This window comes from Alicyclobacillus fodiniaquatilis, from assembly GCF_042678105.1.
Classification (GTDB): Bacteria; Bacillota; Bacilli; order Alicyclobacillales; family Alicyclobacillaceae; genus Alicyclobacillus; species Alicyclobacillus fodiniaquatilis.
This window is the reverse complement of the sequence record NZ_JBHUCX010000004.1, coordinates 1-57671: the sequence shown is the minus strand read 5'-3', so window position 1 is coordinate 57671 and position 57671 is coordinate 1. Positions and strand designations below refer to the sequence as shown.

Below are 57671 nucleotides of genomic sequence, written 5' to 3'. Positions count from 1 at the left end.
GGCGGATCTCCCGCCCGGCGCGGTGAAACTTGCGCTGGAATCGGATGTCCAGTCACCTTTCTGGCGACATCGATGACTTCTTGCACAGAGAAGCCGCTGCCATTGCCGAGGTTAAACGCGCTGGCGCCTTTTTCCCCATTGCGCAGATACTGTACTGCGAGCCGATGGGCCTTCGCCAGATCCATCACGTGAATGTAATCGCGGATGCAGGTGCCATCGGCGGTGTCATAATCATCGCCAAAAATATTGACCTTCTCCCGCTGACCAAGGGCCACCTGCAAGATAATCGGGATCAAATGACTCTCTGGTTGATGATCCTCGCCGATGGGCAACGTGGGGTGCGCGCCTGCTGCGTTGAAATAGCGCAGAGAGACGCTGGATAGGCCGTACGCCTGATTCGCCCAGTGAAACATCCGCTCAATGGCCAATTTGGTCTCCCCATACGGATTCGTCGGCAATTTTCGATCCGCCTCGCGAATTGGCATCCGTTCAGGCAAGCCATACACAGCTGCCGTCGACGAAAACACGATGCAGAGCACATTCGCCTGCACCATGGCTTCCAAGAGCTTTGCCGTACCCGCGACATTGTTGTCGTAATACTTGAGCGGATTTTGCACGCTTTCGCCTACCAGGGAATTGGCCGCAAAATGAATGACCGTATCTACCGCATGACGCTGCAGTACATCGACCATTTGCGCCGTGTCGCGAATGTCGAAGTCGTACAGCGGCACGTTCAACGACGCCAGGACGGCGCCTCTGTGACCTGTCTGCAGACTATCCACCACCACGACCGATTCGCCGTGCTGAACCAGTTCCGCGACCGTATGACTGCCGATATAGCCAGCCCCGCCTGTGACGAGAATCGTCATTGCGCAAACGCCTCCTTTTGTAACTCATGTGCGCCATCGCCAATTTCACTGACATAAAAACTGGGCGTAAGCCCCGTGCGCCGCGCATATTGCGCCTTCACATGCGCTTCAAAAGTCGGCAGTTGTTCTGCCGCCACAATGCTCACCGTACACCCGCCAAAACCAGCGCCCGTCATTCGCGACCCGATACAGCCGTCCACCTCCCACGACGCTTCCGCCAAGGCGTCCAATTCCTCGCCTGTGACTTCATAATCATCGCGCAGCGAGACATGCGATTCGTTCATCAGCTTGCCAAACCCCAGCAAATCGCCAGCGCTAAGCGTTTTGACCGCCTCGATGGTGCGATGGTTTTCAAACACCACATGTCTGGCCCGCTTCAACAAATTCGGGGTGTCCGCCAGCGCCGCCGCAACGGTTGACCACATGTCCACCGGAATGTCGGCGAGATTTGCCCAACCGTCCCCAAGATGTTTGACCCGCGCAAACGCCGCTTCACACTCGGCGCGCCGTTCATTGTACTTGGAATCCGCGAGGCCACGACGCTTGTTCGTATTGGTCATCACCAGCCGATAATCCCCCAGGGCAACTGGCACCAAGCGATGATCTAGCGTTTGGCAGTTGAGAAAAATGGCCTTGTTCGCTTGACCCATCGCCACTGCAAACTGATCCATAATGCCGCAATTGACGCCGACAAACTCGTTTTCCGCCTTTTGGGAGATGAGTGCAATCTCCTGATTGGATACATTCTCTCCCGCCAAAACACGCACTGCGCAACCTGTCACCACTTCAATCGCGGCCGAGCTGGACAAGCCAGCCCCGTTGGGCAAATTGCTGTAATAGAAAAAGTCCCCGCCAGCAAATGCGAATGATCTCTGCTTTTGCATGACATCAATGACACCCATTGGATATCTGGCATATTCGGCGCCAGTCGCGCTGTCTAAGGCATCGACGCGGGCCTCTACCACCTCTGGGAACGCCTGTGAGTAGAAGCGGACAATGCCGTCCTGGCGCGGCCGAACCCACGCCCATACGCCAAGCGACAGCGCCGCCGGAAATACGTGACCACCGTTGTAATCGGTATGTTCTCCAATCAAGTTGACACGCCCCGGCGCAAAAAACATGCGCACATCCGTTTTCGATCCCGGTGAGAACATCTCAAATGCTTGCCATAAAGCGCTCAAATCGCTGCTGCTCATGCCATTTCCCCCTTTGCTTTTTCAATGGCGGATCGCAATTCGACTGCGGTTTGCTCAACTGCCATCGGGTTGCAAGGCGCCCATGCCCCAGTCTCCGAAGAGGCGAGGTATTTGATTTGCTGTGGACCTCTTAGCGGCGGGTAAAACTCGATGTGAAAATGATAATATTCGGATGCGTCCTCCCCATTGACCGGATGTTGATGGATGGCCATCATGTAGGGGAACGGCCGCTGAAACAGTTCATCCATCCCAGCCGTGACCTGCTTGAGTATCAAAGCGAGATCGTCCTTCTCGGCATCTGTGAAATCGGTGATTTTGGATTTGTGCGCCTTGCTCGAAATAAACGCCCCATACGGATAATCCGTGAAAAACGGCAAATAGCTGACAAAGTGGTCAGTCTCCATCAACATCCGCTTTGCGAATGAAGCCTCTTCTGCATTCATATCACACAAAAGACAGTGGCCCGTCTGCTCGTGATGGTCTTTACAGGAATCGAGCTCGACGCGAATTTTTTGCGGCACATACGGATAAGCGTAAATCTGGCCATGCGGGTGCGGCATGGTCACGCCGACTTCAGGGCCGCGATTTTCAAAAATAAACACATATTTATGCCGCGCATCTGCCGCCAACGCCGTATAACGCGCCGACCAGAGATCGACCAGTTTGCGAATATGCGGCACGGAAAGTTGCGACAGCGCCGTGTGATGGTCTGGTGAATACAAGACAACCTCACATTTGCCGTAACTAGGCGCAACCGAATACAGCGATGTCGCTACCGCATCCGGTTCTGGCGGCTGTGATGAAAGCGCCGGAAAATCGTTGTCGTACGCATAGACGTCATAGTCGTCCGGCACTTTCCCCGACCCTGGACAAAATGGACAACCCGTCTTCGGCATGTCCGGTCTTTTTTGCCGGTTTGAAGCCACCATCGTCCAATCCCGCAGCAGCGGATTATAACGCAATTCTGCCAATGTACTTCCTCCTTTTGCTGGACGCGTCCGCCGAAAATCAGACGACTTGCACGCGAATGCCCAATTGCATTGCGGCGTTTGTCTCCGGCCGCGCCACATCCGTGATGATATCGTCCACCGCATCCATCGGCGCAATATGCGCAAACGCTTCAACGCCCCACTTGGTGTGATCGAACAACAGGACGACGCGGTCTGTCTTGTTCATCAATACCCGATTGACCGACGCCTCCAGCATGTTTGGCGTGGACATCCCTTTTTCCACGTCAATCCCATGAACGCCCATAAAAAGGATATCCGTGTGCACTTGCATGGCGGCCGCTTCGGCCAACGGGCCGACAAGCGCGTCAGACGGCGTGCGAAAATGTCCTCCGGTCAGATAAATGTCGTCAAAGCCCCCACTTTTGAGCGCCAAAGCGACATTGGTCGAGTTGGTGACAAATGTCACATCGCGAAACCCACGCAAGGATTGGGACAGTGTCCACGTCGTCGTGCCAGCGGTCAAGCCGACCGTCATCCCCGGTTCAATTAAGGAACGCGCCAGGCGGGAAATCTCTTCCTTGGCTTCCGCTTGCAAAATGCGCTTCGCCATGAAACCAACTTCATTCGCGCTCCCTTTCACCTGCCCGCCGCCCACGACCGTCTCCACCAGCCCCGCTTCTTTGAGCGCGCGCAAGTCGCGCCGCACAGTCATCTCCGATACGCCAAGCTCATTGGCGAGATCCGCATAGGAGACAAAGCCGTGTTTCGCAAGCAGGGTAAGCAGCGCATCGCGACGTTGTTGCGGATACATCACGATCACATCCTTTATCTTGCTACCCCTCATTTTATCATGTTTTAACGTCAAATGTTCAATTTGTGTTAATTTTTGATGATTCGATCTCGCTGTTTCATCTTGTTGTGTGACAAGCTATGCCCATATTTCGCAAAACCATGTAAATAAAACAAAAGGCACACCAGCGATGGGCATGCCTTTTGTGGAGTGGATTCACTTTTCCGCCGATGTGCATTCGGATCAAGCGCATTGCTTGCAATTGGATCGCGTTCGACATTTCCCGTGCAATGTTTAGCGGCGCATGCCAACGGGTTGAATAAACTCGTAATCCTTCCAAGTTCCCCACGGTTCAATGCGGTGATACTTCTCATCTTCAGATTCAAAATGCACATATACTGCTGCTTTCTCTAATTCAGGGAACTGTTTAATTAAAATTTGATCCCCATAATGAATGGTTATGAGCGCCAGCGGCAATTCCCGTATAAACACCTGATTGCGTGATTTGGCTCGGCCATGCACCCGTCCGCCGCTCACGTGCACATACGCGTGCAACTCAAATATACGACCGTCCGACGTCTCAGTCGTCAACCACTGGGCCAAGACCTCGTCGCGCATATACCGAGTGTATAAACCGGATAACTGGGCTTGATTGTAATCCAAACCTATACTTAAAAACAGATCTCCCGTTCGATCCGAATGGGTCAACGTATAGTGACGATTTTCAACAGGGGCGTCCGGTGTCACACCCTCAAGCATCACCGTATGCAACTTTTGAGGGCGAAACTTCGGCGACTTGCGTTTTTCCATCGCGGCTTCTCCTCTGCACTCTAATATTCATTCGCCCATCATATGCAAAGAACCCCGTACGCGTTCTGCATACAGGGTTCTTTGTTTTTTTATGGATCAACGGTGTAACAAGAGAAGCGCTGCATGATCTCGACTGTCTTCAAGCGTGGGCTGCCAAGAAAGAAATGAATTGCGTGACATCCAGCGATCCCCAACCGGTACACGCATCCCAACCAGGTTGCGCCTGATAACCGACCACGCCATTAAAGCTGTTGTTGCCAGCAATGATGTCCCGATACGAAATCTGATTGTTATACTCGTAAAGCAAGCTCCCCAACTTCGATATCGGCGCTTTCCCGACAACCGCACGGGCTTGGTTTGCGAGCGCGACAATCGCGGCAAAGACTGGACAAGAAACCGAGGTGCCGCCCACCACCGCAGCTTGACCTTGGAACACGATTTGATAGCCTGTTGCCGGATCCGCGTTAAAAGCGACATCGGGCAGCCCGCGCATCGTTCCACCAATGCCCTGTTGCCATGGCGCCTTCGCGAAGATGCTTGAATAGCCGCCACCAGTGGCGCCGCCATTTTGCATGCTGTAATAGGTCCAGGCCGTCTCACCGTATTGCTCATCCAGGTGTGTGCCGCCCACCGCCACAGCATACGGCGAAGTCGCTGGCGCATCCGCGTGCCGGACGCGATCACCACTCGTATCGTGGAGCCCATATGCGCCTTGATCACCCGATGCGACGCAGACGGTAATTCCCTTGCTGTCCAACTGGCGAATCAGTTCAGCAATCGCCTGCAAGTCATCTTCCGCAAATGAAACTTCACCGTCACCGTAAGAGATGGACAAGACGCTTGGATGATATTGCGTGTCATCGCGAACATACGTCAAAGCCCGAATGATCGATTGCGCAAATTCAGCGTAGGTCTCACCGCCATTTGCCTCATAGACAACCATTGTCGCTTGCGGCGCCAGCGCTCCCGCCCACTGCAAATCAAGCGAGGCCTCCTCGTCATCTGGGCTCTGTCCATTGTCATTGCGTGTTCCGTCAACCGACACAAATGCCACTTGCGGTGAAGGAATCTGATGCATCGACCAAAACGTGTGGGCATCGCGCAGGCTGTATCCGTTGGAGAATTCCAAGATACCAATCGTTTGCCCCTGTCCCTGATAACTAGAAGGAAAGTGGTAAGCCCTGCGAATGTCTGCAGGGAAATACCCTTGTCCATGATTGACCAGTGCCTGACGTGCAAAAATGGCTTTCTTGTGCATGTGTCATGACCTCCTTCAATTCCTTGAACCTGACACAATGCATCGTATGTGGACGAGATGAAACCCGTCCGTTATAAATAGCCACGCCTGTCACACGTCCAGCCTTGTCAGCCCATAGAAAAAAGCCTGATGGCTGCATCAGCATCAGGCTGTATAAACGATATGGGGATACATGACGATTTGTCGGATTAGTCCTCCGTCGGATAAATCCAAAACACTTCCCGCTTCATGCCCACTTCAATTTGTTCCTTGATCTTTGGATCCTCCGCCATCTGCTCTTCCATCTTGGAGAACATGCTCTCATACTGCGATTTGTGCGCGCGCATGGCCGCCATCTTCGTCTCGTACACTTCGGATACATCAAAGACAAAATCCGGCGGGCCAAGCACTTCCTGCGCATTGTGGGTGACGGCAGAACCATAAACCACAGGCCGCTCATCCTTGGCGATCCGCTTCACCGCCCGCACAGTCGCCTCTGACAAGGCGTCGTGATCTGGATGTACGCCGTGCTTGGGATAATAGGTCATGACGATAGAGGGATTGACTTCCCGAATCACCGCTTCAATCTGGTCCGCCACTGCTTCTGGATCTTCGAATTCAACGGTCTTGTCACGTAATCCCAACAAGCGCAAATCACCGATGCCGAGATGACGGCATGCATCCTCCAACTCAACTTTGCGAATGCGCGGCAGGTTCTCACGCGTTGCAAACGCGGGTTTTCCCATATTGCGCCCCATCTCGCCCAGCGTGCCGCAAATCAAGGTCGTCGGCGTCCCCGCCTTCGTGAACAGCGCGACCGTCCCCGCCTTGCCAAACGATTCATCATCTGGATGAGGGAATACCAAGAGTAAATGACGTTCCTTTTGCACCATTCACGCCTCCTCCTCGTCAATCACGCTCATTGGAAACGGTGTTTCGGACAGTTGCAGCGCAACAGCAAGGCGACCTTCGTCATCATGGCCAGCCAAAAGCAAACGCCCATGTTCATCCACTTCGAAATCGGTGAGGCCTTGCGCAAAAATCCAACCGTCTTCCATTTTCAGGCCAACTCGATACGGCTTGTCCCCTTCTATCTGCGCCCGATGAAACTGCACTTTGCCATTTCGAATGTAAGCGCAAACCGCCATTTGCTGACCAAAACGATGGGCTGCATAAGCGCCATTCGTGGTCTCCAAATGCAGATATACATCTCGATTTAAGTATTGCTTCAACTTGGACTGCACCGCATCGCGATCAATCGGTTGCATTCGCACTCCCTCACTTTCAATATGAACGCTTGCCTATCAATCCTTCTTAAGTCTAGCGAACCTCTCGAATTGTGGCAATCCGCTTCACTTACATTACATACTTACATAAATATATTGTATATCTATAACGAGATTCTGTAAAATTGCCGCTTAAGCTTAGGTTGACGCAAATGTGTCTTCAGCTTCTCATTTCAAGCGTTGCGACAAGACTTTGAAAGAGGGGGAATACAGATGATCCATCGCTCGATTGGTTCTAAAGGTCCGTCTGTATCAGCAATTGGTCTTGGATGCATGGGCATGTCATCGATATATGGACAAGCGGATCGTGACGAAAGTATCGCAACAATACGCTCCGCATTAGAGGCAGGCATTAATTTTTTCGATACTGGCGACTTCTATGGAGATGGTCATAACGAACTCCTTTTACGTGAAGCGTTATCAGAAGTTCAACGTGAAAATGTGTTTATTGCCGTGAAGTTTGATGGAAAATCACACCCATTACAAAAAGCTGAAAGAAACGTGGACAATCGACACGTAAACGTTAAGTCGTTCCTTGCCGACACGCTGCAACGTCTTGGTGTGGACTATATTGACTTGTATCAGCCAGCGAGAATCGATCCTAACATACCGATAGAGGAAACTGTCGGAGAAATTGCTGAAATGGTGAAGGCGGGATATGTCCGTTATATAGGACTCTCAGAAGTAGGTGCGTCAAATATTCGTCGCGCACACGCTGTACATCCAATTCGTTGGTTACAAATTGAGTATTCCCTATTTAATCGGGGGATTGAGCAAGAAATCTTACCAACGCTCAGAGAACTTGGTATCTCGCTTTCGGCTTACGGTGTGCTTTCAAGAGGCTTACTTAGTGGCTCCTGGTCACGGGATCGAGTATTGAATTCCGATGACAAACGGCGAAATGGACCTCGGTTTGCCAATAAAAATCTTGAGCGAAATTTAGCACTTGTTGAAGCTTTGCGTAAAATTGCTGTGGAAAAACAAGCGACCGCGGCACAATTGGCAATCGCGTGGGTTTTATCACGCGGAGATGATGTCATACCATTAGTCGGCGCACGGAAGCCCAAGCAACTACATGAATCTCTTGGTGCCCTTAGCCTAAACTTAAACCCAGAAGATCTTTTGCAAATTGAGGCGGCGATTCCTTCAGAACTGGTTGCAGGAGAATATTATCCCGTCTCAAGGGACAAATGGTTCAGGTAACTTGATAGACCAAAAAAGACCACCGCTGGTGGTCCTTGGATTCGAAAATAGCTTGACAAACCTGTCCAAAATGAGAACAGGCCGTCACGCATCACAGCCACGGTGGGTGAGCGACATACAGCTTTGCTCACCCACCCAAATGGCCGTCAACTCCATCAGAATTGTTCCGTTACCGTTTTCGGCTGCACGAAGTTGAGGAGGTAGTCACCACTGCCCGCCTTCGCATCGGTGCCAGACATATTAAAACCGCCAAACGGCTGAATGCCGACCAAGGAACCTGTGCACTTGCGGTTGAAGTACAAGTTTCCGCACATCATGTAGCGCCGCGCATATTCCAACCGGGCGCGTTCACGGGTAAATACGGCCCCTGTCAGGCCATACTCCGTGTTATTGAAGACATCAATGCCTTCCTCAAACGATTTTACTTTACAAATGGCGAGCACCGGACCAAAAATCTCTTCTTGCATAATTCTTGCATCTGGTTTCGCATCGGCAAAGATGGTCGGTTGCACGAAGTATCCAACCTTGTCATCCGCAGTGCCGCCCAATACGAGCCGCGCCTCTTGTTTGCCAATTTCGATGTACTTCGTGACCTTGGCGAACGACTTTTCGTCAATCACCGGACCCACTGCAGCATTTTCAGCAGGCGCGCCGACTTGGAGCACTTTCGCCTTGGCCACGACCTTTTCAACCACTTCATCATAAACATCCTCATGGATGATGGCGCGGGAACCAGCCGAACATTTCTGGCCTTGGAAAGCGAACGCCGCAGCCACAATGGCTGACGCAGCCGCCTCGACATCTGCGGTTTCATCGACCACAATGCCATCCTTGCCGCCCATTTCGGCGATGACGCGCTTGATCCAACGTTGCCCTTCGGAGACACGGTGCGCGGTCTCGTCGATATGCAAGCCAGTTGTTTTGGAACCCGTGAAGGAGATGAAACGGACGTCTTTGTGGGCAACCATATAATCGCCAATTTCCTCTGGCGGACCAGGCACAAAGTTCAACACGCCAGCCGGAAGTCGGATTTCATTCATGATCTCGACAAACTTTGCGGCCATCACCGATGACAGCGGCGAAGGTTTGAGAATCACCGTATTGCCAGTGACCAAAGCAGCAACCGTCGTCCCTGTCAAAATGGCGAGCGGGAAATTCCAAGGTGGAATCACCGCGCCAACGCCGAGCGGCAGGTAGACCATCCGATTGTCTTCGCCCGGATATGGCACCAATTCCTTGCCTTTGCCCAATTCAATCGCTTGACGAGCGTAGAATTCCAGGAAATCGATGGCTTCATTGACGTCCCCATCCGCTTCATCCCAGTTCTTTCCGGACTCATAAATCTGCCATGCCATCAGCTCTGCTTTGCGGCGACGAATGACGGCAGCCGCTTTGACAAGGTACATCGCCCGCTCTTCAAACGTGGTCTGACTCCAGGAAGAAAACGCCTCATTTGCAGCCATCACGGCAGCGTCGATATGCGCTTGGTGCGCCTGACTGACATGGCCGATAATTTCCGCGTGTTTCGCTGGATTGACGGATTTTAGCGTGGTATCTGTGGTGATTTGTTTCCCGCCAATATACAACGGATAGGTTTTCCCAAATTCTGCTTTGACCTGTTCCAAGGCGGCCAACAACTTGTCCCGATGTTCGGCGACACCATAATCGATGGTTGGCTCATTGTGGTAAGGCATCAGTGTCAACTGGCATACCCCCCTAAAATTAGAATCTACAGCTTCTATCCTGCCAAAATTCTTGCCAAATGCAAATCTGAATCTTACGTCAAGCAGGAATGCGCCAGCGGTGACTCGAACCCCCTAAACTTAAACGTCCGATATGAGGAGTTGACCTGAAATTGAACGCACGCGAGTGGATTACACAGTTAGACCTTGCTCCCCATCCAGAAGGCGGTTTTTATCGAGAAACATATCACGCAAACCACTGGCTTCATGATGAACTGACGCTACAAACATATGATGGCAAACGAAGGACGGCGACATCCATTTATTTTTTGTTGGAAGGGCACGATGTATCCCGGTTTCACCGGTTAAAGTCTGATGAGTTGTGGTATTTTCACACGGGGAGCGCACTGACTGTGCACGTGATTGACCCAAAGGGGACATATCAGACGCACGCGCTTGGTCTGTCGCCCGCAGGGAAGCAAGCCCCACAGCTATGTATCCCCCGCGAGCATATCTTCGGTGCGACAGTGGACGACCCCGACGGCTTTGCACTCGTATCCTGTATGGTGTCGCCAGGGTTCGATTTCGCTGATTTTGAACTGTTTGATCGCGCTGTATTGCTTAAAATGCACCCACAGCACGAACAGATCATCAATCGACTGACAAAAGAGTAACTTTCCTTGGGTGAGGTGCGTTGCTACGCTTGTCCCAACTGTTTTTTCATGCGCACGTGCAAAATGCCTGCGTCGAGAAATGGCGTCTCGCTAATGGTCTCATAACCCAATTTTTGATAAAACCCTTCTGCATGGCATTGCGCATCCAAAATGGCCGTTTGAAATCCTTGTTCAGCGGCCATTTTTTCAATAGCGGCCATCACTTTACGACCGTACCCATATTTGCGATGCGTGGCCAACACCGCCACGCGTTGGATTTTGGCGGTATCTGCGTCGTACGCTTTGAAACGGGCTGTGGCCACAGCCGTACCGTCTTCATCGCGAATATAGAGATGATTGCCGACACCGAGCACGTCCTGTTCATCGATTTCCTCTTCTTCGGCAACGCCTTGTTCCAGCATAAACACGGCCCGCCGAACAGCCAGGTACTGCTCCAATTCCTGTTGTGTCTTTACATAAACAATCTGCATTCCGCCAACCTCCGACTGCGAATGATGTATAAGCATGCGCACTTCCATCAAAACGAGAAATGCGCCTGCATATTTTCTGGTGGAATACCGGCCCCCTGTAGGACCAAAAGCCGTATACGCGCCTTTTGCCCGTTGAGTCCGTTGGAAAAAATACAGCCTGCCGCGCGCAATTGCTTGCCACCACCTTCATAATCATAAACATCTTGGACATAACCATTGTAGCACCGCGAAACAATGACAATCGGCAAATGCCGCGCGCGCAATTGCAGTACAATGGGCAACGTCGCAGGCGGAATGTTGCCCGCGCCCATCGCTTCAATGACAAGTCCGTCGACCGGTGTATCCAGCAGCCATTTGAGCCACGCAGCTTCCATGCCCGCAACCATTTTGACAAGCTGTATATTCGCCAGTTTGGTTCTCGTCACAGCATACGTCTGCAACCGAGATGCGGGTTGGTGATAACTGACCCCGCGCGCCGTTACGAACCCAATCGGTCCATAGGACGGTGACTGGAATGTCGACACATTGCTGGTATGCGTCTTGGTGACAAAACGGGCCGCGTGAATCTCATCGTTGAATACGACCAAAGCGCCCCTGCCGCGACTTCGCGCATCCGCCGCCACGCGCATCGATTCGACCAGATTGATGGGCCCATCCGCCCCCACCTCATTGCTCGATCTCATTGCCCCTGTGATCACAATCGGTTTCTCCGTGTCTACGGTGAGATCGAGATAATACGCCGTTTCTTCCAAAGTGTCGGTCCCATGCGTAATGACCACACCGCTGATGTCGTCTTGTTCCACATATCCTTGCACGACCAGAGCCAACTTCTGCATCATCTGTGGCGTCATATGTGGACTGGGAACCTGAAATAGATCCACCATCTCACTCGCTGCGTACTGGCGCAACAGTGGCTCCAGATGGTGCAGCGGCTGTCCTTCGCCAATGCTGACGGCGCCAGCCTGTTCATCCAGCGCCATGGATATCGTTCCGCCTGTATTGATGACCACAACCTTGCCAGGCTGCGCTTCTCTTCTTTGCTCCACACGTATCCCCCGCATTCCAATATTCGTTCGCATCTCCCGAATTGGCCGCCACTAACGTTTGGGAAGTAACTCGTCAGACGTTATAATAATAGGCGACTTACATCCGTACATAATTTTGCATAGACACATTCGTCCGTGCGCAAAGCGGCACTATCTGCCCGGGAGGGACTACACCGTGACTCAACAACATTCCGTCGCGTTACACGACAACGTCGCGCGTCATCGCGTCTGGTTTCTCATCACCATCGCGCTTGGCGTGCTGCTGAATCCACTCAATTCATCCATGATCTCCGTGGCGATGACCCGGTTTCAACACGTCTTTCAAGTCGATTATACCAGCGCTTCATGGGTGATATCGTCATATTATCTGGCCAGCGCCATCGCTCAACCGATCATGGGCAAATTGGCCGATTTGCTCGGACGAAAAAAGCTCTTCCTTTTGGGGTTGGTCGTGGTGACTGCCGCCTGCCTGCTCGCGCCTTTTTCACCCAATTTCGCTTGGCTCATCGTCTTTCGTCTGCTGCAATCACTGGGCAGCGGCGCCATCTTTCCAGCAGGGATGGGCATCGTTCGGCAGTATATCACTGAACGTCAATCGCAGGCGCTCGCCTTCTTGGCCGTGTTCTCATCAGGGGCAGCCGCATTCGGTCCATCTTTGGGCGGCATTGTGATGCATATCAGCGATTGGTCGGGGATCTTCTGGATCAACTTCCCCTTCATCGTCGCCAGTTTCGTGCTTGCGCTTTGGATGCTACCTTCTGACAAACTTGCGAGACAAGGGCAACAACCGGCGGCTGGCCCGACAGATATCAAAGCGGTGATGAATCAAATGGACATCCCTGGCATCCTCTTGTTTGCCGTCGGCATCGTGAGCGCACTCATTTTCCTACTCTCTCTCATTGCCCAGGTTCGCTGGTGGGCCTTGCCAGTTGCAATCGTCGCGTTTGTGCTCTTTGGTCTGCGGGAACATCGCGCAAAAACACCTTTTTTAAGTTTTTCACTGTTTAAAAACAACATCCCCTTGAGTTGGGTATTGATTCAATTCACGGTCGTCAACATCATCTTTTACTCTGTATTTTTTGGGATGCCGTCGTATTTACAGGAAGTACGGCACGATGACACCCAACAAGCTGGCTTATTGATGCTGTTCATTGCAGGGTTCAGCGTCATCACCTCCCCGATCACAGGTCGCTGGGTCGCGAAATCCGGGTCGCGTCCCCCACTGTTACTCGCTGGTTTTTGCATGACCATCGGCAGCGCCCTATATTTGACCCTGCATGCGCAAACGCCAGTGTGGTGGCTCATCATCGTATTGTCGGTGCTCGGCTTGAGCAACGGATTTAACAATGTCGGTCTGCAGACCGCCCTGTTCAAAGTCAGCCCGCAAAATGTCATCAGCACCGCATCCGGTCTCTTTCAAATGGCTCGCTACATGGGCACCATCCTATCCACTGTGCTCTTGGGATTGTTGTTCGGCAATCAGTTGTCAACCGGCCAACTACACTTGCTTGGCATCATCCTGGCGCTGATTGGCCTGTGTGTCATCACGATGAGCTGGCGCCTGCCAAGACGAGCGTGACAGCCTTTCTTCTCGCCGTGATGTACGACAAATTGGGTCTTATCCCGTCAGCCAACCTGGCTTTGGGGATAAGACCCGTGCTTTCAGCATTTGAGTGCAGCCGATCAACCAAAGAGTGCCGCAATGTGTTTGCCTGTCAAAAGCGACGTCAGCCAAAATGTCAAGCTGACCAAACAGACAATGCCCAAGAAGGGCACTGCGATGCCAAGCCCAATGCTGATGAGCCAAATCGGCAAAATCAGCAAACAGGTCGGCAGAATTTTGCGAATGCCCACATAAAGCGCGGTTTTCATCGTCTGCCCCACAGACAAATTGGCTTGCACAGCAAGCGGCAACAAATAGATGGAACAACAGATGTAAATGAGCGCAAGGCTCGCGACCAATCCCAACATCAAGTACCCGAACAGGGCGTGCGCTTGCCCGAAATACCTCAGTTCCACATAGATGATGAGCCCGATCCCGAGCGTGGGAACGCCCATCATGTAGCTGCGGGCAAATTGTTTTTTCCACGCTTGAAAATATGGGCCGATGACGGCGCCATTTTCATCTCTTTTCCAGTCCTGGACGACCGCGTACGCCGCAAATGTGCTGGGAAACACCGTGATGATAGGCAACGACGTGATCAACCAAAGCAGATTTAAAACGACGATATTCGCGGCGATGGCGGCAACTTTGAAAAATCTGCCCAATGCCTGATGAACCATGATAGATACCCCCTCCTCCACATGTCCTCCAGCAACACTGTTTCTACCCTGTAGAGTACTTTGGCGCCGCCGCCATCCGCGATGCTGTGATTGACTGGCATTTACATGGCACTGCTGGGGCAGGACACGTCACGCATAACGGTCTTCATCCCTTGATGCCGGTGAGGTTGATGCCCTGGATAAATGTGCGCTGCGTCAAGAAGAACAGGATGATGATCGGCAGTGTGGCCATGGTGGAAGCGGCCATCAGCAGACCCCACTCGGTGCCATAGGAGCTTAAGAAAGATTGCAAGCCGAGTGAAATGGTGTACAAGGATTGTTTATTCAGGTAAATCAATGGACCTAAGAAGTCATTCCAGGCAAAGATAAACTGGAATAGGGCGACTGTCGCCAGCGCAGGTTTCGCTAATGGCATAATCACCTGCGCGTAAATCCGAAATTCAGTGGCGCCGTCCATGCGCGCGGCGTCCGAGAAGGACTCCGGAATCGTCATGAAAAATTGCCGCAACAAAAAGATGTTGAACGCGCTGCCAAAAAAGGCGGGCACAACGAGCGGCAAAAAGGTGCCTACCCAACCTAAATCCCGGAATAGGACGAACATCGGGATCATCACGACCTGAAACGGCAACATCATGGTCGCGAGCATGATGGCAAACAAGATATTTCGTTCTGGCCAACGGATTCTGGCAAAACCATAAGCGACGAGACTACTGGACAGCACCGTGCCGATGACGGTGAAGACGCAGTAAATCAACGTGTTGCGCAGATAAAGAAGAAACGGTTGAAAATGAAACGCGTCTGGGTAGTTGTGCCATTCAAATGGATGCGGAATCCAGACTGGCGGCCAGACAAATATCTCAGGACTCGGTTTCAACGACGTCGACACCATCCAGAACAAAGGCACCAAGAAAGCCAAGCTCAAGATGATCAACACACCATGTTTCACGATGAACTGCCAGACGTGCCTCGCACGTTTACGCGGTTTTCGCGAATGGTGTAGGACTGATTCATCGGAAGGATTGAAGCTCGGAACAGCCACACGACTACCCCCTTATCGTGAATATTCTGAAGAACTACCCCTGCGTTTTCAACGCTTGATTCGATGTTTGTTGAACCGAGGCCAGCGCTGCTTTCGCCGACTTTTGACCCTGTAACACGTAGTTCACTGCATCGCTTAAATTCTGCGAGAACAACTGCGTGACCGGCGTCACCGGCGTGATGCCATCCTTTGGATTCAACATCAGATTGACAAACGGTTTGCGAAGTGGATTTTGATTCAACCATTTTTGGTATGCAGGCTCTGCTGTCACTTTGGGCGACGGAGGAATCCAGCCGCCTTGTGGATCGCTTTTGGCCGCCCACGCCTCATTGTCGTAACCACTCAACCAGGTGATGAATTCCCAAGCCTGTTGCGGATGCTTGGCGCCCTTGGGAATTTCGTTGTAGTTGCCATTGATCCAAGTCACATCGGAATTTCCGCCAGGTGGAGCTGGCAATGGGACAACACCATAGTTCATTTTCGGATTGTACTGTTGAATCGTCGGAATTTCCCACATGCCGTTGATATAAAAGCCTTCCTTGCCCATGGAGAACGGATCCACCGAATTCGTTGTAAACGTTTGCAAATAGCCCGAAACTTGATCATACGGATATTTGCTGTAAGACGAAATCCATTGCATCAAACTCAAAGCTTGCGGATTATTTTCCATTTGGTATTGGCCGTTCTGAAACACGTTGACGTTCCACGTCGGCATCCATTGCTCATAGTTATTTGGATAAAAACCGATTTGCTGTACAGCGCCTTTTTTACTCATCTTCCACATCTTCGCCTGATCCGCGTCCAACTGTTGAATGGTTTTCGGTGGATCATTCGGATTGAGCCCCGCCTGTTTCATCAAATCCTTGTTGTAATACAGCATAAGTGAATTCATTGTCCAAGGAAGACCGTACAGCTTCCCTTTGTAAGTGCCCCAATTGGCGGCGACAGGATATAGCCAGTTGAGCACGTCTTTATACTTTCCGGTCATGAATTGGTTGAGCGGCATCAGGGCGTCCTTATCGGCGAATTGGCCAATATACGGCGACCACTCGGTAAAGACGTCAGGCGGATCGCCCGCTACAATCGCGGTCAACAGTTTCGTTTCACCATCAGTCGGGATCGAAAGCACGTTGACATGGATGTGTGGATGGGTTTTGTTGAACTGGTCGACAAGGGACTTGACGACATCTTCCCAATGGCCTGACCACATATTCCAGTAGGTCAATTGAACGACCCCTTGAGCTCCATTTGTGGACGCGCTGTTACTGCAGCCAGCGGCCCCGGCGACGAGCAACATGTTCGCAGCCATCAAAGTGACACGCTTAGACCATCCTTTCACAGCCGGTAGCTCCTTTCCCTTTTGAAACGCGTGATTGTGCTGGTTCGTGAATTACATCACGCCCTCGTGGTCTATCTATCCCCACCGTAGTACACCCATTTGGCGGAAGATCTGAACACCAGCACCGTCGCTGCCAAAATGACAATAAATAAGAGCCAGGCCATTGCGGAAGCGTAGCCGAAATTCAAATACTGGAACGCTTGACGATAGAGGTAGACGGCGTAAAACAGGGACGCGTTATCCGGTCCGCCTTGCGTCATGACATACGCCTGTGTGAAATACTGGAAAGAATTGATGAGGCCCATAATGACGTTGAACAAGATGACAGGGCTGATCATCGGCACTGTGATATGCCAAATCCGCCGCCATCTGCCGCACCCTTCTAGTTCTGCAGCTTCGTACAATTCCTGTGGCACACCTTGTAAAGCAGCAAGATAGATGACAATGGGCGCGCCGAGTCCCCACAGCCCCATGATGATGAGAGAGGGTTTGACCCACAGTTGGGAAAACAACCAGCCCGGCGCCGGGAGTCCCACTGCGCGCAAGAAAGAGTTGATGAGGCCAAATGACGGATTGAACAACCACAGCCAGAGCACAGATGAAGCCACAATCGGAACAACGCTAGGCAAATAGAAAATGGTGCGGTAAATGGATTGACCGTGCACCTTCATGTTCAGCAACAGCGCCACGGCAATGGCGAGCACAGTGGAAACGGGAACGGAGATGATGGTGTAGTACAGCGTGTTGTAAAGAGAGCGCCAAAACAAAGGATCATGCAAGAGACGGCCATAGTTGCCAAAAGCGATCCATTTTGGCGGAGACAGCATGTCGAAACTCGTAAAACTGTAATATAAAGATGAAAGAAATGGATACAAGGCAAACACCAAAAAGCCAATGGCCCACGGCGCAATAAACAACCAGCCGATGATTCGATTCCGTCGTACCCGCGGGTTACGCCCTGATTTGAACTGTGAGGCCTTGTTTTTGTCGGTCATTGTCAATGACAACCATATCACCCCCGTCTGATATCAGCCACAGGTGTGGCACAACTTAAGTCGACACCTCCCTTCAACTGGGGTTGAGAACCGTGGTAGTTTATTGACGGTTATTCTTAGATGTATATGCTGCGTACGCGTTTAAATCCCTAGCGTGTGTATTCTATTCCAGTGAAAAGACAAGGTTTTTGGAGACGGAGTGATATGAATGTCGACATAGATAACTGATCAATTGAAGATGACGGTGGAATGGATGTTCGCGCTTGTTTCTATTGAAAAATTAACTACAAAAAGAAAATAGAGGATGATTAACATGGTATACTTCGTTTGGCGGGATTCATCATAAGATGACTTCTCCTCGTTTGGTTCGACCACCTCTTTACGGCTCACTTATGTGGGCCAGATACGGCTCTTCTTTAGTTCTAGGAGTGAGCCGGGGAGGTGGGGTCATGAAGCGAATCTTCCGAATCAATGTCACGCCAGTACATATTGCTGGCCACCTCTGGTTCTTTTTTACGATACACACCGAGATCGTCTCTAAAGACGAATAAGCGGCAGCCCTGACCCGGCCACCGCTTACTCTTTGTCGTAACGCAGATCCGTAATCAGCGCAACGAATAGACCGTATCCGCTCATGAGCCTCTGTCCTGTTTGCGCAGGCAGGGCTCTTGTTATTTCTATATTATAACCATCTAACTTTTTATCCATGCAACAACCATAGCGTATTTGTGTGGAACGTGATTGCGCAAAGCTCGAACCACACTTGCCCGAGGCCAGCCCTGCCTAGCCGCTCGCTCAGCAAGATTTAGGCACGACTAAGCAAAATCAATACCAGGCCAATGCATCCAGATATTCTGCATGGGCTTCTGCCAATTTTCCCTGTCAAAATCTCCGTGCGTCAAGCGGAAGTAAAGCGCATAGCGCACATTCGGAGAGACATTCGGCGCATTTCCATGGGCCAACTGATAGTGCGCGAGCACGACATCTCCAGGTTCAACCATCAATTGCACGGGCTTAGGCATCTCGATTTTCGGCATGCCATCAAGCAGCGCCTCTGCGCCATGTTCCTGAAAATACGACGCAAACAAGCGATGCGTGCCCGGCCACACCGTAAAGTTTCCAGCATTTTCACAAGCGGTCTCACTGAGATAGACACCGACGAGCATGGTGAAATTTTGGATGGTCCCTTTCTGAACGCCATTGGTCGGCGAATACATGCCATCAATATGGCAACCTGGCGATCTCGGCGGATCTTCCATCCCCGGAAACCGCAGGGCGATTTGACCGCCGCGCACTGGGTGAACCTTGCCCTGTCCAAGTGCGCTCTGTGCGAGGTCCCAAGCGACAGTCTTGTTGAACATGTCTGTGATGACCGGAGATGATTGCAGTTCTGGACAGAAGGAACGCGCCCGGAAAATGTTCACATCTTCCGACTTCATGCCTTCTCCCACCGAATGATTAATCGCCCGCAATGCGGCATCCACCATCACCTGCGGAACAGCGCCTGGAATTTTGACAAAACCGTTTTCATAGATTTCGTGTTTTTGTGCATAAGACAGTTCCAAATCCAGTCCTCCCTCGTCAACGTACATGCAAAAATTGAAGTCTCACAATCGTCGTATGCAACCCACATCAAACTGTTTTTCAATCAAACGCACAATTTGAGACCTATGCATCGACAGGTCATTTCCTGTAACCGCTTACTAAAGTGTTTAAATGATTTCACCCGACACATGGCGTCTCTATGCCTCAGCAACAGCATATCACATGTGGCACTTGAAGCGTCCTACAAACGAAGGAGACTGGAAAACCGCCAGTCTCCTTCGCGCGATGACTATCCTAAAAATAAAGTCGATACCTGTGCGTGCGCCATCCGCGATGCTCCGATTGATTGGCATTTTCATGATGCTGTTGGTGCGGGATGCATCACGCATGGCGGTCTATTCCTCATCTACTCGCGCGCCTTGGCTTTCGCGCTCTTCCGGATGCAAAAGCGGTGACATCGTGTCGGTGTACTGGATACACAACTTATGTAGCGCACGTGTGCAACCCACATACAGCAATTTTGCTGACAACGCGGACGCATCGTAATGATTGGTATCCACATCGACCAACATCACGGCGTCAAATTCCAAGCCTTTTGCCAAATAAATCGGGAGAATTGAAATACCGCCCAAATACGTATTCTGTTTGGCGTCAATCAAATGCGCGTCTATTCCTGCTTCGAGGCAGGACTGGTGATACACATGCGCATCTTCTTCCGTCCTGGTCAAAAGCGCAACCGTATTGGCTTCCTGCTTCAACACGTGCAATTTATCAGCAGCCTTCTCCAGCCGCTCTTTCCAAGACACGGATTCGATCACGACCGGTTCACCGCTGCGAAACACAGGTTTCGCTTCACGGAATTGACGAAAACCAGCAATGATCCGGTTGGCAAACTCAATGATTTCGAATGTCGAGCGATAGCTGACATCGAGCTGAAAATAACCGCGCGCCTGTTCCTCGAACAGATCGAGAAAATCGCGCCAATCCGTGATGCCTTGATACGTGTGAATGCTTTGCGACAAATCACCCAAAATGGTAAATGCCTGACTCGGACAATGCGCCTTTAAGACCGCCAATTGAAAAGGAGAAAAATCCTGCGCTTCATCAATGACGACGTGATCGAACCGATCCCGTGGATCAACACCTTTGAGCGCGAGATGAATATACAAGAGCGGCGCCAAGTCTTCCATTTGCACTTCATGGCGAGCGCCACGCTTTTTGGGTTTCACAATGCTGTTGGTTGTCAAATCAGAGACGGTTTCCAGAAAGGTCTGATACAACCCAAGCGGCGTCAATGTTGGCCAGCGCTTTTCATACGCTTTGTAATGCGCGCTGCCAGTGCGCTTTAACGCCTTTTTATCGGCAACCTGCGCTTCCTTCACCGAAATTTCCATCCAGCGTTTGACCCGCGCCAACACCCTGTCTCGCCGTTGCGCGAGTGGGTAGTTGCCATATTCCGTCGTGAACCATTGGGCAATGGTCGCATACGGCAGCGTCATGCCTTCAAAGGCTGTAAAATCCTCGCGCGGCACCATGTCGGTATGAAACGTCCGAATAAACGCTTCCAGTTGCTGCATAAAACCGAGCGTCCCTTTTTTGTGCACCTCTTCGTATTCGTTTTGCCTGACACCATCGTCTTTCATGCCAAACCAGTCCCTTAAACGATGGCTCTGATCTACCAACCCCACTTCGTAGTCGAGCACGCGCAAGGCCCAATTGGCGAACGTGGTTTGTTGAATGCCGCCGACCCCAAGCTCCGGCAACACTTCGGAGATATAATCGACAAACATCGAGTTAGGCGCAAAAATGACCATGCGCTCCGCACGCAGCCTATCCTGGTGCTGATATAGCAAATAGGCGAGTCGATGCAGCGCAACCGTTGTCTTACCACTGCCCGCAACCCCTTGAATCACCACTGCGTGATTGCGTTCTGCGCGAATAATATCATTTTGTTCAGCCTGAATGGTAGATACGATGTCGCGCAAGCGGCTGTCTTTGTTATCAGCCAAGCGATAGAGGAGGAATTCATCGGTGACTGGCACATCGTCCTGACCTTCAACATAGCTGTCAACCACACGCTGTAAAGCGCCATCACGCACCATGATATTGCGCTTCAACAACACGGTTCCGGAAATGGTGCCATCTGGCGCTTCATACGCAGCTTCATTTCCCTGCCCTGTAAACGAGTAAAACATACTGGCGGCTGGCGCGCGCCAATCCAGCACCAGTCTATCCCCGGTATCTGGGTCATCTACCCCGCGCTTGCCAATATACAGTTGCTCGCCCTCAGTCCGACCTGTTTCGGCGAAATCAAGCCTGCCAAAATACGGTTCTCGTTCGGCAAACCGAAGATTGCGCAAGCGTTCGCGCAGCAAACGCTCGACCATCGTTTCGGCCACTTCATCTGCCGTCTGCGCTTCGTCTGCATCATCTTGATCGTCAATTTCGAGAAGAACCGTACCGTCTTTTGTGAGCTGACTGCGAATCTGTTCGAGGACGTACTGTAAATGGCTCGCTTCTTCCTGAAGTGGATCCGACGGGGTAGAATCGAAAGATCTCGATTCCATCATTAGATACCTCCAGACCTGAGTCATTCGTGAAGATTTAGAATAACACAATCAGGGTCGGAGGTAAACAAATACTTTATATCAAGCATGTGTCATGCATCTCTGCTCCGATTTGGCGCTGTGCGCTTCACTATCATGGATTTAAGTTGACAAAAGTGTATGGTAATTTTGATTTGAGTCCATTTCGAGCGGACAGCCACTCATGGTTTGTGTTTGCCGAAAACGTTCAGAATGATAAATGACTACTTTAACGTCTAAATAGGGGGATAACAATGAAAATATCAGGCGTCATCACACAACTGCGAACCACGGACCTCGAAGGTTCTATACGCTTTTACACCGCGCAGGCGGGTATGGAACTCGCATTCCGCCATCAGGATTTCTATGCTGGTATTCGTGCAGGCAACCAGGTCTTCCATCTCAAGCATGTAGACGAGCCGGATCCTTCTATCGCCTACACACGCGAGGGTGAACACTTCCATCTCTACCTGGAAACGGACGATGCAGTTGCCACGGCCGAAGCACTGAAGGCCCGTGGGGTGAATCTGGTAAAGGACGTGCATAAGACACCCTGGGGCACAAGGGAATTCGTGATTGAGGACGACCAAGGACACACACTATACTTCGGCGAAACACGATAGGGTGCACGAGGAGAAAGAAGGGCACTTGAAACCAACTTCAAAGAATGGGATTTCGGCAACAATCTCCCCTCTCTCCAAAAACCTATGGAAGATGATGAACGTTACATATGGCGACATGTGAAAAATTGGGCCTCACTGAAAATGGGCGCTGAGATCCTGAATCAAAAGCTGCGCAGCCAGTTGATGCCCTTTATTGTTGGGGTGGTGCGCATCACCAGAGAGGTCAGCAATCTTCAAGTTGTGGCTGGCAATATCGTTTTTCATCTGACTCAATAAATCAAAAGCATACACATTGGGATTGTTCATCTTTCGAACTAGTTGAATCTCGTCCTGTGCGTACATATCCTCTTGCTTCTCATACGTGTACGCAAACTCTGTCGCTGGTGGTGTTACCACAAGCACCAGCGCATGGATAGCCAGCGCATCCTTGATTTCCTGATTTAGATATTCATTGAACTTGGACAGCGGGGTCTTTGGCAAGACATCGTTCAACAGCCCCCATGAAATGACAACCACCTGCGGATGAACAGTAGACAGCCATTTCGTGTATCGATTTTTGTATATTGTAGAAAGTTGTGTGCTATTGGCCCCGTAAATGGCTTTGTTGACGTAGGTGTCGTGAAAGTGCTTAAAAGTGCGCTGCAAATAGCCGTTGTCATTTGTAGCCTTGTCACCCAGCGCAATGGAACCGCCGATTCCCATTACAGTAAGGTGGCTCAGTTGCACCTTCTGGTGCGGCTTAGTCGGTGTAGATCCTTTGGAATCCGGAGTGCCGCATCCTGACATGACCCCCAGCACGGACAGCGCGAGGGCGCTAGCGACATACTGACGAATTTTTCTCATGAGCGTTTCTCCTTGTTCAGCAATGACTTGTGATGTAGTTTATCATTCCCCCTCATTTTACGCCTAGACATCCTCGGAACAAAAAGAATTCATTGAACAAGGTCTCCACTGGCATTTATCGTAACGATGACAGCCAGCCTTGTCGCCCGCAGAAGTAAGAGTCCCTCCGTAGGTTTGCAGCCACAGGGGGACTCTATTTTTTCTTAAAAGAGCGCCATCTAAGTCATCTGATACTACGCGATGCCATAGAGTTCTAGGTCAGCCAATCTCGTGACACCGTCTGCGCCTGGGTCGATCACGGTGAGGCGTGCATAACGCGCTTTCACTGGGTCGAGGTTGACGTCTATCGCCGCTTTTTCGTTGCCGGTTTGCTCATCAACGAGTGTCCAATCTTTGCCGTTTAAACTGACTTCAAGTTTCAACGCCACAGTATTCAGCGATGCATCCATGCCGGAGAATTCCGCATTTTTTAGCGTATACCGCGTCAAGCTATATGCTGCGCCAAGGTCAAGCGACACCCAAGCCCCCGGATTTTTCGATGACCAGACATTGTCGCCGCTCGGTGAACCATTGATGACTTTGGCCGGATGACAAGTACTGTCGCTCGCTGTCACTTTGACATCTGGTGACAGCGCTAAATTAAATGGCACCCCATTCGCCTCATTATGCAGCGCAAAGAAATGATCAGCGCGGACGAACTCAATCTTTCCAGGTTGGAGATCTTCAAAGCGTTGCTTGAGTTCCGCCAAATTCTCCGCTGTCATTGACCAGGATACACCCTGCCCACTAAGGAACAACGGCTTTGTTCCATCAAATGTGGCGATGGCCTCTTTCATGTGATTGTAAATATCATCGCAGGTTTCAGCGTACGCCGGATAATTCGGCGCAAAGGTCAATTTATTTTGCTCAACATGAATTTTGAGTGCGGCTGGTTTGCGGAACCAATCCTCCAGCGTCACGCCGTATAATGTGCGACAGTGCGTCGCGTAGGCGTCAAAGTGAATTTCCCGCAACACATCCCAGACGGTGATGACGCGAATGCCGGTTTTGGCTAAATACTGCTCGGAAAATTTGGCGTACGCGTTCGCAAGCTCCCCATCTTGCAAATAGTAAACTTCATTATGTGAATCATAGATTAACGCATAACCGAGACCGGACGGACCAGAGCACATACAGTCATTTTCTGTGATGGTGTCGTAGTAGTAATTCAACAGACCAGGCCCGATATCTGCGAGGCCGGGGCTGATTGTCCAGTTGATGGGGATGGTACCGCGCTTTGGATCACGCCATAAGATGCTCATGTGGTGCTGGCAATACTGAACGTTATCACCGTCACTTAAGAAAATCGCGATGTAAACTTTATTTTCAAGCCTTTGCTTTTTCGGTACAGTTGGAATGCGCAGAATGTGGCTCATGCCAGCATATACTGTTGCGTTGTCATAATAATCGGAGGGGATGGTGGATATGCCATGACGCGTGCCCGCGCCGATTCCGGAACGCTCCTCCGGCCACCACCCCAGCAAGATGCTCTCCCCCGCGGTCATGTCGTCCAAGAACCGGTGTAACATGGCCGCTTCCTCGGGAATGCGCGCATCAAGCCAAACGACAGCTGCGCCCACAGCAGCAGCCATATCACGTATGTATGCGTGGTGAACCACTGGATCGACACTGACCATGACACGCTTTGTGCATCCCTCCCAGTATGTGTCATACATGTATTGGTACATCTCCACGTGATTTTCAAATTGAAGCGTTGTCAAATCAACCAGAATTTTCAGCTCAATCCCGTTCGCGGCGAACGCTTGGTAGAATTTCACGTCTACTGGCAGCAAATTCTGAAGGCCAGCGATGGTGCCAGCGAGGTTGACCATATGGGGCGAACGTTCCCCATCATATACCACCACGCCACCAAATTCATGCTGATATTTCGCGATAAATGCAAAAACGTCGGTGGTCTTCTCATTGCGATGGAGGTGTAGGGCAGTCGGCCAATGGTCTGCCCCTTCTTCTTTTCCCTTGATGCCATTCAGAAAAATGCGCGTTTTCTTGCGATTGATAAGTCCCTGCATGACGGTCAACGTATTTTTGACATCGTCCGGCTGGTGATAAAGTGTAAAGGTATCCAGTTCCTCCGGTGTCGCAAAAGATGGCAACGCTTGTCCATCCGGCCAGTTCATACCCTCATTGAGGGAACGGTATGGCTGCCAACCGACAAATTGATTTTCCCTGTTCATGTATCACACCTGCTGTTCACATTTGAATTTTGGTCAGCTATTTGGCGTCGTTGATCGGTTCATCGCACTAAAAAGCAGACATCATTGTTTTGCCGAAGAGCTATACCCTCTCTGGCTCATGCAAAATTTTCAACTTGACGCCCATGGCTGCCTACTGGACACAACCGACTCGCCACGATCCACAGCTTGATGGATAAGAAGCGAAAGATAGTGATCCTGCGACGCCTCTGCGACACTATAAAAGGCGGGGCCGCCTTTCACATAAGCGTCCATTTTCTTCAGACAAGTAGCCACAGCAATTTCATCGTCGCTCAAGCGCCCGGGAATGAATTCATTTTCGTAAAGTGACTCTGCGCCGAGTGAAATGCCTTTGAGATAGAATCCCTCTAAATTCCCGTCGTGCCCGGCGTCCTGTCGATGGAGCCTCGTTGCAACTGGAGAGCCAGTGTCGGTCAGATACTTCACTTCAAAATTATTGATTTCTCCTCGATCACCACGAATCAACATGCGAGGTGACCGGATCCAAGAAAAATATTGCTGATCTGTGAAATCGTAAACTGCCAATTTGTCACCAAAGCGCAACGTTGCCACAACTTGTTTCGAATCTTGCAATCTCAAATCCTTTGGCGGACCGTCTCTATCTGGACTTTGCACGATGGGCGCATGATGAGCAAATGCATGAATCGTCGCATCCTCATAGCCAATCCCCAAAAAATTTCTAAGCAAACTCACCCCATGATAGTCGTGCGCAACAGAAACTTGGGCTTGTTGAACCGCACCCATCCTGCCGGATTTAACCAAACTCAATCTTGCTGCATGGCTTGGTTGAAAAATATACTGTTCAGCAATCTGAACCTTCCAGTCACGTTGCAGCAAGCGGTTGAATGCAATCAATTCAGGCAAATCTTTGGCGGGTGGCGTTTCACAGAGTACAGGAAACCCCTTTTCACACAGTTGCACGGTGATCTCTGGCGCAACCTCGCGCGGCACGCTGACCACGACAAACGAAGCATCGACGTGATCGATTAAATCTTGAACGGAGCGGTATGTTGAAACTCCCCAGCGCCGTTCGAACGCCTGTCCTTTCGCTTCATCGCGTACGACCATGCCCGCAACGCGAAACATCTTGGGCAATTGCTCTGCAATTCGCAGAAAAAACGCACTTCTCCAGCCTGAACCCACGATTGCAAACGTTATCATGAACTACACCTCCATGCGCTCCGCATATGTGTATGGTATCACCAATGGAAATAGAGACGTGATGAACTTTCAAAATGAACTGTATTCTGGCACCTTCTAAAAAAGAAAACGGCTAAACAGGGTTGTAATGAAGAACCTTTTTAGCCGTTGATTTTTGCATTGTCATCTCTTAGGACACACAGTCCGTTACAAACATAATAAGGATACTTCTCTTCCCTAAAAACACCGCCAAAAAATTCATATCCAGTTGCGCTTTCGAAACGCGCGCACCATCCAAAGGCTCAGGCCGACCATCACAGCCGCAATGACGAGCGTACTCCACCACGATTTCTGCCAAGGCAATGGCACGTTCATCCCAAAAATACCCGTGATCAGCGTCAATGTCGCCGTCAAGGTGGTGATGATGGTCAATACGCGAATGGCTTCGTTCGTTTTGGCCGTTCCGTACGACGAATAAGTTTCCAGCGCGCTACTGACGAGATCGCGAAAAACTTCTATCGAGTCGGAAACGCGTTCCAGGTGATCCGTCAAATCCATGTAATACGGCAAATTTTCTTTGCGTACGTCAAACGTGTAGCGCGTGCCGATGTTGGAAAATATCCGCCGTTGCGGCGCGATGGCGCGGCGCATCATGACGATGGTCCGCTTCAGGGAGAGAAATTCCTCCGTGATGGCCAACGCCGGGTGCTCGTAGATTTCTACTTCCAGTTCATCGATACGGGCTGAAATCCGCTCCATTATCGGAAAATAGGTATCCGTGATCCCGTCGACAATGGCGTATAAGAGATAATCCGGCCCCTTCGTCATGTAGTGGGGTGTCTTTCGAGAAACGTCGGCGATACGCCCAATGGATGCAATCGGCTTTTTGTGCACGGTGACCACATAATTCTTGCCCAAAAATACATTGAGCTCCTCACTCGTAATTTCCGGGTCGCTGTCCTCGTTATAGCGCAATGCATGTAGTTCGAAAAAGTCATACCCGTCGTAACGGTCCACCTTCGAACGAGGGGAATCGTAAATACAGTCCTCAATCGCCAATGCGTGAAAGGAAAACATGCGGCCTAGCCACTGCAAATCACGCGGCTGCCAATCAAACAAATCCACCCACAGGAGATTTCGTTCGTCGGCGAGCAAACGCTTCACTTGGGTCAAATCCACATCATGGTGCATAATTTCATTTTCATGTTCATAAAAGTAGGTCTTAATCATCGGAATTCCTCATTTGACCGTAGGTTCATTCGCACAGATGTTTTGCCAAGCGCTGTAAAGGGACATGTGAAACTCCATCAGGCTGAATAACATAAGAGGCTTTTTTCACATTTCCCCTAAGTGATAACACAACAACGCGCCCTCTTGAATATATACGACGAAGCCCGTTACGGCTATCCCCCACAGTTATTCCCCTTATTTTAACTGTTCATTTGATCCGCTATGATTTTCTCAATGCAAATCGCTGCGGTATTGCGCGCGCAACTGTTTTTTCGCAAACTTGCCGACGCTTGTCTTTGGAATCTCATCCACAAAGACGAAAGTATCCGGCACCCAGAACTTTGCGACCTTCTCCACCAAATATGCGCGCAAAACCTCACTGGTGACATGTTCACGTTTGTCTGCTCGAACCACGACGCAGGCCAGCGGTCGTTCTTGCCACTTCTCGTCGGGTACACCGATGACAGCCGCTTCCACCACATCTGGATGCGACATCAAAACGTTCTCCAGGTCCACCGAAGAAATCCATTCGCCGCCGCTTTTGATGAGGTCCTTCGTCCTATCCACAATTTGCATATAACCATCTTCGTCGACAGTCGCAATGTCGCCCGTGCGAAACCATCCATCCAAAAATGCGGCTTTCGTCTCCTCTGGCGCTTGATAGTACGAATCAATCACCCAAGGCCCGCGCAACAGCAGTTCCCCGCGCGTGACACCGTCATGCGGCACCGTATTGCCTGCCTCATCAACCAGCTTCATTTCCAATCCTGGCACCAACAGTCCGGTCTTCGCGCGAATATCATACACCTCATCGCCTTGTAGCGCCGCATACCTCTTCTTCGGATAATTGACAAATGAAACAGGGCTTGTCTCTGTTTGCCCATAACCTTGGAAGAGTGTCACACCAAGCTCCTCTTGATACGCCTTGGTCAAACTCTGCGAAAGTGCAGCGCCACCTGACAGCAAGAGCCGCACATGGCTGAAGTCGTAGTCCTCGCGGTGTGCGCGGACATGCTCCAGCACGCCCATCCAAACGGTTGGCACCCCCGCGCTAAACGTGACTTTCTGCTGCTGAATCAAATCAGCCAAATCTGCAGGCGTCGGACGCACCCCTGGCATGACAAGCTTGGCGCCCGCCCAAATCTCCGTATAGGGACGCCCCCAGGCATTGACGTGAAACATCGGCACGATGGGCATCGTGACATCCCGTTCGTCTACAGCGAGCATACCCGTCATGCAGGACAGACAATGTAGATAAAGTCCACGATGGGAGTAGATAACCCCTTTGGGCTCCCCTGTTGTCGCGGAAGTGTAGCCGAGAATCGCCGGTGTATGTTCATCAAAGTCCGGGAATTCATATGTGGTTGCATGACCCTGCAAAAACGCCTCATAACTGATGGCGTTCGGTAGAGGCACATCCACGGTCAGCGAATCTGTCAAAATCACGTATCGTTCAACCGTATGCAAATTTGCCGCAAGCGGTGCAAACAGCGGCACCAAATCCTCATCAATAAAGAGGATTTTGTCCCTTGCATGATTGATGGTGTGAACAATCTGTTCAGCAGATAATCGAATGTTCACCGTATGTAATACCCGCCCAGAGCAAGGCACGGCAAAATATAGTTCAAGGTGGCGATGGTGGTTCCACGCGAAGGATGCGACATGCGTTCCCGGTTCAATGCCCCATTCATCCAAAGCGTGAGCCAGTTGAGCGATACGCGCCGCCATTTCCAGGTACGTATACCGCTTCATTTTTGCCCCTGTTTTTGTGACAATTTCCTGATCCGAAAAAACGGTCGTCGCTCGATACAACACGGACTTGAGCAACAAGGGAAAATCTTTCATTCAATAATCACGCTCCCTAGGGAACTTGTGAAAAAATTTTCTATTTGTCATCCAATCTGATGGATTTTCACAAGTCTCCTAGACACGGTTGCAAATTCTGCACCATATGTCAAATCACCGTTCGCTGGCATAGCTGTGACGTTGGAGGAATCAGTCATCACGCTTGACAAGTTCGCCAATTCGTTCAATTATAATCCAAGTTATATAGACATAGAGACTGTGGTTAAGTTACGCAAGTATGACGTAACAAAAAGGATGGTCACATTGAAATTTACGGACACCTACTTCTTTCGTTGTGCAGATAATCCTTATATCCGTTTCCCCAAACCCTGGGACACTTACACGACCCTTCCCTTGTCCGTCCCGATTTCCGAATGGCTGTGTAAAACACGACTGACCCCGAACCAAATATCTGTCATTTCATTGATCATCGCCATTTTGTCCGCAGCCGCTTTTTATATTGGGACGCCGTGGTGGCTTGTCATCGGCGCATTGCTCTTTCAACTGTCGTACATCCTGGATTGCGCGGATGGGTATAAAGCAAGAAAAAACAAGATGTCGTCGAAACTCGGCCATTGGATAGACCACACGTTTGACGAGATCAAAAAACCGATTCTGATGATTGGTCTCTACTCAGGGCAAGCAGCGCACGGCCCGCTACCGACTTGGGCCTGGATTGGCGGCTTTTTGTACCTGTTCAGCCGCGTGCTCATCAAAACCGACAGCACGGTCAAAAAGGCGCCGTCAGCAAGTGAAAATGAAGCGCGCAAATTGGCACAAACAGCTGGCTCCAACATGTTGTTGACCCCGCGTCAACAAACGTTGTTCCGCCATTTCGGCATTGTCACCTTGTTCACGTCCATTGAGGCGCAGGCCCTGGCGTTTGTCGTCGGCCCCATCTGCCAAGTGCCCATGTTGGGCTTTTTTGTCGCTGGCGTCCTATCCATTGCCTGGGTATTGACATTCGATGGCGTGCTTTACTGGCGACGCGCATTGCGTGAAGATGCGCAGGCAAAACAAGCGCGTTGATGCCATCATTGTCTAATTATGCCTATATTGCCACAGCGCCATCCATGACGTTTTGACGGAGTGCGATATGATGATGACGTAAAATAGCTTGGAATCCTGCGAAAAGGAGGTGTCTGCCTGTGCGCGCCTTGTTACGACTACAACTTACTGTAGTGACGCTTGCCACCCTCATGGTTGCTGGCTGCGCCTCACCGACAGCAAAATCGGACTCTCCGTCAGGAAAGGGCGACGCGCAACTTAAAGTCGGCACAAGCCCGAAAAATACAGCTTCTGGCGCTGTGGGAACCGCCAAAGACAAAACATCTGACGCGCACAGTTTCACAGACATCGTCCAAGTTGTCGGCACACACATTCAAATGCTGGACCATGGCAACGGATATGCATGGGGCTATCACGGCAATGATTTTCATCTGTTTCACACGCACGACAACGGCGTATCCTGGCAGCCCTGTCCACTTCCTGCCCTGCCCACCTACGCATACGACGAAGAAGGGCCAGGAAACAAAAACGATGTATCTGTGACGTTTGCCAGTGATAAGACAGGTTGGCTCACTTGGGTGAGCAATGCACGCTTGCATGTCATGCGTACAACAGATGGTGGAACAACTTGGAAGGAAAACGATGTGGCGATTCCAGCAGAGATCACCAACATCGGGCAGTTGCAGTTTGTTTCTCCGCAACAAGGGTGGATGCTGTTACTCGGTGACAAATCGACAGGCGCAGCCGCCAAGTACCTCTATGAAACCCAAAATGGAGGTCATAGCTGGAAGGAAGTAAACAGTTCAACACTTGATTTGCCGCACAACGGCGATAGTGCCATCATGCGCTTCAGTTCCGATGGCAAACATGGAACTTTAGTCAGCACCAACTCGTTTTCCCAGCAACCATTGACGATTGAAACGACCAATGACGCAGGTGCGCATTGGCAGAATGAGGCGGTGACGCTGCCTACAACGCTGGTGAACCAGACGTTGGCATACGCGACCATCCCGCCTGCACCTAACAAGAGCCAGGTTGCCAACGCTGTTGCTGTGACCGACAGTGCGCTAGGTCTGCTATTGTTTCAACGTGATGCTCAAGGACAATGGCAGCCGCAAACGACATCTTTACAACAGGTGCAAGCTTGTACATGGCTCTCCGTGCAGGTTGGTTTTGCCCTAGAGCATAAAGACAGTCACTATCTGCTCTATGCAACCAATGATGCTGGTCAGTCCTGGTATCAAGCGGGCAGTGTGCCAAACGATCTACTGGCGGATCACATGACAGTCCTGCAACTAGACATGGCCGACACACAAACGGGTTGGTTGTTGTTGCAAGACAGTCACCTGCATCCAGTTCTGCTCGAAACGACAGATGGCGGACTGCATTGGACCCAGCTGTAATCGCGCTGCGGTCGATTTATCAATCGACAATGACAGCGTGAAAACAGATGGCCATCTGATCGATAAACACATCGTGATTGCCCGTAAATGTCGCACAGCCACGTCGATGTACGACCGTTTGAAAGCCTTCGTCATAAGCGCCTGCAGCCGTCAAGAAATCGCAAATATCTGTACAGACGCCAGTGATATGCACTGTATCCACGCCGCGTCTGCGCAGCGCTTGCGCGAGGTTTGTCCCGTAAAAGGCGTTGTAGCTGGCCTTCTCCACATAAATCACATGCGCATCGTCTTCTACTTTCCGATACCAATCCTGGAGTTCTCCATACAGCTCATGGCCCCAACTTCCTGCTACGTTGTGCGGTGGCCATTCGGCAAAATGCGCGTCATTGACATGATGTGTGTCCATACAAATGGCGACTGGCTGGCCCTGACCGTGCATGACTTGCGCGAGATTGACAATGTAGGGCACAATCTCCTGAGCTGCGGCGCCCGCCGTGAGACTTCCGTCATCTGCCACAAAATCGTTCGACATATCGATAATCAGTAACGCTTCGGTTGCCATCTAGGCACACTCCATTTCCATTCATCCAGACTGTACTTCTCTTGATTGCACCTGAAATGTTTACGCTGACTCTATCTTAATCCTTTTCACGTTGCATCGCACGAGTCGAGTAGACAAGGCTGCGTCAGGCGCTTCGACGCGCGGCAGCAAGAAGCGTGGAAAGTCTAACTGAACAACGGACAGGACACGCTGTCAGCGTGGATGTAAGGATGGGCTTGAACCTGCCCGCACAATCCTGTACCATGCTAACGACAAAAGAAGACCGAGGAGGATGACCCGTGCGTTTACGCCAAGCGGGACGTCTGCCAAAATGGCAGGAACAAGGCGCGCCCGTGTTACGGGATGTACGTCAGGATGACATTTCACAAGACTTAGCGTCTATTACGCGCCCAATCTATCTGGAAGTGGGTTGCGGCAAGGGTGGCTTCATTGCGCAGATGGCAGCGCGCCACAAGGACGCTTTTTTTATTGGCGTCGACAAAGTTTCCATCGTCATCGCCAAAGCGGCGGCAAAGGCGATCGAACATGAATTGGACAACGTCCTGTTTATCAATGGAGATATTGAGGAAATCGCCGCAAAACTGTCTGGCAAACAGGTGGAGCGGATTTTTCTGAACTTCTCCGACCCCTGGCCGCGGCGACGCAACCATATCCGCCGTCTCACAGCACCGCAAAAACTCGAATGCTATGAAACATTGTTGGCGCCTGGTGGCGTGATCGAACAAAAGACCGACAACAGTGAGCTTTTTGAGTGGTCAGTGACCGCGTTTCAAGCAGCTGGCTGGCAATTGATGCGCGTTGAACGCGGTTTTGCGCCAGGTGAACCGGATGATGGCAGCATTTCCAGCCAATTTGTCCAAACCGAATACGAACAGAAGTTTCGTGCTCAGGGCATTCCCATCAACTATTTGCGCGCCGCTGCGCCGCAAAGGTAAGTTTGCGCAGATTCGCCAGCGCCGCTTTGTCTCCCTACAAGCGTCATACGCCCACAAAAAACAAGCCAAGGTTGCATACCCGCCGTCCCGGTGGGCGCAAACCTTGGCTGCAGCTGACAAAACCAGACGTTATTTGTGAAACGCGCTGGAACGGAAGGCCACCATTTTGATGTCCATCATGTCCTGCATCGCGTAACGAACCCCTTCACGACCAGTCCCACTTTCTTTCACACCGCCGTAGGGCATCTGATCCACTCGGAACGTCGGCACTTGGTTGATGAGCACAGCCCCCGCTTCGATTTTGCGGCTGGCTTCCAAGGCGTGATCGAGCTGTTTGGTAAACGCGCCAGCGTTCAAGCCGTATTTGGAGTGGTTGGCCTTCGCAATGGCTTCCGACCATGTTGCAAATGGCTCCACGAGCACGATGGGGCCGAACGCTTCCTCAGTGCGCAGTTGCGTATCTGCCGGAACGTCCACCAGCACCGTCGGTTCGAGCACCCGGCGCTGAAAGTGACCGCCAGTGACGACTTTCGCCCCTTTTTCCACTGCACTGTCCAACCACTGTTTCAGCCTGTCCGCTGCAGCTTGGTTGATCAAACTGCAAATGTCGGTTTTTTCGTCGAGCGGATCGCCAATACGAAGGGCAGCTGCCCGTTTGGCCAGCATTTGCGTAAATTCGTCATAGTGACTTTGATGGACGTAGACGCGTTGAATGGAAATGCAAACTTGCCCGTTGTAGGTAAATGCGCCTTGCACAGTCTCATCGGCAATCTGCTCCAATTCAGACTGCTGAAAACCAGCGTCAATCAACAGCGGTGAGTTAGAACCCAGTTCCAACGTCACTTTGCGCAGCCCCGCTTGGGCGCGAATCAGTTTGCCGACGCGCGGACTGCCTGTAAATGTGACAAAAGCGACGTCGGGATGGGTTGTCAGCGCTTCGCTTAATTCTTTGCCATCGCCGGGAATGATGTTCAACACGCCGTCTGGCAGTCCTGCATCTTTAAATAGTTTGGCCAAGACCAACGCGGACAGCGGCGTTTGCTCGGCAGGCTTGAGCACGATGGTGTTGCCCGCCGCAATCGCCGGTCCGACCTTGTGTGCCACCAAGTTCATCGGAAAGTTAAACGGCGTGATGGCGGCGACGACACCGAGTGGGCGCTGGATTGTATAGGCCATGTAACCTTCACCGTTCGGCGCGGCATCCAACGGGATGGATTCGCCGCGGATATCCCTGGCCGCTTCCGCCGCAAAACGGTACGTCTCCACGGTTCGGTTCACTTCGCCCTTCGCGGCGCGCATCGGTTTTCCCGCTTCACGGGCGATGGTTTCCGCAAGTTCATCGCGGCGATCTGCAATCAGTTCAGCGACGGATCGCAAAATGTGGGCGCGTTGCCAAGCTGGGGTCTCGCGAAACGTCAAAAATGCTTCCTGCGCAGCCTGAATGGCATCGTTGGCCTGCGCCACCGAAGCATAGCCAATATGTGCAATATCCTCTTCGGTATGTGGGTTTTCCAGCGTCACATAACGCTGTGCTTTCACCCACTCGCCGTTGATCCACAATTGCGTTTCTGCTGCCATGCGCTATCCCTCCAAATGTTGGATCCCTCGATTTCCGTCCGCACGTTCAATGGATTGTCGTACACAGCCAAATTTTGCGCATTGGCGCACATTTTATGAGTGTATCTTCATTGTTTCTTTGTCGATCCGGCGGCCAAAGCCGCTTCACACACCGCTTGCGCGACGCAGGCGTCCGCTAAGGTCGGCACAGCGTACGGGACGGTCTTCCCCTGCACCCGCGCGCAAAACGCAGCAAGTGCAGTTGCGTGTAAATTCAAGAGCGTACTTTGTGCGAACTTGGCCGTAAAAATATCCGCATGTTGGTTTTTATCGAGCGTGATCGGCGCGATATTCGGTTCATAAGTATGGAGCGTGACGCCTTGATACATATCGAGCGGCAGCCGCAGCACGCCTCGCTCACAGACAATGGTGAGGCTGTCCGTCTCTTCGCCGTAGTGCACGCGCGAGACCTCAATGGTGCCTACAGCGCCGGACTCGGTGTGGAGCGTGATGCTCGCCCAGTCGTCGACATCGACCGCCTCCATGCCAGCAGCACCCGCTCTAGAAGGAATAAACGTGCGTGTCTCCGCCGCGACGTGGGCGACTTTGCCGCAAAGCAGGTGGATGAGGTCGATGATGTGGATGCCGAGATCCATCACTGCGCCGCCACCGGACGCCTGCTTCTGCAAGCGCCAGGACATCGGGCGCGCCGGATTGAGATAGCCGCCGTGCAACAATTCGCCGCGAAAGGTCAGCACCCGCCCGAGTTGCCCTGACAAAAGCCACTGTTGCGCCTCCAATACAGCCGGATGAAAGCGATAAACCAAGGCCACCTGCTCCACCATCTGCCGCGTTTGCGCCAGTGCCACCATTCGCTCGGCTTCTTCCAAGCAATGACTGATGGGCTTTTCACAGTAGACAGCCCATCCTTTTTCCAGCGCCAATTCGAATGGCGCAAAATGGAGGTCATTGGGCGAAGCGATATCGATGGCGTCAAGCGGACGCTCATGCAGATCAGCCAAGCGATCTGTCACATGCGCAAACGCGGTGCTGGCCTGTTGCGCCGCGTTGCTTTGCATATCCCGGACGACCGCTGTATCCCACAGTACAGTTGGACCGCCGTTTGCAGCCAGACTCAATTGACTGGCCAAAACGTGCATGCGCCCAATATAGCCATACCCATGGAGTGCAAAACGAATCGACTTGTCAGACAAGTCACACACCCCCTTTTTGCCCGGCCGCTTGTTGTGCATCCACAGCTAGAGCGGGTATATCTATGCCATCCAATTCAAAAAATTCGCTGAGCCACACCGCGACACCGTGATCCGCTGACGACAATGTGCGTTTTTTTGCGAAGGGAAATAGATTTGGATTGGCATTGGCCACGGCGACACCAATGGAAACCGTTTCGAGCATCGCCGCGTCGTTCATTTCGTTGCCAAAGGCAATCGAATGTTCGAGCGAGATCCCCATCAATTGCGTGAATTCCTGAATCCCCCGCCCTTTGGAAGTGCCTGCGGCGTTGATGTCGATGGTCCGCGGATCAGAACGGACGACGGCGGCGCTATCCCCAAACCGAGACGTCAGAATGTCTGTCATTTCTTCAGCATTGTCATCATCAAGCGCCAACGTGATTTTAAATATTTTGTCCATTTGCAAATCAGTTGGCTGCACCAGCGGTTCCACAATTGACTTGCGCCGCAGCGATGGTCGGCCGATATCGAGCAGGACGCGCTCATTTTCCAATGTGACAATGACCGCCGCCTGCACGTTCTCTAAAAGCTGTGTCATTTCCACCACCACATCTTTGTGAATCACGTGCTCAATCAAGGCCTTGCCACTTGTGTCGCCAATCCACGCCCCATTGCAGGCGATGACACTGCATGGAATATGTAACGTCGCAGCGATGGACGCCATTTCATCCCACGGCCTGCCCGACGCCAAAACGATTTGATGACCTCGTTGATGCAGTTGCGCAAACACGCGTTGACTGACCAAACTCACACGTCCGTCGTGCTGCAATAAGGTACCGTCCAAATCTGTGCTGATCAACCAAGATTGTGTCATTTGGCACCGCCTTTCGTAGTATCCAGACAGCACTTTGCCATACATTGACGCGACGCTGCTCCTGTTCAAATTCTAGCGGTTTCCTGATCTTTCGTCCACGCTAGACAGCGTCCTATCCAACGCAAACGGGCGGCTAACGCCCCCCTCGCCTGATTCAGACGAAAAACCCGAACCGCGTATTCACGATTCGGGCTTCTCATTTGAACTTGCTTCTCTCATTTTGCGCAACGCTTCCCGGTACCCGTCATCACTGACGCCTGTTGGCTCCTCTTCCTTGCGGACGACATCGCTTTTCACCGTCTCTTGCGGTTCCCACCCTGCATTCCGGCGCAAAGCCTCGCGGTACGACCAGTCGCTGCCACCATCTTCATCCTCCGCTTTCCGCCCAGACGTGCGTTCACCCGCCGATTGCATGTGTTGACGATCACGCTGCTCTCGCGGGCCGGACGGGGGTGTTTCCTGCACGTCAATCACTTCGGCTACAGACGCATCCTGTTCCTCGCGGGCCGCGGAATCACCCGTAAGTGGCGCCTGCTCCTGTTCTCGTTCCCGCCGAATGGCACGCAAATTGATGGCAGTGACAATCGCCCCTATCACAACGACGCCGATCACAAAAAAGATCAGAAAACTCACATTGACACCTCCCGGAAGTCATTTCGTACGTCCGTGTCAAAGCGCTGACATCACGCGACACTCCGGTCAGGAGACAAATTTTTTGGTCACTTCCGCCACGCGCTTGCCCAACGCTCTGCCCAAGGCCAAATCCGATTCGGAAGGCATGTTCATCGGCGCATCGGTGGAAAACTCCACTGGGCAGGTGATGCCGACGCCGTAGTATGAACCGTAAAGCGCATTTTCCGGCACATTTCCCGGTAACCCGACCAGGATCATGCCGTTGTGCAACATCGGTGTGAGCAAATTCCAAAGGGTCATTTCAATGCCGCCATGAACGGTGGCCGTGGTGCAAAATGCAGCGCCAATCTTGCCGACCAGTTGCCCTTTTGCCCACATGTAACCAAGCTTGTCAATCCACGCCTTCAGTCCAGCACTGATGGTGCCGAAATGGCCCGGGCACCCCCAAATCAGTGCGTCCATGTCCACAAGTTCACGTACCTTGGCCTCATTGACGTGACGCAGTTGCACATTCGCCCCTTCCACAGCCTTCGCCCCTTCGGCGACGGCTTTGGCAAGCACCTCAGTATGGCCAGCTTCGCTGTCGTAAACAACATAAATATTCATGTAATGTGACACCTCAAATCGCTTTTATTCCGTCATCGGCTGATTTCTGCAGGTGCTGGCAGCGCACGTTGCTCTCGCTGCAATTTGTCTTTTTGCGGCGTTGCCTTTTTCGCCCTGCGCAAGAACAAAGATAAGACCAGAGCGACAAACGAGATGCCAGCAGCGACCAAAAAGGCGTCGTTGATCCCCTGAACCTCCGACTGAAGTCCCACTTGTTGATACAAAAGTTCAGTGGCTGTCTGCATGCCGGATTGAATCGTTCCGCCCATTTTGGCCGCAAGCCCTGCGCCCATGCTGTAAATAGAATTATACATTTGCGGATCTGTCGAAGAAATGCTGTTTGCATATTGCGACAAGTGCAGATTGGTGCGATTGGTCATAATGGAAATCAACAGAGAGGTTCCCAATGAACTGGCAATCATCCGCACCGTGTTCGCGGCCGCCGTGCCATGACTGTTAAACTGTCTTGGCAGGTGGTTCAACCCACTGGTCATGATGGTCATCATCAGAAAAGACATGCCAAACATACGGATTGTGTAAATCAGCAGGATATGCCCGTACGGTGTATCCATCGTCAAATGAGTCAGTTCCCAAGTTGTGATGACCGTGATCAACAGTCCAAAAATGGCAAGTGGCCGAATGCCGATTTTGTCGAGCAGCGCGCCGGAAATCGGGGACATGATGCCCATGGCGATGGCGCCTGGCAAAAGCAACAATCCAGAATCCAACGTCGAATATCCGCGCACATTTTGGATGTACATCGGCATCAACAGCGATCCGCCATACATTGCCATGTTGACGACGCAGCTGACCAAGGCGGCCAAGGAAAAGCCGCCAAACTTGAACACGCGCAAGTTTAACAACGGATGTGCTGAAGTCAACTCCCGCCAAATAAAGGCTGCAATGAACACCAGGCCGACAATGATACTGACCAAGACCTCCGTGCTACCCCATCCTTTGGTGCCCGCCTCACTGAAGCCGTACAATAAAAGGCCCAACCCCAAGCAGGATGTCAGAAAACTGATCACTTCAAATTTGGGAAACGTCCGCTCGGTCACATTCTTCAAAAAGATGCCCGCCACAACCAAGTCGATGATGGCTACTGGAATCACGATATAAAAGAGGACGCGCCACGAATAATTCTCGATGATCCAACCAGACAGCGTGGGACCAACGGCTGGCGCAAAAAATATAGCGATCCCGATGACGCCCATCGCCTTGCCCCGCGTCTCAGGCGGATATAAGTTCAAGATCACCGTCATCATCAACGGCATCATGATGCCAGCGCCTGCAGCCTGGATGATGCGGCCCATCAAAATCACCGTAAAGTCCGGTGCCGCAGCGCAGAAGACGGAACCGATGCCAAAACAGACCATAGCGCCGAGAAACAGTTGACGAGTGGTGAATGTCCCCATCAAAAACGCCGTCAACGGAATGACAATGCCGTTTGTGAGCATATATCCGGTCGTGAGCCATTGAATTGTGTCCGCAGATACATTGAAGTCATTCATCAACTGCGGAATGGCGACGTTTAGCAACGTTTGGTTCAAAATTGCCGCAAATGCGCCAAGGATCAATGAGATTAAGATAGGTGCTTTATGCATCTCCGAGCCCGAGAAATTGCTCCCTCCCGAACCCGCGGCTACTCTATTCATGACATGAGCCTCCTTATTTGTGGATCCGAACTTTAGCGCTCATGCCTGGCTCCAAACGGCCGCTTTCTGCTTGCAGTTGAATTTGCACGGGAATGACTTGCGTGACTTTCGTATAATTGGCGTTGGTGTTTTCTGTCGGTAGCATCGAAAAAGTCGCCGCGGTCGCAAGCCCAATGTGTTTGACGACACCGCTAAAAGTCGTCCCAGGATACGCATCGACGTAAACATCGACGCTCTGTCCGACTTTCACATCGCTGATTTGTGTCTCTTTGATGTTTGCCGTCACCCACAAATTGTTCAAATCGTATGCATAGGCGAGTGGCGTACCTGCAGCGACAAATTCGTTGTTCATTGCCATGGACTGTACAATCGTACCGTCCGCCGGCTCTGGAATCGAAACACTTGTCGTGCCTTTTGCGCCTGCGACTTGTACAGTTCCAACTGAATCGCCGCTACTGAACTGCGTGCCGACAGACCCTTTCCAATCACTGATTGTTCCTGTAGCTGGGGCACTGATGACAATCTGTTGCCCACTGACTTGAGCATCGTCAGTCGTCAGGTACAAAGTCGACTGGTTATAGAAGTAATATCCGACAAAACCAGCAATAATGACCACTAAGATAATCACGACATTCATGATAAGCATGCGTCTAGCACTCAAAATGTGTACCTCCCGACTCACTGTTTAACAAGATGTGTTGATGAATGCGCAATAATTGCTCCAATTCACCATCTGGCAATGTAAAAAGTTCCGACAAACGTTGCATCAACTTCGCATCTGCGGCAAAAACACTTCGCAACATATCGTGCCCCTTGTCTGATAAACTTAGCACAACACGTCGTCTGTCGATTTCGGAGTATTTTCGCTGTACCAAGTTCCGCTTGACCAATTTGTCCACGAGTATGCTGATTGACGCGTTCGACATGCGAAGATGACCCAATAACTCGGTCATGTTCACGCAATGCGCCGTCTCTAAATACTGGAGAATAAAAAGCTGCCCAGCACCCAAATTGACCTCCTTTGCAGCTTCGTCTACGATTTGACGCATGACCATGGAAACATGTTTAAATGAAGTCAATACGTCAATCAGTTCGTCCATGACATTTTGTTCACCACCTACAAATCGTCATACCAAAATTAATATACAACAGCCGAAATGATCATTCAATAAACCATTTAAAAGCTAAATAGTTCTATACTGTCAAGATGATGACAGCGCGAAAAGGGGCGACACCTATACTTGGCATCGCCCTATCCATTGTCATTTGTTCGTTGGTTCATTCATGCGAGATTTTCTAAAATGGCTCTCACTTCGTCCACAATCAACTGCTGATAACCCGTGCCCTCACCGTAACGGCGCCCGATTTCCTGACGTGTCGCTTTCAAATTTTCATCATAGGATGCGGCGTTTTTGTCGGGATTGTTCGCCTTAAAGGCCACCATCGGTTCTTGAACATAGGCTGGACGCGGACCCCAACGCCCAACGACTTCTCCAGCTTCGTTGACAAAGAGCACAACGGGAATGGAGCGGCCGCCCATGGTCAAAAATTGATCCATGACCTCCAGGTTTTCTTCCATAATCAAAACGTCGGTAGGCATATTGAGCGTTTCAAGTAAGCGAAAGACGACTGGCACATTGCGTACCACATCACCGCACCAATCAGCGGCGATGATCACACACCGTAAACCATCTTTGTGGAATTCTTCGAAAAATTCGCGATCCGACGCTTTAGACCATGCAAACTGTTGATACCAATTCTGAAAAGCTTCCTGATTGCGCGTCATCTTCTCTACAAACCCTTGCGGAGACAGCCCTTGGTTCAACTTTTCCAACAATTGTACAGCCATCGTCTCACCTCTATCTGAAAATTAGACCTTGGTGCTACGCCATCGCGATGCCTCGATTGACTGACATGTTCATCACATTGCTGATGTGGGATGCATCACGCATGGTGTTGTCTTATATCTATTTTAACTTGCGCAAATGATTTGTTAAAGTTAGTGGCAGCAAAAGAACAGCATCTACGATTTGAGGAGGACACCTTTCATGTACGGACCACCGTCGCATCCCCACGCGAAGCGATTGATGATTTTAGGTGCTGGGGAACTGGGCAAAGAAGTGATCTTGGAAGCGCAACGATTGGGCGTGGAAACCATCGCCGTTGATAGATATGCCAATGCACCGGCCATGCAAGTGGCCCATCGCGCTTACATTGTTGACATGCGGGATGCGGACGCACTGCGCAATGTCATTGAGAATGAACAGCCGCATCTCATCGTGCCTGAAATCGAAGCGATTGCGACCGAGATGCTGCTTGATTTGGAAGCGCGCGGCTTCACCGTGATACCCAATGCGCGCGCGACCAATTTGACGATGGACAGAGAAGGCATCCGCCGTTTGGCGGCGGAACAACTACACCTCCCCACTGCCAACTATCAGTTCGCCGACACGCGAGCTGAACTGGAACAAGCGATAGCAAAAGTCGGCTTGCCTTGTGTGGTCAAGCCTGTGATGAGTTCGTCCGGCAAAGGGCAAAGTGTGTGCAGAACGCTTGCCGACGTGGACAAGGTATGGGAAACGGCGCAAACTGCAGGGCGCGTGCAGGGACAGCGAGTCATTGTTGAAGCGTTTATCCAATTTGAATCGGAAATCACCGTGTTGACCGTGCGTAGCGTGAACGGCACCCATTTTTGTCCAGCCATTGGCCACCGCCAGGAGAACGGGGATTATATCGAGTCTTGGCAGCCACATCCACTCACTGCAGTGCAGTGGGAGAAATCTAAGGAGATTGCCAGAACCATCACAGACGAACTGGGCGGCTATGGTTTGTTTGGCGTTGAGCTGTTTATCACTGCGGACACCGTATACTTCAGCGAAATTTCACCGAGACCGCACGATACAGGCATGGTCACGATGGCCACGCAGGCGCAGTCCGAGTTCGCCCTTCACGTGCGGGCCATTCTCGGACTGCCGATTCCCGAAATCACCCTGCTGGGACCAGGAGCTAGCCACGCCATCAAGTCCCCCATCGCCAGCAACAACTATCAAGTGGATGGGCTGGCAGCCGCATTGACCATACCTGGCACCGATGTTCGTCTGTTTGGCAAACCAGAAGCGACAGTGGGACGGCGCCTTGCGGTGGTGTTGAGTCGAGCCGCAACACCTGATGCCGCGCGCGAGCATGCAGCCTCTGCTGCCAGCGAAATCCGCATTGTGCCATCTGTATAAGGGCACCGCATCGACAAACGAGGGAGGGCCCGTTCAATGATCTGGTGGTTGTTGTTCGTCATCATTGTTATTGTGGTTGGCATTCGACTGCAGCGTTGGCAAGTCGCGCGGCGCGGCAGGCGAATCGGCGCGATCGGTGAAAAAGCAGTGGCTTTGGAGCTGGCTAAATTGCCACGCACATACCACGTGTTGAACGATTTGATGCTTGTCAAAGGGGACGGCCGCACTGCCCAGATAGACCACGTCGTGGTCTCCCCTTATGGCATCTTTGTGATTGAGACCAAATTCCGCCATGGTGCAGTGGAAGGGCACGCGAATGAACCGAAATGGCGGCAACAGATTGGGCGGGATCGACACACATTCGAAAATCCATTGCGCCAAAATGGAGTTCATGTGCGCACCATCAAGGAACACCTTCCTTTTGTCAAACAGACGGCGTTGCACCCGCTGGTGGTTTTTCCGAATGAAACCACATTGCACGTACACGGCGCGCAGCATGTCATCCATCTGCACCAACTGCTTTACGCCATCCGCCAAGCGCATTCTGTGCTGCTTGCGGATGGAGAGGTGCAGCAAGCCGTACAGACGCTGGAGAAACATCTGCTCATCGGCGCGAAGGCCAAGCGTGATCATGTGCGGGACATCAAAGCGCACCGTCACTCGTGAAGATGTGTCAGACCTGACACTGTTCAAAGTTTATACATCAGAGCGTGCAACATTTTCCTGTTGATCACCGTCTATATGAAGTGGACTTTGAGGCACCTTTGAATTTGATGTGCTTCAATGTGCACAGACTTCCAGCGCTTGCAATGCGCTGAAATGAGCAAAGGTGATTTGCAGATGAAACGGCATGCTTGGCAATGGATATCCGTTGTATCCTTACTGATGACAGTCGCCGTCATTCAATTTTTGGTGACGGGGCAGGGAAAATCGTCACCTGTATTGTCACGCAACGTTGCACAACAACCACATTCTCAGTTGGTTTCAAGGCAGTTGGGCGCAGATCACGCGTCTGGCGAAATGAGCCGAGTGCTCATCATCGGCTCCTCTGTTGCGCAGGGTTGGAAAGACCATCCGCAGGATGGCGGCTATTTGCGTCGCGCATTCCGGGCACTTCCCGATGTCAGCAACAACCAGTTTGTCGTCTATGACAAAGGACTGCCTGGACTTGGCGTCACACATATTGTCAAACAATATCCGCACTGGCTGAAAACCATCAGACCCAACATCGTGGTCATCGCCTGGGGCGGCCTTGACGACCTGCACGCGAAAACGCCAATGCCTGTGTTTCAGTCACAAATCAAGTGGCAAATTGCCAAAGCGCTGCAAGCGCACGCTGTGGTGATTGTGGTCACGTCGCCTGTGTCGCGCGCTTCGTACACGAATTACAAAACCGCACAGCCGCAACTGTTTGATGCGGAAACGACCATCGCAAAGAATTTTCACAATCCAAACGTACACGAATTTTATATATTTAATCAAATGAAACGATATCTAACTACCCATCACCAGACCTATGTACCCTACATGGGAGACGGTTGGCACCCGAATGCCGCTGGCCATGAATTGGCGGCCGAGCTGTTTATCGACGACTGGAGCCAACAGTTTGGCGTGCAAAGTGTAAAGTTCCATGACCATAAAAAGCACGCATTTCAGACTTCAGCACCAGAAAAAGTGGATTTCAGCAATTCTGCCGCGGCGAAGGGTGTATAAAGCCTTTTACAGCCCCTTACTACACGCCTTTTGTCCATTTCATGCGTTATATGGGTTTGTTATAATGTTTATAACGAGTATAACTCAACCTGAGTACAGCAAAGATAAAGGGGAGAAAACATATGACGATTGGAGCGGGGCGGATGGAACGAACACATCGGAAAGTCACGAAAATCGGTAACAGCTTGGGCGTGACTCTGAATAAAGAGTTGCTCAACAAAATTAATGCAGACCTTGGGGATGACCTTGAAGTCATCGTGAAAGAGAATGAAGGCGAGATTGTGCTTCGCAAGTCTACAACCTTGCCACAGGGCATCGACCCTCGTTTTTTTGAGATTTTTGATGAGATGATGGAACAATATCACGAGACGATTGAGGGACTTAAGAATCGATGACAAGATTCCTGACCGAGCAAGAAGCAGTTATGTTGAATATGCATTTGATACAAACTGGTTCACCAGATGAACAAATGGGCGTGAAATTTCCGGAGTTACTTGATTCTGCGATAAATCGACCGCAGCAATCAGCATTTGGTGAAGATGCCTACCCGACGATATTCACAAAGGCAGCGGCATTGTTTGAGTCATTGGCGAAAAATCGTGCATTTCACAATGCAAACAAGCGCACTGCATTCTCGGCTCTGTATTATTTCTTGAGATACAACAGATACATGCTAAAAATGGCTCCAAAACAAGCTGAGGATTTCGTCGTTGACGTGGTCAATCACAAGTATGCGTTCGAACAGATCGTTGAAATGATTGAATCACATAGTCAAAAATAAGCGCTCGACCATGCTGAAAGGGCTTATTTTTGACTATGACTGGTACTTTAAAATCGTCATTCCAAAGCAACACAACTCTTGTGTTTCGTTCGGATTATTCGCATTCAAGGTAAATCACATCTTTCCGTGCTACGTACAAACCATGCGGTACGGCACGGTCTCCTATATTAAGAATGCAAAATCCTTTGCTTCGCAATTTTAAATTCTCCCTCAGTTAGAACGCCTTGTTCTTTTAATTTCAACAATCTCTCTAATTGGTCAACTAAACTCATTTGTAAGGTTGAGTTCACCAAAGCCAACACCTGATTAGCATCCGTTCGTGCTAAGACTCGATACCCTGTGTTGGAACTTGTTGCGACCCCATCGTCATCGGGCTTACAATACCCGTCTACTTCGCACGTCCCATCATCACGGACGAGCAACTGCCCCAATAAGCCGACGGAGACCCATTCTGCACGCTTTGAACGAGGAACGTATTGCTTTGCATGGTCATACTCAGGATTTACGATTTTCTGTATGTCAGTGTGCTCGGGGACAATCTCTCTACCCTTTTTATTCATTACGGCGGGCACGATGACTTCATGGAATAACCAACGTCCCCATTTATCTTTCTGCCATTTATCCTTCCATTCCAGTTCGGCGGCGCCGCCTAAAACACCGGGTGTCGCACTCGTAACACCTAGAATGTACATGTCCTGCGAGTTGGCCTTGCGAATTTTTTTACCGCTAACGGTGACGAAATACCCGACATCGATGGGATTTCCATCGACTGTTTCAAACATCTCCGCGTAATCGGCAGTCCCCATCTGCCAACCATTCGTGGCAATTCCAGTGGCATTTGGTCCATCGATTCTTGCCGCGAGCCCCGCTACTAAGGGTGTTCCATTCCCAAGATGCCAGGAATAATTCGAATCAGCATTCCCGTATTGCCCCATAATATGAGCACCTTCGTGTCCATTCGTGCTAGTTCCAGATCCTTCCGCATGCGAGTACAATTCATCGGCGAAGGTATGTGCACCTTCCGCGTGGGCGGTTGCTGCAGTCGCTTGAGTAAACTGTCCTTCGGCATGAGCGCCAAATCCACTTGATGTGGTAATGTAGCCTTCTGCGTGAGCTGCTACCGAATCAGCTGTAGTGGAAAATCCTTCTGCGTGGGCATCTTCACCATTGACCGTTGTTATTGTCAAAAAACCTTCTGCATGAGAAGAGACGCCGTTTGCTTGGGTCTGTTGTCCTTCCGCATGCGCGTATGTTGCTGTCGCCGCAGTACTCGTACCAGAACCCTCTACATGAGAAAAGAAGGCATTCGCTGTGGGAGCGGCTACGGAATTGGCAGTATCAGCTCCTCCTTCCGCATGCGAGAAATCACCTAGTGCCTGTGGTCCAGAAGAGATGGTGATGTTGCTCGTGCCACCTTCCGCATGGGCAGCAAATCCACTCGCAATCGTGTTAACCCCTTCGGCGTGAGAGCTCGATCCGCTGGCTGTAGATGGCGCTGGGTTTCCCGCTGGATCCACTGCACCACCCTCAGCGTGACTCGCTCTGCCACTCGCAGTATTCCCCGCTCCTTCAACGTGAGAAGAAATCCCGCTTGCGACAGTATTCAGACCTTCCGCATGCGCGTTATCTGCCTCTGTTTTTGCACCTTGACCTTCTGCATGAGAAGCAACACCAGAGGTGGTTGATGTTCCTGCAATCGTCAAAAATCCTTCTGCGTGCGAACTTTGCCCGTTGGCAATGGAATTTTGTCCCTCAGCGTGAGAATATAGTCCGTTCGAGGAGGCTTCACCTCCTTCAGCGTGAGAACCGTGTCCACTGGACGAGGTATTGTATCCTTCCGCATGGGAAGCAGCGCCTATCGACGTCGAACTCTCACCTTCAGCATGAGCGGCATCGCCTTGGGCGTTTGTGAGATATCCTTCAGCGTGCGCTGCACTTCCGCTGACCACCGTTTTGGACCCTTCAGCATGCGAAGCTGAGCCGCTGGCTGTGGTTTGAAAACCTTCCGCCGTAGAACAGGTTCCGGTCGCGTTTTGCCCGCAATTATTCGCCATTCCTATACCACCTTAAATTCATTTGGGATAGCATATTCGCCTGCCCTTTCCAAAGGACAGGCGAATGAAGGCCATGACGCATGAGATATGCGGAAGATTTGTTGACGCTTGGTTCCAATGGGAGGTCCTCCTGTCGTAGGAATAAATACAAAGCGAACGGTTGGGTTTTTCCTCTGTTCACTACTCACCCCCCCTCTTTGTTGGCAACGGTTACAAAATCATTGTTCACATTGGAAGCGTTTTACACGAAAAAAAGTTCACATTGGAAGCGTTTTACTCCCAACCTTTGTTGGCTAGACAGCCATATACTGTTGTCAAATAGAAGAAAGAGGTGCTGTATGATGCAACCCTTGGACACCAAAGCAATGCAATTCGTGTACGAAGCTCGCCTGGAAATGGCCGCTAATCATCGCCGCGGAATTGCGAAGCCGTCAAACACAAACAATTTTTTCCGGAAAATGTGGAAGGGAATTACTGTGCCGACCTCACGAATCGAAAACAACCGCAAGTTTGGAAAGAAGTCAATTTCCTGATTTGAGAAATTGGCTTCTTTCTTTTTTTGCGCATGCAGCTGATATCCTGTCCTTCTTGAACTCCTATTTCGTCTTCTCTGATTTGCCTGAATAGCTTGAGATGGCACTTCCTAAATCATCCTGAACACACATCCAAATAAGCGGTTTTTTCTCCTGCTTTTTGATTTGCCGACCATTGGCAATGAACCAATCCCAACTTAGTCCTAGTCAGTTATCATCTCCGCAATTCGCTGAAAAGCCGATGAGGGTGGCCCCTCCTTTAGTCGCCTACGAATCATGTCCGCGCACGCTTCAGAGCTAATCACTGAAGTGTCAAGCTCCATGTCATAGATACCCGGTACATGTACGGCCTGCTGCCACAACATCACCGGTTTTGGCACCGATCCGTCATCGGCGTAGCCAGCATTCCAGGTTGCGATCCGCCGCTCCATGATAACCTCGATTGGACAACGTACACCTACGAACAAGACCGGCAAGCCGATTAGTATCTGAGCACAATTCGGAAGAATTCTCCGTGGGATAGAATATTGGTCGTGGTGACCGACATCCACGACGACGTTTATCCCCAGGCGGCTATGTGAAGCGAAGGACTCATACATGGCTTGATAAAGGCTCACAATGAGCGGCTCAAGGTCAGGTCTTTCACCCCCAGGTCGAAGGCCAATTCCGGGCTGGTAGCGTTCAGGGGTCATCTTCATAAACCGATCGACCCCCAGGTTCATCCACACACCCTCAAACGTATTTTGAATCACGGTGACAATGCTGGATTTCCCGGCTCGGGGAGTCCCGTTTAGAATCACGATCTGGCCGGGTTTATCTGTCTGTGACACACATAACCCTCCTTGGCTGTATGCTGATTACATCTTAATGGTTACAAAGTTAATTACAGCGATAATCTTCGAGGCGTTGGAAAGCCGATGGAGGTGGCCCCTCCTTTAGTCGCCTGCGTATCATGTCAGCGCACGCTTCGGAGCTTATCACTGAGGTGTCAAACTCCATGTCATAGATACCGGGTACATGTACGGCCTGCTGCCACAACATCACTGGTTTTGGCACCGATCCGTCATCGGTGTAACCAGCATTCCAAGTAGCGATCCGTCGTTCCATGATAACCTCAATTGGACAACGTAAGCCCACAAACAAGACTGGCAAGTCCTTCAGTATCTGAACACATTTCGGAAGAATCTCTCGTGGGACAGAATATTCGTCGTGATGCCAGACATCCACGACGACGTTTATCCCGAGGCGGCTATGCGAAGCGATAGACTCATACATGGCTTGATACAGGGTCACAATGAGCGGCTCAAGGTCAGGTCTTTCACCCCCAGGTCGAAGCGCAATTCCGGGCTGATAGCGTTCAGGAGTCATCTTCTTGAACTGACTCCCCCCAAGGTTCATCCACACACCCTCAAACGTATTTTGAATCACGGTGGCAATACTCGTCTTCCCGGCTCGAGGCGTCCCGTTTAGGATTACAATCTGGCCGGGTTTATCTGCCTGTGACATACATAACCTCCTCTAAGGTTTACATAAATACAGACAATACGTTAGGTTAGCGTAGCATTTGATTGCTAAATAAAACAGTCTATATTTTCAGTTCACATTTCGGTATCATAAATCTATGGAAAGAATGTTTGACTCTTCGCAACGACACTAACTAAGAGCCTGATAGATGTGCCCCCTAACAGGCACATCTATCAGGCTCTAATGAAGTTCAACCAATATTTGTGTTTTGAGCGTGATTGACGACTTTGGGATGAACTACACGGGCCACGAACAGCGACAAGATTGCTGAAATAACAATTAAACATAGATTTAAAATCATAGGAAGCACACGGTTAACCTGAAAGAGAGCGCCTGCTATCCATCCAACTGGAGTACTTAACAGGAGGATGAAGGCAAAGATAAAACTGTTTATACGAGCACGCTCCTCACCTGGGACAACGATTGACATCATTGATTCAGTCAAAGGACCCAGAATGGCGATGGCAAAAGCCTCGCAAATGGCTGAGAGAAACACTATCCATAACAAGTTGGTTCTCAGCGGTTCCCCGACTAATAACACGATTATCCCGGCTGAGTGGAGCCCGATTCCTACAAAAAGGGGATAGCGGACTGACCGAATGTGAATACGCGGTGTAACAAACATGTAAACCGCAAGCGTAGTTAGAGAAGCCGCCAAGGGAAACAAAGAAAGCATCGCATTACTCACAGCGTATGTTTTTGTAACGTACAGCGGCCAAAATGTTGTCTGTACTGTACTAAAAATGTTCAAAAGCGCCATCAGCACTAAGCACAGCAATAAACTTGGTTTACGGATTTCTGAAATAAATACGCTCCAACCGCTGAAGGTTAGCGTGAGGATCGGTGTCCTTTCACATTCTTTTATACGCCGTTTGCCTGTTGAACTCTCGTACGACATGTAATACTGCAATACAAACTTTATTGTCATCATCACCATGGAGAAGATGTATATGGCTCGCATGGTGGGAACCAGCGTGAACCTGTCAATGAAGAGACCAACTATAGGCGAAATAAACCCCGCGACCAAGCCTGTTAGATTAATCAACGTCCAGATATTCACAAGACTATCCGTATCGCCGTCTTCAACAATAATGCAGCTGAAGCAGTTTCCTGTCACTTGCCACATACTATTAAAGACCACCGCTACCATGAAATAAAGGTACCCTTGTGCGATTGCCCAAAGCATACAGGGGATAGTCCAGCTAAGTAATCCGAAGACGAACATCATCTTTTGCCTGCCGTATTTATCAGTGATTGCCCCAGACAATAATCCCCAAACGAGTTGCATTGCCAATCCAACACTGACTGTCTTGCCAATCTGTTCTCCATTTAATCCGATGGCCGCCATGTAAACCGATATGAACGGCGTGAACAGGTTGTTCGGAACAGACCATAGGGGTTCGGTAACGACAAGGGCACGCTGGTTTCCTTTTAGCGACCGCAAAGTCCGCCATAAAGGATGAGAATATTCCATTTTAATACGTCTCCTTTATTTTTTAGTGGCATCAACTCCTTCCAAGTAAAAGTGACCCGTAAGATCCGGATATTTGCAGCAGGTTTCACTCCACATACTCATTTCTCCGTTCTCGAGTAAAGAAAGCTGTTGTTTTATCGCGGTTACACTCAATTTGTTTTGCTAACTGAATTGATACAGGTTCATTCCAAAATTGATTTTCCAAATGAATCACATCTTTAAAGTCTCCCCTTGAGTACGGTCGAACACGTAAGACCTCATGCATTCAATTTTCACGCCTTTCCCTTTGAACCTCCACACAAGCGGTCCGAGCGCATTCTAAATAAACTTATGACACAACTTGCACCAAAATCCACAGTAAAGCATGGATTGGCGTTTTCCTACCGGTTCGTGTACGGTTGGTGTTTCTCAGTGGGCGTGTGACGCTCAGCTGTTGCGCGAATACCGGTGGGATTCAGACAGACTGACTGTGCTATCTTGGTGAAGGAGGTGTTACCAAATGAAGATTTCGACCTTCGCGCGCCTTATCCCGCACGCCCGTATCACAGGGGATGCAAACACAGCGGTGCACGGAATTGAAATGGATTCCAGAAGGGTGCAACAAGGAGATCTATTCGTCTGTGTGCCTGGTGTCCCAGGCTTCATCGAGGATCGCCATCATTTTGCCGCTGACGCAGTGCACAGAGGCGCTGTGGCCTTAGTCGTGGAAAAAGATGTGCCGGTTTCCGTGCCAAAGATCTTCGTGAACGACACGCGCTTTGCCTTGGCCTTGTTTTCCTGCCATTTCAACGCCTATCCCAGCAACGCCTTGAAACTGATCGGCGTGACGGGAACAAACGGTAAAACAACAACAGCCCACATGATTGAATACCTCTTGCGCGCACATGGCAACCAAACTGGTCTCATGGGGAACTTTGGTTGCCGCGTCGGCGACGAAGTGTTTCCCAGCCACAACAACACTGAGGAGCCGCCAGCGCTGCAGCGCAACTTGAGAAAGATGGCTGACTTGCAAACGGAGTACGCAATCATGGAAGTGACATCACAGGGGCTCGATATGGGCAGAGTGATGGGGTGTGATTTTCACACTGCCGTGTTCACGAATTTGACGCAGGATCACTTGGACTACCACGGTTCAATGAATGGATACAAAAACGCCAAAAGCTTGCTGTTTGCCCGTTTGGGGAACACCTTTGGCGAAGACCCTACCTTGATGAAGACAGCCGTCCTAAATGGGGATGATGCGGCCAGCGAGACGTTCAAAAAAGTGACCGCCGCACAGGTGTTGACCTATGGCATCCAAAATGCGTCTGTGGATGTGCGAGCCGCAAACATTCGCCTCACAGCGCAGGGAACCACATTTGACGTCACATCCTTCGCAGGCAAAGCGACATTCGCGACAAAGCTCGTCGGCATATTTAATGTGTATAACGCGTTGGCCGCCATCACAACTGCTTTGGCCGAAGGGATCGAGCTGAGCGAAGTAAAAACAACGTTGAGCGCGTTCACGAGCGTGCCCGGACGTATGGAAGTCGTTGATGGCGGCCAGGATTTTCTCGTGCTGGTGGATTACGCGCACACCCCGGATGGCTTGGAAAACGTGCTCAAAACCATCGCCGAGTTTTCGACCGGGCGTGTCATCACCGTCTTTGGGTGCGGTGGCGAACGCGATGCGGCGAAACGTCCCATCATGGGCGGCATCGCTGCTAAATACAGCGATATTGTCGTCCTCACGTCAGACAATCCCAGAGAAGAAGACCCGGAAAAAATTCTCGACGATATCGAAACTGGCTTGACAGTTGCCAATTACGAGCCGGCAAAGTACAGCATCGTGCCCAATCGTCAAACGGCCATCGAACTGGCTGTGGAGCGTGCTCGACCAGGTGATGTGGTGCTCATTGCTGGCAAAGGGGATGAGACATATCAAATCCTATCGGATGGGCCGATTCACTTTGATGACCGGGAAGCGGCAAGAGCGGCCATTGCGCATAAACCCAGTTGATGAAGGTCCCTATTTTCCCGGGCAGTTGCGCCGAGGATGAGCTCCAAGACCGCCGGAGAAATCCTGGAATCCCCCTATGCTCGATCACGCCACAACGAGATCAAAGACGCGTACGCCATGCATACGCGTCTTTCGTCTACAATCACCACGCCTTGTATTGTGTCCGCCTAGGCAAAATCACGGACACGTGTCGTCTGTCCGTCACTTGTCACGCACACGCTGGCCATATCGATGAACAGCCCCGTCTCCACCACACCCGTCAACAGCTTGAGTTGCTGATGAAGTTCAGCCGGATGCTCGATTTTCTCACAATGGCAATCCACGATATAGTTGCCATTGTCCGTGATAAAAGGTTTGCCCGCCCGTTGACGTTGGACAGGATGACAGTCTAAATCCGCAATCTTTTGCGCCGTCTTCTCCCATGCAAATGGCACAATCTCGACCGGGAGCGGGAAAGCGCCAAGCTGCTTCACTTCTTTGGACGCATCGACAATGACGATGAACTTCTTAGCAGCAGAGGCAACCAATTTTTCCCGCAACAAAGCGCCGCCCCCTCCTTTGATCAACTGTCCTTGCTCGTCCACTTCATCCGCCCCATCGAGCGCCATGTCCAGATACGGCACATCCTCCAATGCCAAAAGCGGGATATGCAGCTTTTGCGCCAAGACCTCTGTGTCCTTGGACGTTGCCACACCTTGAATGTTCAACCCATTTGCCACACGTTCACCCAATGCTTGAATTGCGAAAAAAGCTGTAGAGCCAGTTCCCAATCCCACCATCATGCCGTCTTCGACATAAGTGGCTGCATGTTCTCCGGCTAATTTTTTTGCCGCATCGTTTGCCATCAAGATCCTCCATCACACGTGAATTCGCTTCTTGTAAACAGAATTCCACAGTCTTGACGCGCTTGCAAGCATCGTTTATGCGAGTAGGCAACAAAAAAAGAGCCGCCACATCGCTGCAGCAGCCCATCAAGAATATATAAAAGGGGGTCAAATGTGTTGCAAGAAAGGTGTTGCTTACTTCCTTTGCTGGTTTTGATTCTAGCGGACAAACTTTGAATTTCCCTTGAAGAATTGCATTTCCTCACAAAAATCGCTCCAGCATGTCCGCTGTCGGGATCATGCACTTATCCCGACGACCAAACCATTTGTAGCGATGCCGGGCGACGAAATCATAGACTGCGTCGCGCAGTGGCCGTGGAACCGCAATGAACACATAGCAAATTGGCCACAGCCCGTCCAATTCCCGGGCAATACGCAGCACTGCTGTAGACTTGCTGGACATGCGGCCATGTGACAGCAAAATCAGCGAATTGAGTTCACCGGTTGCAGAGGAGAATTGCCGGACCAATGCACTACCCGCCTCCGACTGCAAGGCGGCAAAGCGAAAATTTTTTGCGGTATCGCGGGGAATAATGAAGTTGATGGCCGCATTGCAAAGATTGCAGACACCGTCGAATAAAATGACACTTGTTTCAGAGATGGATTGAGACATCGGACTCCCTCCAAGTCACAATATGGACATACGAGGAGGCATTACATGCAGCATGACGACACGTCACACCGCCAATACCCACGGCCAGAGACGCCTTGGCTGATGAAACAGACATGGGAGAATCTCCTCTTTGCGCACTGGCCCGTGCCAATTGAGATGATGCGCTCGCTTATACCGGCGCCAATTAAGCTTGACACATTTGATGGGGTCGCCTGGATTGGCCTCGTGCCATTTGAAATTACCGCTATGCACGTACATGGTGTGCCACCTATTCCGGGCGTCAGCCGCTTTCCTGAAGTCAATGTCCGCACATATGTTTCCTACGCCGACAAACCCGGTGTCTATTTCTTCAGCCTCGACGCTGGTCACCGCCTTGCCGTCCAGGCAGCGCGCCAAATGTTTCACTTGCCCTATTATCATGCCCGTTTTCAAATAGATGTGCATCAGCATCAAGTCTACTACAGGATGGAACGCACGCACCACCATGCACCGCCAGCCCAACTCGACGCAACCTATGCACCAGTCGGTGACGTGTTCGAAAGCGTGCCAGGAAGCGTTGAAGCATGGCTGACAGACAGGTATTGCCTCTATGTCTCGCATGGCGGTCAGTTGTATCGCGGCGACATCCACCACAGCGCGTGGCCCTTGCAACGAGCCGATATGGAACTTGGCACAAACACATTGTTCGATGCCTATGGTTGGCCGACGCCGAAGGTCGAACCACTGTGTCACTTTGCCCAAAAGCAGGAAACGCTGTTTTGGCCATTGGCAAAAGTGGACACTTAAATTGGAACGTGTCAAATTCCCTTTTTGGATTTCGTCCGCTACACTGATGACAGGGCTTGTACTTATTTTATGAAAGCTTGAAATCACAAGCCCAAGGTGGAGGTGCACGATGGAATATCGCAGGCTAGGAAAAAGTGGTGTCAAAGTTTCGGAGATCGCACTGGGCAGTTGGCTCACCTACGGCACGGTGACAGAAAGGGAGCAAGCCGTCTCCTGCATCAAGGCGGCGTTTGAACTCGGCATCAACCATCTGGATTGTGCCAATGTCTACGGCGCACAGCCACACGAAGCCGAACGCTTTCTCGGCGAAGCGCTGACTCCTTATGAACGCGACAGCTATGTGCTGACTACAAAAGTATTCGGCAAAGTCGGACCAGGCCCCAACGACCAAGGCTTGAGTCGCAAACATATTTTCAGCGAGATCGACAAGAGTCTCAAAGCGCTCCGCACAGATTATATCGATCTCTACTATTGCCACCGCTATGACGAAAATACCGACCTCGAAGAGACGCTGCGCGCGCTCGACGACCTGATTCGCCAAGGCAAAGTCCATTACATCGGTTTCAGCGAATGGCCAGTCAATAAAATTGCCGAAGCGGCTCGTCTACAAAAGGAACTGGGCTTACATCCATTTGTCGCGAGCCAACCGGAGTACAACATCTTCCAACGCAGAATTGAGCAAGGCGTCTTGCAACTGTGTGAAGACGCAGGCATTGGCCAGGCGGTCTGGTCTCCCCTCGCTCAGGGCGTACTCACGGGCAAGTACAAAAAAGGCACCGAAGCGCCGGGCGGTTCACGGGCGGCCACAGACAGAGTGAAAAACTCGATGCAACGCTATTTGAACGATGATGTGCTCGATAAAGTGGCCAAATTGGAGAATGTGGCAAGCGAGGCTGACTTGTCGCTGGCACAGCTCGCATTAGCGTGGGTACTGCGCAAAGCAAACGTGAGCAGCGCGCTTATCGGCGCAAGCAGACCGGCACAGTTGGAGGAAAACGTGAAAGCCTCCGGCGTGAAACTTGAGGAAGACATCCTGAAGAAAATCGACGAGATCGTCGAGGCATAAAATGTAGTCGATTGGAAAGATAGCGACTCGGTATCTTTGGGCGACGCCTGTCACGATGCTTCGATAGACTGGCGTTGATGCAGTACACAGTGCACTGGGCAATCTATCGTCTGGACTGGGTCGCTTGAGCGGCTCGGTCAGACGGCTCATTTTGCGAACCGCGCGCAAAATTGCTACCACACATCTCCTCGTACGATACTTGATGGATTCTCCCCCACGTGATAGACAGGCCGGAGCGGCTCTCCTACAATTTCTTTGGGAGGGATCATCAAAGTGCGCAAGTCTCCATTTGTCGTCAAGGAATCTGGTCAAACCTACAATGATTATGCCGCCCTGCCGGAATCAGCAGGTCGGTTCGAATTGTTGGACGGCGAGCTGTTGGCGATGTCCGCCGCGCCCACCACAACACATCAAATGGTCAGCGGGCATTTGTATAGCCAACTTTACAAATGCGACAGCGATTACCTTGTACTGGCTGCCCCCGTTGATGTCATTCTGTCGGACTACAGTGTGCTACAACCAGACCTTATCTTAGTCATAATGAACGAGGCCGGCCCCATTTCGTAAGCACGTGGGTTACACTGAATTTGGGATAACCAGTGCAGAGCCACAATACGAAAAGGAGCCGGTTATAG

The 57671-nt window shown here is 51.0% G+C and carries 54 protein-coding genes (1 of these 54 running past the window's edge); 16 read left to right on the top strand and 38 right to left on the bottom strand.

What is annotated here, in order from left to right; genetic code table 11:
* The 8 genes from galE to ACFSB2_RS00865 all read right to left on the bottom strand — a co-directional run.
* Positions 1-869 carry the 5' portion of a UDP-glucose 4-epimerase GalE gene (galE, locus tag ACFSB2_RS00900; protein WP_377940639.1) on the bottom strand. Its footprint begins 130 nt before the window's first position, so only the first 869 of its 999 coding nucleotides appear in the window; the start codon lies at positions 867-869; the stop codon falls past the left edge of the window.
* Entirely contained in the window at positions 866-2065 is a 1200-nt protein-coding gene (locus ACFSB2_RS00895) for a galactokinase (protein ID WP_377940637.1), read from the bottom strand. Before ACFSB2_RS00895 ends, galE begins: the two co-directional genes overlap by 4 nt.
* Positions 2062-3036: a galactose-1-phosphate uridylyltransferase gene (gene galT / locus ACFSB2_RS00890; RefSeq protein WP_377940636.1), complete on the bottom strand. Its 975-nt coding sequence runs from the start codon at positions 3034-3036 to the stop codon at positions 2062-2064. The genes ACFSB2_RS00895 and galT overlap by 4 nt, the downstream gene beginning before the upstream one ends.
* Before the next feature lie 37 nt (positions 3037-3073).
* Positions 3074-3826, bottom strand: a complete 753-nt coding sequence (locus ACFSB2_RS00885; RefSeq protein ID WP_377940635.1) for a DeoR/GlpR family DNA-binding transcription regulator — start codon at positions 3824-3826, stop codon at positions 3074-3076.
* Positions 3827-4099: 273 nt separating this feature from the next.
* Positions 4100-4615 carry a staygreen family protein gene (locus ACFSB2_RS00880; RefSeq protein ID WP_377940633.1) on the bottom strand — a complete coding sequence of 172 codons (516 nt, stop codon included), beginning with the start codon at positions 4613-4615 and terminating at the stop codon, positions 4100-4102.
* 139 nt (positions 4616-4754) lie between these two features.
* Positions 4755-5873: a S53 family peptidase gene (locus tag ACFSB2_RS00875; protein ID WP_377940632.1), complete on the bottom strand. Its 1119-nt coding sequence runs from the start codon at positions 5871-5873 to the stop codon at positions 4755-4757.
* Between the two features lie 188 nt (positions 5874-6061).
* Positions 6062-6745: a bacillithiol biosynthesis deacetylase BshB2 gene (gene bshB2 / locus ACFSB2_RS00870; protein WP_377940631.1), complete on the bottom strand. Its 684-nt coding sequence runs from the start codon at positions 6743-6745 to the stop codon at positions 6062-6064.
* Positions 6746-7120 (bottom strand): YojF family protein, encoded by a 375-nt coding sequence (locus ACFSB2_RS00865; RefSeq protein WP_377940630.1) that lies wholly within the window; start codon positions 7118-7120, stop codon positions 6746-6748.
* 231 nt (positions 7121-7351) lie between these two features.
* Between ACFSB2_RS00865 and ACFSB2_RS00860 the strand changes: the two genes are divergently transcribed.
* A complete protein-coding gene (locus tag ACFSB2_RS00860; RefSeq protein ID WP_377940629.1) occupies positions 7352-8341 on the top strand; it encodes an aldo/keto reductase in 990 nt (329 codons plus the stop codon).
* Between the two features lie 155 nt (positions 8342-8496).
* Here ACFSB2_RS00860 and pruA read toward each other — a convergent pair whose 3' ends face one another.
* Entirely contained in the window at positions 8497-10035 is a 1539-nt protein-coding gene (pruA, locus tag ACFSB2_RS00855; protein ID WP_377940855.1) for an L-glutamate gamma-semialdehyde dehydrogenase, read from the bottom strand.
* 161 nt (positions 10036-10196) lie between these two features.
* Here pruA and ACFSB2_RS00850 point away from each other — a divergent pair, with 161 nt between their 5' ends.
* Entirely contained in the window at positions 10197-10697 is a 501-nt protein-coding gene (locus tag ACFSB2_RS00850; protein ID WP_377940628.1) for a cupin domain-containing protein, read from the top strand.
* A gap of 23 nt (positions 10698-10720) precedes the next feature.
* Here ACFSB2_RS00850 and ACFSB2_RS00845 read toward each other — a convergent pair whose 3' ends face one another.
* Together ACFSB2_RS00845 and ACFSB2_RS00840 are read right to left on the bottom strand one after the other, a co-directional pair.
* Positions 10721-11167, bottom strand: a complete 447-nt coding sequence (locus ACFSB2_RS00845) for a GNAT family N-acetyltransferase (protein ID WP_377940627.1) — start codon at positions 11165-11167, stop codon at positions 10721-10723.
* A 47-nt stretch (positions 11168-11214) separates the two neighbouring features.
* Positions 11215-12228: an asparaginase gene (locus ACFSB2_RS00840; RefSeq protein ID WP_377940853.1), complete on the bottom strand. Its 1014-nt coding sequence runs from the start codon at positions 12226-12228 to the stop codon at positions 11215-11217.
* Positions 12229-12388: 160 nt separating this feature from the next.
* Here ACFSB2_RS00840 and ACFSB2_RS00835 point away from each other — a divergent pair, with 160 nt between their 5' ends.
* Complete coding sequence (locus ACFSB2_RS00835) at positions 12389-13792, top strand: MFS transporter (protein WP_377940626.1); 1404 nt, start codon at positions 12389-12391, stop codon at positions 13790-13792.
* Positions 13793-13896: 104 nt separating this feature from the next.
* Here the strand turns inward: ACFSB2_RS00835 and ACFSB2_RS00830 are convergent, their stop codons facing one another.
* From ACFSB2_RS00830 to ACFSB2_RS00805, 6 genes are all read right to left on the bottom strand, one after another.
* Positions 13897-14496 (bottom strand): YesL family protein, encoded by a 600-nt coding sequence (locus ACFSB2_RS00830; protein WP_377940625.1) that lies wholly within the window; start codon positions 14494-14496, stop codon positions 13897-13899.
* A 145-nt stretch (positions 14497-14641) separates the two neighbouring features.
* Positions 14642-15535: a carbohydrate ABC transporter permease gene (locus ACFSB2_RS00825; protein WP_377940624.1), complete on the bottom strand. Its 894-nt coding sequence runs from the start codon at positions 15533-15535 to the stop codon at positions 14642-14644.
* A 34-nt stretch (positions 15536-15569) separates the two neighbouring features.
* Entirely contained in the window at positions 15570-16874 is a 1305-nt protein-coding gene (locus ACFSB2_RS00820; protein ID WP_377940623.1) for an ABC transporter substrate-binding protein, read from the bottom strand.
* A gap of 71 nt (positions 16875-16945) precedes the next feature.
* A complete protein-coding gene (locus ACFSB2_RS00815; protein ID WP_377940622.1) occupies positions 16946-17881 on the bottom strand; it encodes a carbohydrate ABC transporter permease in 936 nt (311 codons plus the stop codon).
* An 803-nt stretch (positions 17882-18684) separates the two neighbouring features.
* A complete protein-coding gene (locus ACFSB2_RS00810) occupies positions 18685-19434 on the bottom strand; it encodes a phytanoyl-CoA dioxygenase family protein (RefSeq protein ID WP_377940621.1) in 750 nt (249 codons plus the stop codon).
* 375 nt (positions 19435-19809) lie between these two features.
* Complete coding sequence (locus ACFSB2_RS00805) at positions 19810-21981, bottom strand: HelD family protein (RefSeq protein WP_377940620.1); 2172 nt, start codon at positions 21979-21981, stop codon at positions 19810-19812.
* 272 nt (positions 21982-22253) lie between these two features.
* Between ACFSB2_RS00805 and ACFSB2_RS00800 the strand changes: the two genes are divergently transcribed.
* A complete protein-coding gene (locus ACFSB2_RS00800) occupies positions 22254-22622 on the top strand; it encodes a VOC family protein (RefSeq protein ID WP_377940619.1) in 369 nt (122 codons plus the stop codon).
* Positions 22623-22754: 132 nt separating this feature from the next.
* Here ACFSB2_RS00800 and ACFSB2_RS00795 read toward each other — a convergent pair whose 3' ends face one another.
* From ACFSB2_RS00795 to ACFSB2_RS00775, 5 genes are all read right to left on the bottom strand, one after another.
* Positions 22755-23465 carry an SGNH/GDSL hydrolase family protein gene (locus ACFSB2_RS00795; protein WP_377940618.1) on the bottom strand — a complete coding sequence of 237 codons (711 nt, stop codon included), beginning with the start codon at positions 23463-23465 and terminating at the stop codon, positions 22755-22757.
* Positions 23466-23698: 233 nt separating this feature from the next.
* Complete coding sequence (locus ACFSB2_RS00790; RefSeq protein ID WP_377940617.1) at positions 23699-25699, bottom strand: discoidin domain-containing protein; 2001 nt, start codon at positions 25697-25699, stop codon at positions 23699-23701.
* A gap of 129 nt (positions 25700-25828) precedes the next feature.
* Positions 25829-26899, bottom strand: coding sequence for a Gfo/Idh/MocA family protein (locus ACFSB2_RS00785; RefSeq protein ID WP_377940616.1), 1071 nt, complete (start codon positions 26897-26899; stop codon positions 25829-25831).
* Positions 26900-27136: 237 nt separating this feature from the next.
* A complete protein-coding gene (gene corA / locus ACFSB2_RS00780; RefSeq protein ID WP_377940614.1) occupies positions 27137-28108 on the bottom strand; it encodes a magnesium/cobalt transporter CorA in 972 nt (323 codons plus the stop codon).
* A gap of 231 nt (positions 28109-28339) precedes the next feature.
* Positions 28340-29953 (bottom strand): long-chain fatty acid--CoA ligase, encoded by a 1614-nt coding sequence (locus ACFSB2_RS00775; RefSeq protein ID WP_377940613.1) that lies wholly within the window; start codon positions 29951-29953, stop codon positions 28340-28342.
* A 264-nt stretch (positions 29954-30217) separates the two neighbouring features.
* Between ACFSB2_RS00775 and ACFSB2_RS00770 the strand changes: the two genes are divergently transcribed.
* Both ACFSB2_RS00770 and ACFSB2_RS00765 read left to right on the top strand, forming a co-directional pair.
* Positions 30218-30982, top strand: coding sequence for a CDP-alcohol phosphatidyltransferase family protein (locus tag ACFSB2_RS00770; RefSeq protein ID WP_377940612.1), 765 nt, complete (start codon positions 30218-30220; stop codon positions 30980-30982).
* Between the two features lie 119 nt (positions 30983-31101).
* The gene (locus ACFSB2_RS00765) at positions 31102-32364 is read left to right on the top strand and encodes a beta propeller repeat protein (protein ID WP_377940611.1); all 1263 of its coding nucleotides are present in this window, start codon (positions 31102-31104) and stop codon (positions 32362-32364) included.
* Between the two features lie 19 nt (positions 32365-32383).
* Here ACFSB2_RS00765 and ACFSB2_RS00760 read toward each other — a convergent pair whose 3' ends face one another.
* Entirely contained in the window at positions 32384-32926 is a 543-nt protein-coding gene (locus tag ACFSB2_RS00760; RefSeq protein WP_377940609.1) for a cysteine hydrolase family protein, read from the bottom strand.
* A 278-nt stretch (positions 32927-33204) separates the two neighbouring features.
* On the opposite strand from ACFSB2_RS00760, the gene trmB reads away from it, so the two are divergent.
* On the top strand, positions 33205-33861 hold the full coding sequence (gene trmB, locus ACFSB2_RS00755; protein WP_377940608.1) for a tRNA (guanosine(46)-N7)-methyltransferase TrmB: 657 nt from the start codon (positions 33205-33207) through the stop codon (positions 33859-33861).
* Between the two features lie 129 nt (positions 33862-33990).
* On the opposite strand, the gene ACFSB2_RS00750 is transcribed toward trmB, so the two are convergent.
* The 9 genes from ACFSB2_RS00750 to ACFSB2_RS00710 form a co-directional block, all read right to left on the bottom strand.
* A complete protein-coding gene (locus tag ACFSB2_RS00750; protein ID WP_377940607.1) occupies positions 33991-35439 on the bottom strand; it encodes an aldehyde dehydrogenase family protein in 1449 nt (482 codons plus the stop codon).
* A gap of 107 nt (positions 35440-35546) precedes the next feature.
* Positions 35547-36632: a Gfo/Idh/MocA family protein gene (locus tag ACFSB2_RS00745; protein WP_377940606.1), complete on the bottom strand. Its 1086-nt coding sequence runs from the start codon at positions 36630-36632 to the stop codon at positions 35547-35549.
* Position 36633: 1 nt separating this feature from the next.
* Positions 36634-37485 (bottom strand): HAD family hydrolase, encoded by an 852-nt coding sequence (locus ACFSB2_RS00740; protein ID WP_377940605.1) that lies wholly within the window; start codon positions 37483-37485, stop codon positions 36634-36636.
* Positions 37486-37665: 180 nt separating this feature from the next.
* Positions 37666-38118: a hypothetical protein gene (locus tag ACFSB2_RS00735; RefSeq protein ID WP_377940604.1), complete on the bottom strand. Its 453-nt coding sequence runs from the start codon at positions 38116-38118 to the stop codon at positions 37666-37668.
* Positions 38119-38184: 66 nt separating this feature from the next.
* Positions 38185-38724, bottom strand: coding sequence for an NAD(P)H-dependent oxidoreductase (locus ACFSB2_RS00730; protein ID WP_377940602.1), 540 nt, complete (start codon positions 38722-38724; stop codon positions 38185-38187).
* 32 nt (positions 38725-38756) lie between these two features.
* On the bottom strand, positions 38757-40328 hold the full coding sequence (locus ACFSB2_RS00725) for a DHA2 family efflux MFS transporter permease subunit (protein WP_377940852.1): 1572 nt from the start codon (positions 40326-40328) through the stop codon (positions 38757-38759).
* 64 nt (positions 40329-40392) lie between these two features.
* Positions 40393-41025 (bottom strand): efflux RND transporter periplasmic adaptor subunit, encoded by a 633-nt coding sequence (locus ACFSB2_RS00720; RefSeq protein ID WP_377940851.1) that lies wholly within the window; start codon positions 41023-41025, stop codon positions 40393-40395.
* Between the two features lie 4 nt (positions 41026-41029).
* The gene (locus ACFSB2_RS00715; protein WP_377940601.1) at positions 41030-41479 is read right to left on the bottom strand and encodes a MarR family winged helix-turn-helix transcriptional regulator; all 450 of its coding nucleotides are present in this window, start codon (positions 41477-41479) and stop codon (positions 41030-41032) included.
* 182 nt (positions 41480-41661) lie between these two features.
* Positions 41662-42228 (bottom strand): thioredoxin family protein, encoded by a 567-nt coding sequence (locus ACFSB2_RS00710; RefSeq protein WP_377940600.1) that lies wholly within the window; start codon positions 42226-42228, stop codon positions 41662-41664.
* 199 nt (positions 42229-42427) lie between these two features.
* On the opposite strand from ACFSB2_RS00710, the gene purT reads away from it, so the two are divergent.
* The 5 genes from purT (at position 42428) to ACFSB2_RS00685 (ending at position 46103) form a co-directional block, all read left to right on the top strand.
* Positions 42428-43609, top strand: a complete 1182-nt coding sequence (gene purT, locus ACFSB2_RS00705) for a formate-dependent phosphoribosylglycinamide formyltransferase (RefSeq protein ID WP_377940598.1) — start codon at positions 42428-42430, stop codon at positions 43607-43609.
* A gap of 36 nt (positions 43610-43645) precedes the next feature.
* Positions 43646-44275, top strand: coding sequence for a nuclease-related domain-containing protein (locus tag ACFSB2_RS00700; protein ID WP_377940596.1), 630 nt, complete (start codon positions 43646-43648; stop codon positions 44273-44275).
* Positions 44276-44449: 174 nt separating this feature from the next.
* Entirely contained in the window at positions 44450-45322 is an 873-nt protein-coding gene (locus ACFSB2_RS00695) for an SGNH/GDSL hydrolase family protein (RefSeq protein ID WP_377940595.1), read from the top strand.
* A gap of 122 nt (positions 45323-45444) precedes the next feature.
* The gene (locus ACFSB2_RS00690; RefSeq protein WP_377940594.1) at positions 45445-45717 is read left to right on the top strand and encodes an AbrB/MazE/SpoVT family DNA-binding domain-containing protein; all 273 of its coding nucleotides are present in this window, start codon (positions 45445-45447) and stop codon (positions 45715-45717) included.
* On the top strand, positions 45714-46103 hold the full coding sequence (locus ACFSB2_RS00685) for a type II toxin-antitoxin system death-on-curing family toxin (protein WP_377940593.1): 390 nt from the start codon (positions 45714-45716) through the stop codon (positions 46101-46103). Before ACFSB2_RS00690 ends, ACFSB2_RS00685 begins: the two co-directional genes overlap by 4 nt.
* Positions 46104-46270: 167 nt before the next feature.
* Here the strand turns inward: ACFSB2_RS00685 and ACFSB2_RS00680 are convergent, their stop codons facing one another.
* The 4 genes from ACFSB2_RS00680 to ACFSB2_RS00665 all read right to left on the bottom strand — a co-directional run bounded on the left by ACFSB2_RS00680 (position 46271) and on the right by ACFSB2_RS00665 (position 51688).
* Positions 46271-48157 (bottom strand): peptidase G2 autoproteolytic cleavage domain-containing protein, encoded by a 1887-nt coding sequence (locus tag ACFSB2_RS00680; RefSeq protein WP_377940591.1) that lies wholly within the window; start codon positions 48155-48157, stop codon positions 46271-46273.
* A 736-nt stretch (positions 48158-48893) separates the two neighbouring features.
* Positions 48894-49520: a chloramphenicol phosphotransferase CPT family protein gene (locus ACFSB2_RS00675; RefSeq protein ID WP_377940589.1), complete on the bottom strand. Its 627-nt coding sequence runs from the start codon at positions 49518-49520 to the stop codon at positions 48894-48896.
* 49 nt (positions 49521-49569) lie between these two features.
* Positions 49570-50196, bottom strand: coding sequence for a chloramphenicol phosphotransferase CPT family protein (locus ACFSB2_RS00670; RefSeq protein WP_377940588.1), 627 nt, complete (start codon positions 50194-50196; stop codon positions 49570-49572).
* Between the two features lie 208 nt (positions 50197-50404).
* On the bottom strand, positions 50405-51688 hold the full coding sequence (locus tag ACFSB2_RS00665; RefSeq protein WP_377940586.1) for an MFS transporter: 1284 nt from the start codon (positions 51686-51688) through the stop codon (positions 50405-50407).
* Between the two features lie 499 nt (positions 51689-52187).
* Here ACFSB2_RS00665 and ACFSB2_RS00660 point away from each other — a divergent pair, with 499 nt between their 5' ends.
* Complete coding sequence (locus ACFSB2_RS00660) at positions 52188-53687, top strand: UDP-N-acetylmuramoyl-L-alanyl-D-glutamate--2,6-diaminopimelate ligase (RefSeq protein WP_377940585.1); 1500 nt, start codon at positions 52188-52190, stop codon at positions 53685-53687.
* A 167-nt stretch (positions 53688-53854) separates the two neighbouring features.
* On the opposite strand, the gene rpiA is transcribed toward ACFSB2_RS00660, so the two are convergent.
* Both rpiA and ACFSB2_RS00650 read right to left on the bottom strand, forming a co-directional pair.
* On the bottom strand, positions 53855-54532 hold the full coding sequence (rpiA, locus tag ACFSB2_RS00655) for a ribose-5-phosphate isomerase RpiA (protein ID WP_377940584.1): 678 nt from the start codon (positions 54530-54532) through the stop codon (positions 53855-53857).
* Positions 54533-54773: 241 nt separating this feature from the next.
* Positions 54774-55184 carry a thiol-disulfide oxidoreductase DCC family protein gene (locus ACFSB2_RS00650; RefSeq protein WP_377940583.1) on the bottom strand — a complete coding sequence of 137 codons (411 nt, stop codon included), beginning with the start codon at positions 55182-55184 and terminating at the stop codon, positions 54774-54776.
* Positions 55185-55229: 45 nt separating this feature from the next.
* On the opposite strand from ACFSB2_RS00650, the gene ACFSB2_RS00645 reads away from it, so the two are divergent.
* The 3 genes from ACFSB2_RS00645 (at position 55230) to ACFSB2_RS00635 (ending at position 57603) form a co-directional block, all read left to right on the top strand.
* Positions 55230-55970, top strand: coding sequence for a YqjF family protein (locus ACFSB2_RS00645; RefSeq protein WP_377940582.1), 741 nt, complete (start codon positions 55230-55232; stop codon positions 55968-55970).
* 109 nt (positions 55971-56079) lie between these two features.
* Complete coding sequence (locus tag ACFSB2_RS00640) at positions 56080-57036, top strand: aldo/keto reductase family protein (protein WP_377940581.1); 957 nt, start codon at positions 56080-56082, stop codon at positions 57034-57036.
* A gap of 273 nt (positions 57037-57309) precedes the next feature.
* Complete coding sequence (locus ACFSB2_RS00635) at positions 57310-57603, top strand: Uma2 family endonuclease (protein ID WP_377940580.1); 294 nt, start codon at positions 57310-57312, stop codon at positions 57601-57603.
* Positions 57604-57671: the final 68 nt, after the last annotated feature.

What these genes read in the sequence shown, in the direction of transcription:
- ACFSB2_RS00715 (WP_377940601.1), bottom strand. Translation starts at nt 41,479, where the DNA reads ATGGACGAACTGATTGACGTATTGACTTCATTTAAACATGTTTCCATG.
- rpiA (WP_377940584.1), bottom strand. Translation starts at nt 54,532, where the DNA reads ATGGCAAACGATGCGGCAAAAAAATTAGCCGGAGAACATGCAGCCACT.
- ACFSB2_RS00720 (WP_377940851.1), bottom strand. Translation starts at nt 41,025, where the DNA reads ATGCTTATCATGAATGTCGTGATTATCTTAGTGGTCATTATTGCTGGT.
- ACFSB2_RS00725 (WP_377940852.1), bottom strand. Translation starts at nt 40,328, where the DNA reads ATGCATAAAGCACCTATCTTAATCTCATTGATCCTTGGCGCATTTGCG.
- ACFSB2_RS00775 (WP_377940613.1), bottom strand. Translation starts at nt 29,953, where the DNA reads ATGAAAGATTTTCCCTTGTTGCTCAAGTCCGTGTTGTATCGAGCGACG.
- ACFSB2_RS00690 (WP_377940594.1), top strand. Translation starts at nt 45,445, where the DNA reads ATGACGATTGGAGCGGGGCGGATGGAACGAACACATCGGAAAGTCACG.
- ACFSB2_RS00645 (WP_377940582.1), top strand. Translation starts at nt 55,230, where the DNA reads ATGCAGCATGACGACACGTCACACCGCCAATACCCACGGCCAGAGACG.
- ACFSB2_RS00700 (WP_377940596.1), top strand. Translation starts at nt 43,646, where the DNA reads ATGATCTGGTGGTTGTTGTTCGTCATCATTGTTATTGTGGTTGGCATT.
- ACFSB2_RS00730 (WP_377940602.1), bottom strand. Translation starts at nt 38,724, where the DNA reads ATGAATATTTATGTTGTTTACGACAGCGAAGCTGGCCATACTGAGGTG.
- ACFSB2_RS00895 (WP_377940637.1), bottom strand. Translation starts at nt 2,065, where the DNA reads ATGAGCAGCAGCGATTTGAGCGCTTTATGGCAAGCATTTGAGATGTTC.
- purT (WP_377940598.1), top strand. Translation starts at nt 42,428, where the DNA reads ATGTACGGACCACCGTCGCATCCCCACGCGAAGCGATTGATGATTTTA.
- ACFSB2_RS00785 (WP_377940616.1), bottom strand. Translation starts at nt 26,899, where the DNA reads ATGATAACGTTTGCAATCGTGGGTTCAGGCTGGAGAAGTGCGTTTTTT.
- ACFSB2_RS00790 (WP_377940617.1), bottom strand. Translation starts at nt 25,699, where the DNA reads ATGAACAGGGAAAATCAATTTGTCGGTTGGCAGCCATACCGTTCCCTC.
- ACFSB2_RS00795 (WP_377940618.1), bottom strand. Translation starts at nt 23,465, where the DNA reads ATGAGAAAAATTCGTCAGTATGTCGCTAGCGCCCTCGCGCTGTCCGTG.
- ACFSB2_RS00760 (WP_377940609.1), bottom strand. Translation starts at nt 32,926, where the DNA reads ATGGCAACCGAAGCGTTACTGATTATCGATATGTCGAACGATTTTGTG.
- ACFSB2_RS00640 (WP_377940581.1), top strand. Translation starts at nt 56,080, where the DNA reads ATGGAATATCGCAGGCTAGGAAAAAGTGGTGTCAAAGTTTCGGAGATC.
- ACFSB2_RS00805 (WP_377940620.1), bottom strand. Translation starts at nt 21,981, where the DNA reads ATGGAATCGAGATCTTTCGATTCTACCCCGTCGGATCCACTTCAGGAA.
- ACFSB2_RS00830 (WP_377940625.1), bottom strand. Translation starts at nt 14,496, where the DNA reads ATGGTTCATCAGGCATTGGGCAGATTTTTCAAAGTTGCCGCCATCGCC.
- ACFSB2_RS00880 (WP_377940633.1), bottom strand. Translation starts at nt 4,615, where the DNA reads ATGGAAAAACGCAAGTCGCCGAAGTTTCGCCCTCAAAAGTTGCATACG.
- bshB2 (WP_377940631.1), bottom strand. Translation starts at nt 6,745, where the DNA reads ATGGTGCAAAAGGAACGTCATTTACTCTTGGTATTCCCTCATCCAGAT.
- ACFSB2_RS00670 (WP_377940588.1), bottom strand. Translation starts at nt 50,196, where the DNA reads ATGTCACAGGCAGATAAACCCGGCCAGATTGTAATCCTAAACGGGACG.
- ACFSB2_RS00865 (WP_377940630.1), bottom strand. Translation starts at nt 7,120, where the DNA reads ATGCAACCGATTGATCGCGATGCGGTGCAGTCCAAGTTGAAGCAATAC.
- pruA (WP_377940855.1), bottom strand. Translation starts at nt 10,035, where the DNA reads ATGCCTTACCACAATGAGCCAACCATCGATTATGGTGTCGCCGAACAT.
- ACFSB2_RS00845 (WP_377940627.1), bottom strand. Translation starts at nt 11,167, where the DNA reads ATGCAGATTGTTTATGTAAAGACACAACAGGAATTGGAGCAGTACCTG.
- ACFSB2_RS00685 (WP_377940593.1), top strand. Translation starts at nt 45,714, where the DNA reads ATGACAAGATTCCTGACCGAGCAAGAAGCAGTTATGTTGAATATGCAT.
- ACFSB2_RS00710 (WP_377940600.1), bottom strand. Translation starts at nt 42,228, where the DNA reads ATGGCTGTACAATTGTTGGAAAAGTTGAACCAAGGGCTGTCTCCGCAA.
- ACFSB2_RS00695 (WP_377940595.1), top strand. Translation starts at nt 44,450, where the DNA reads ATGAAACGGCATGCTTGGCAATGGATATCCGTTGTATCCTTACTGATG.
- ACFSB2_RS00860 (WP_377940629.1), top strand. Translation starts at nt 7,352, where the DNA reads ATGATCCATCGCTCGATTGGTTCTAAAGGTCCGTCTGTATCAGCAATT.
- ACFSB2_RS00650 (WP_377940583.1), bottom strand. Translation starts at nt 55,184, where the DNA reads ATGTCTCAATCCATCTCTGAAACAAGTGTCATTTTATTCGACGGTGTC.
- ACFSB2_RS00800 (WP_377940619.1), top strand. Translation starts at nt 22,254, where the DNA reads ATGAAAATATCAGGCGTCATCACACAACTGCGAACCACGGACCTCGAA.
- ACFSB2_RS00660 (WP_377940585.1), top strand. Translation starts at nt 52,188, where the DNA reads ATGAAGATTTCGACCTTCGCGCGCCTTATCCCGCACGCCCGTATCACA.
- ACFSB2_RS00840 (WP_377940853.1), bottom strand. Translation starts at nt 12,228, where the DNA reads ATGCGGGGGATACGTGTGGAGCAAAGAAGAGAAGCGCAGCCTGGCAAG.
- corA (WP_377940614.1), bottom strand. Translation starts at nt 28,108, where the DNA reads ATGATTAAGACCTACTTTTATGAACATGAAAATGAAATTATGCACCAT.
- ACFSB2_RS00750 (WP_377940607.1), bottom strand. Translation starts at nt 35,439, where the DNA reads ATGGCAGCAGAAACGCAATTGTGGATCAACGGCGAGTGGGTGAAAGCA.
- ACFSB2_RS00875 (WP_377940632.1), bottom strand. Translation starts at nt 5,873, where the DNA reads ATGCACAAGAAAGCCATTTTTGCACGTCAGGCACTGGTCAATCATGGA.
- ACFSB2_RS00665 (WP_377940586.1), bottom strand. Translation starts at nt 51,688, where the DNA reads ATGGAATATTCTCATCCTTTATGGCGGACTTTGCGGTCGCTAAAAGGA.
- ACFSB2_RS00740 (WP_377940605.1), bottom strand. Translation starts at nt 37,485, where the DNA reads ATGACACAATCTTGGTTGATCAGCACAGATTTGGACGGTACCTTATTG.
- ACFSB2_RS00885 (WP_377940635.1), bottom strand. Translation starts at nt 3,826, where the DNA reads ATGTATCCGCAACAACGTCGCGATGCGCTGCTTACCCTGCTTGCGAAA.
- ACFSB2_RS00680 (WP_377940591.1), bottom strand. Translation starts at nt 48,157, where the DNA reads ATGGCGAATAATTGCGGGCAAAACGCGACCGGAACCTGTTCTACGGCG.